We start from the raw sequence: 57,671 nt of genomic DNA on the forward strand, positions 1-57,671 counted from the left end.
CTGCTGGAAGCCACGCGACGCGATGCGTCGGCCGGACTTTTGGACATTGCTCGACTTGGCGATATGCTAAGGCGAATCAAAGGCCACACGCATCACCGTGCGCTGGACCATGTCTCCCCGCTTGCCGTTCCCGTTATGCTGGAAATCGGCCGCGAAACGGTTGTGGGACAGGCGCAAGACGATGTGCTGGCCGAAGCCGCCGACGAGCTGATTGCCGAGGCGATGGCGTAGGCTTCTTTCGAAGGCCGCGCCGGAAGATACGTGGAAACAAAAGAGAGAGCAGTAAGATTGCTCTTAGGGAATTCGAGACGCCGTGCTGAGCCGCCTTGCCTTGAGTGAAAGATTGTCCACCGGCTTTGAATGCTTCGGAGCCGAAACCGCCATCAATGGCGTTGCGGCGCTGTGCGATCCGCTGGGCGGCCTTTACATGCCGGATCTGTCGCTGCTCGTCGTCTCCGACCTTCATCTGGAAAAGGGTGCGGCCTTCGCGCGGCGCGGTATGATGCTGCCGCCCTATGATACGATCGCGACATTGAAGATCTTCGCCTCGCTGATTGCCCGCTACGATCCGAAGATTGTCGTCAGCCTCGGCGACAATTTCCATGACCGCAAGGGATCGGAACATCTGCCGCTGCCGCTGCGCGACATTATCAAGGAGATGGCAAGAGGCCGCGAATGGATCTGGATCAACGGCAACCATGATCCGGATGGAACGGTGGATCTGCCGGGCTCGTCGGTCGATGAGATGTTCTACGCCAACCTTGTCTTCCGCCATGAGCCGAAGCTGAAGGGTATAGACACGAAAGGCGAAATCGCCGGCCACCTTCATCCATCGGCCACGGTGCGCCGCCGCGACAAGACGGTACGCCGCCCATGCTTCGCCACCGATGGCGCACGCTTGCTGATGCCCGCCTTCGGCGTCATGAGCGGCGGCCTCGATCTGCGCCATAAAGCCATGCGCGGCCTCTTTGACCATGCGGACCTGATTGCGCATCTGATGGGACGCGACCGGATCTATTCGGTTCGGTTTGGAAGCCTGCTGGGATAGGTGGCAATCAGTCCCTGCGGAACAACAGGCTTGCGCCCCAGCCGGTGATCACAGCCGTCAGCACGCAGAGAATACCGTAGACGACCGGCGTCTGATGGGCAGCATTCGTGATCGCCTGCTCCATGCCGGTTTTTACCACGCGCAACTTGAGTTCTCGCTGGGCAACAGGCATGCCGCTCTTGAAGAGGTAGGCTCTGGCGGTATGGACGCCATTCGGCACGTTGGCGGGCAGGCGAAGCGTTGCCCAGAAGAGGCCGGTTCGCTCCAGCCGCACCCCGGTCGTGTCGTTGCGATAGATGCCGCTGGCAAGTTTCAGGCGGCGATAGGCCTCCTGAAAATCATAGACATTGTCCGGCACGCCGGAAAATACCGCGCTGTTCAGTGGAAGATGCTCGACGCCGAGGCCCATGGCCTTCAACGTGCCGGGAGAGGCAATGTCGTTGATGTTGCGGGTGCTGGCCATGGAATAGGATTCCGGCAGGGGCGCGAATGTGATGGCGCTGGTATTGATCCAGATTCCCGCCACCCGGCTCTTTTTACGCACGGTCGTATATTCGTTCGGGCCCTCCAGCGTGACGACGATGTCGTATTGCCCGATGGCAAGCAGCAACTGGTCGGCATTGTTGAGCGCGCCGAACATGGTGAAATCCGCACCGCGAAAATCCGACGCGATCGAGATTTCATTCGTCGATGCACCGATCTCGATGTTCTCTTGAAGCGTCCGCGGCTTGCCCTGAGCGTCTGGAGAGACCGCGAGCGGGGGCGTTTGCGCCAGAGCTGCACCGGCGCAGAAAACCACCAACGATGCAAGTAGGGCAGCGCGCATCAATAGCCAAGCCCTCCGACCGCAACGGAAAAGAGATCTTCCGGTCGCACCACAAGCCCGATGGCAAGGCGGATGCCGACAGCCAGCACCAGAAGCGCCAAAAGTGCGCGCAGCTGCTCGCCGCGCAGCTTCTGCCCGACACGCACGCCATATTGGGCGCCGATGACACCCGCCAGCATGAGAATGAAGGCCAGCACGATATCGACCGAATAGTTCGTCGCCGCCTGCACGATCGTCGTATAGGCGGTGACGAAAATGATCTGGAAGAGCGATGTGCCGACAACGACGTTGGTCGGAATACGCAGGAGATAGATCATCGCCGGCACCATGATGAAGCCGCCGCCGACACCCATCACCGATGTCAGGATACCGATGGCAAAGCCGAGCGCGATGATCGGGATGACGCTGAGATACAGTTTCGACTTCTTGAAGCGCATCTTCAAGGGCAGGCGATGCACCCAGTTATGGTGGCCGGGACGGCGCAGCGGAATGGTTTCATTGCGCGCCGTGCGGCGGATGGCAGAGATGCTCTCCTTCAGCATCAACCCGCCGACGGTCGACAGCAGAATGACGTAGAGAAGCGAAATGATCAGATCGAGCTGGCCGATACTGCGCAACAGAGTGAACAGCCACACACCGACGGTCGCCCCGCAGAGGCCGCCGATCAGCAACATGGAGCCGAGCTTCACATCCAGCGTGCCGCGGCGAAAATGGGTAATGGAGCCGGAGACCGAGGAAGCGACGACCTGGTTTGCCCCCGTGGCAACCGCCACAACCGGAGGAATATTGTAGAAGATCAGAAGCGGGGTGATGAGGAAGCCGCCGCCCACCCCGAACATGCCGGAGAGAAACCCCACAGCCGCGCCCATGCCGAGGATGATGAAGACATTCACCGACAATTCCGCGATGGGCAGATAGACAGTCACAATCGGACCTCTGGCAATGGTTCCGGGCGTCCCGGTCGGCTCGAAGCCACCTGTCCGCCAATTCAAATCTCTGTCCTGAAAGAAGGCTTTAAGGGCCTTCGTTGGTCATGCCCGGCAGGCCACGACCTGTCAATCATTCAACGGCAAATACGTTGATAATTTGAAAAGAAGAAGGGCCGGAGCGACATTGTCGTCCCGGCCCTTCCAATAGCTCTGTTTTTCGTTCGATTACTTGTTGCGGGCGAGCAGCGCCGTCACCAGTTCGTCGGTAATGCGACCGTCCGGAGTCTGGCCGACGGATTTCTGGAAATCCCGAATGGCCGCGACCGTGGTCTTGCCAAGCTTTCCGTCCGGCACACCGGCCTTGAAGCCGTTATTGTTGAGGATGGCCTGAATGTTGCGGATTGCCTTCTGCATGTCGACCGAAGAGGTCTTCACGCCGCCGGCATTGGTCCACTCGTCGGGAAGGTTCACCGAATTGGCGTCTTCATCGAGCGGCGTCACTTTCCAGGCGTCGACTTTGGCCTTGGCGCTGGCAAGCTGCTCCGGCTTCATCGCCTTGGCCACATCGTCGCGCTTCTGGGCTGCATCGGCATCACCATCGCGGGCAGCAATGGCGAACCACTTGTAGGACTCTTCCAGGCTCTGCTGAACGCCGCTGCCGCGCGCGTACAGGATGGCGAGGTTGAACTGGCTGTCGCGAACGCCGAGATCGGACGCTTTGATGAACCAGTCTGCAGCGGCCTTGTAGTCGGGCTGGCCTGCCGCGTCGGATGTCAGCAGGACGGCGAGATTGTGCATGGCGCCGGCATTGCCCTGGCTGGCGGCCATTTCGTAATAGCGCTTGGCTTCCGGCAGATTGCGTTCGACGCCATTTGCCTTCTCATACATGTTGCCGAGACGATATTGCGCCGGTGCGAAGCCACGGTCCGCCGCAAGCTTGTACCACTTGGCTGCCTCTGCGCGATCCGCCTGAACGCCGACGCCATCAGTATAGCGTACTGCGATTTCGAAGAGCGCCAGCGCGTCGCCTTTGCCTGCGGCCTCTGCCAGAGAAGCCGGCGTGAGGCCCGCCGGGACGGCAATGGTCGTTTCAGTCTGCGGTGCGGCCTCGCTGGAGTGGGCGCCAACGGTGTCGGTCTGTGGTGTCACACTTTGCTTTAGCTGCTCGGCCACAGCCATCTCGCCGTGAGGTGCTGCGACATTGATGGCAGGCGCCTCTTGCGGCAGAGGTGCGCCGCCAATCGGCCGCGTGTCGATCAAATGCCCCTGTCTGTCGGCATCGCTCTGCATCCGGTCGGCTGCCGCCTGAGCGGTTTCGTCAACCGGGGCGGTGGAGGGCTCTGTAACGGCCTGATTGGTAACGTCCGGAATTGCGGACGATACAACGCCGGGCTCAGCGTCGTTCGTGCTCGTCGTCACCCGTTGAGCGGGCGGTGTGTCGGAACCAACAAGCGATTTGACCATGGGCATGGCCATCATCGCCAGAAGAATGGCGCCAATGCCGAGCAGAAGTGGGCGACGATAGCGCGCCAGCATGGACGCGCCCTTGGGGCTGCGGCCACTTTTTGCCGACCCGGAGTTTGTCGCCCTTTCTGGCATGGTTTCGAGTGCGGCGGCCTGGGCCGCACGACGTGCAGCTGCGATGAAATCGGCGCGGTTGTCGCCGTCCTTGTCGCCGGCACGCTGAGCATTCTGGCTGGCGCGAACCCGCTCCAGAATCTTCTTCACGTCCGGGGCGCCGGTGCCGGGCTCCAGAAGCTCATTCTCATCGTCGGACGAGAGAAAATCGATCGGATCGAGAGCCGGCGCCGGGTTGACGTTGGTGCGCCCGTTTGCAGGGGCAGACGCGTCACCCTCGGATCTGGCTGCGCCCGATTTGAACCGGCGGGTCAGGCTGGCAAGGAGGCCCTGCTTTTCTTCGGCGACAGGTTTGGCCGCTGCGGGAGGCGCAAAGGCGGTAGCCGTATCCGTATCGAAGGAAGATGTGGCGGTCGCAGCTGCCAGCGAGGAGAGACTTTCCTCCGAGAAGCTGGCGAAAGGCATTGGAGAATTGGAGGCCGAATGCTCTTGCTCATAGGCAGGCTCGGGCGCGCGGCGATCATCCAGCGCATCCAGACGGCTTGCGATCTGCAACAGGGTTTCGTGTAGAGCCTCGAAGGTGCGGTGGGTGCGTTCATCGGTATTGCGGCTCAGGCCCTCGAGTTTGCGAAGGTCGTTTGCCAGTTCCGAAAGCAGCACCATGTCCGCTGGGCTCGCGGTCTGCGCCAGGTTGTTGCGCGTGTGAGCTTCCAGCACCGCTTCCGCTGCCTGTCGTGCAGCCTCGATGATATATTCGTCATTGGACGCCATATAGTCTTCGATTGCGCTCATCCGCGCATCAAGCTCAGGCGGCATGCCCATGGGCTGGGCGTGGCTCTGCTCGTTTAGCATCGAGGACAGATTGGCGATGTGGCTCTCGAGGCTCGCAAGCGCGCCGGGATCGGTATTGCTGGAGCGGGTTGTTTCGTCGAGCTTGGCTGCGATCTTGCCGAGGCGGTCTTCAAGGCGAAGGAAGGCAGAATCATAGGCCGCGTTTTTGCCGGATGCCGGACGCGTATCGATATCGTCGATACGCCGGGCAATCTTGTCCAGCCGCTCGGCCAGCTTGTCATTCACCGCACCATTGCCGAGCAGATCGATCTTCTTGGAAATATCGGTGAGGAACGACGTCAGTTCAGGCTGCGCCGGCGTGCGCTTGGATTGCTCCAGATAGGCAGAGAGTTGGTCGAGTTGCTCGGTAAGCTTCGAGATGTGGCGGTCTGATGACAGCTCCTCAATGCGGTTTGCCAGCGCGTCGAGACGGCCCGTCAGGGCCTCGGACGGCTTGTCCTTCTCAGCACTCATGTCCTTCAGCTGGTCAAGCTGGCCCGAAAGACCGTTGAGGCGGGTCTCAAGCCGTTCCATCAACGCGGCATCTGGCGAATGGTGAGCACGATTGGAGGTCGCGGCGATCGCGCGGCTGATTTCGTCCAGACGCTGATCGACACCGGAAAAATGCTCGGTGAGAACATTCTCGTTCGGCTGAATGCGGCGGCCCAACTGCTCGACGAAGCCCGCCATGGTGATGAGCTTGTCCTCCAGCGCGCGGATGGCCGGGTTGTTATTGGCATTGCCAAGGTCGCTCTTGATGTCGTCAAGACGATAGGCGAGCGCGACGATCTCTTCCTTCAGCGCAGTCTGGTCGAAACCGCGTAGCGTGTCTTCGACCTCGTCCCAACGACGCTCCATCTTGTGCATGCTGTCCTGGCGAGCCATCTGCTCGACCAGCGAGCGGAGTTCCTCGACCTCGGAGCGCAGTGCCTGGGATTCCGGTCCGGACGTCGTGCTGAGGCGGTCGATGCTCGCGGCAAGCCGGGCAACGTCTTCGCGAATATCCTCGGCGAAATCCTGGTTTTCGGCAAAGGAGCGGATGTTGCGCAATTCGCTGCGCACACCCTGCATCTCGCGCGCAACGCCTTCGGAGAGTTCGTTCTTCAATTCCTGTCGCAGGTTGACGAGTGCTTCGGCCACTTCGCGCAACGCTGCATCGCCCTGCGAGGCCGGTGCTGGGGCGGCTGGTGCGCGTGAAGGGCGGCTGCGCTCGACACGCGCTGCTTCTACCGGAGCTGCCGGTCGCGTGCGATAGGCCGGAATGGCGGTGGAGGCACGGTAATCCTGATCGTCATAACGGCGCTGTTCCTGCTGCATCGCGCTGCGGGCAGGCTGCGGCGCTTCATAGGCGTCGCGGCTCCAGCGGTCATCGAGCGCTTGCTGACGGCGGCGAATTTCATCGACGGGATCGAATCGGCGAGAGCTTGGTTCGCGCTGGGGACGAGGCGGTGCAGGCGCGCGCTCCGGCGGGCGTTCGGCAGGTGGTTCGCGACGGCTTCTTTCCATCGGCCCGCCCAGCAGGTCTTCAAGCCGTGCTTCCAGGCCTTCGATGGTGCGATTGAGCGCGTCCAGCGACGATCTGTCACTCTGTCCTCGGGAATTCGATCGCAATCCGCTCATCTTGCTGCTCGCTTCGTCTTTGCCGTTTGACCCTTCCACCGACTGGAAAGGGGTATGCCGTTCTTCTCCTCTGGAACTGCGTCGTTTCCGAAGCACTTCCTTAAAACAGGACAATTGCCTATCTATGGTTAATTAAGAGTTAATTAGAATTTACTGCTTTAATACTTTCTTCATGATTATCCTTGCGCGAAACTTGATGCGGTATACACGATATTGTTGCAAATAGTGATGAGGGGAAAATTCTCGCCAAAGACATTTGACGTTTACGCGCACGTCAAATATTGTGAGCTCATCTTGAGGTCGGATAAGGTCCGGCGAACGATGCGGAGGAACATCGGTAATGCCTGTGTACAAGGCCCCTATTAAGGACACTCTTTTCATTCTCAACGACGTTCTGGGTCTGGAGCGCTACAACAACCTGCCCGGTTTCGAAGACGCAACGCCGGATATGATCGAGGCGATTACCGGCGAGGCTGCAAAGCTTGCCGAAGAGCAACTCTTCCCGCTCAATCTTTCCGGCGACCAGCAAGGCTGCAAGCGCGCCGAAGATGGCACGGTCTCCGTGCCGGACGGTTTCAAGCAGGCCTATGACGCTTACTGTGAAGGCGGTTGGAGCGGTCTGGCCGTGCCTGCCGAGTATGGCGGGCAGGGGCTTCCCTACACGCTGCACGCCGCCGTCGGCGAATTCATGTCGTCTGCCAACCTGTCGCTGATGATGTATCCCGGCCTGACGCAGGGCGCGATTGCCGCGATCCTCGTTCACGGCACGGATGAGCAGAAGCAGACCTATCTGCCCAACATGGTGGCCGGCACATGGTCCGGCACCATGAACCTGACCGAGCCGCATTGCGGCACCGATCTCGGCCTGCTGCGCACCAAGGCCGTGCCGCAGGGTGACGGCACCTACAAGATCTCCGGCCAGAAGATCTTTATCTCCGCCGGCGAACATTCCATGACGGACAATATCATCCATCTGGTGCTCGCCCGTATCGAGGGCGCACCGGAAGGCACCAAGGGCATTTCGCTCTTCATCGTGCCGAAGTTCCTGGTCAATGCCGATGGCTCGCTTGGCGAGCGCAATGGCGCGGTCTGTGGCGCGATCGAGCACAAGATGGGCATCCACGGCAACGCCACCTGCGTCATGAACTATGACGACGCGACCGGCTACCTGATCGGCGCAGAGAACAAGGGCCTTTCGGCCATGTTCGTGATGATGAACGAGGCGCGCCTCGGCGTCGGTTTGCAGGGTCTTTCGATCGGCGAGATCGCTTACCAGAACGCTGCAAACTACGCCCGCGATCGTATCCAGGGCCGTTCGCTCTCCGGTGCCAAGCATCCGGACAAGAAGGCGGATCCGATCATCGTTCACCCCGATATCCGTCGTTCGCTGTTGACGATCCGCGCCTACAACGAAGCCGGCCGCGCCTTCCTGCTGTGGACCGCGCTGCAATCGGACATTGCACATCGTTCGACCGACGAGGCGGCACGCCAGGCGGCAGACGACCTGCTCGGCCTCGTCACCCCGATCGTCAAGGGTGTGTTGACCGACAAGGGCTTCGACCACGCAGTTGCCGCTCAACAGGTCTATGGCGGTCACGGCTATATCGAAGAATGGGGCATGAGCCAGTATGTGCGCGATGCCCGCATCACCATGATTTACGAGGGTGCCAACGGCATCCAGGCGCTCGATCTGGTTGGTCGCAAGCTTGGTCTCAATGGTGGCCGCGCCGTTATGGCGCTATTCAAGGAAATCGGCGATTTCTGCGAAGAAAACCGCGCGGACGAAAATCTGGTCGTCTACACCAAGGGCCTGAAGAAGGGCTTGAACGATCTGCAGGCTGCAACCATGTGGTTTATGCAGAATGCCATGGCAAAGCCGGACAATGCCGGTGCCGGCTCCACCGACTATATGCATCTCTTCGGTCTGGTGGTCCTCGGCTACATGCATGCGCGTATGGCGAAGGCGGCCCAGGCTTCGCTGGCCTCCGGTTCTTCCGACGAGGAATTCCTGAAGGCCAAGCTCGTCACGGCCCGCTTCTTCATGGAACGCCTGATGCCGGAAACGGCGCTGCGCAAGACCCGCATCGAAGCTGGCAGCGACACGATGATGGAACTCGCTGCCGAAGCGTTCTGAAACGGATCAGGAGGCCGCATGCGGCCTCCAACAATTTTCAGGCAGTCACCTGCCACAGGGAGATGAGACATGACCGACGTTTTTATTTATGACCACGTCCGCACCCCGCGCGGACGCGGCAAGAAGGATGGCAGCCTGCACGAGGTGCCGTCCGTTCGTCTTGCCGCCAAGACGCTGGAAGCGATCCGCGACCGGAACGGACTCGATACGGCGACCGTCGATGACATCATCATGGGCTGTGTCGATCCGGTCATGGATGCCGGTGCGGTGATCCCGAAGGCGGCTGCCTTCGAGGCGGGATACTCCACCAAGGCGCCGGGCATGCAGATCTCGCGCTTCTGTGCGTCGGGACTCGATGCCGTCAATTTCGCCGCTGGCAAGATTGCGGCAGGATCGGACGAAATCGTCATTGCAGGCGGCGTGGAAAGCATGTCGCGCGTCGGCATGGGCATGTCGGGCGGTGCCTGGTACATGGACCCTTCGGTCAATTTCCCTGCCTATTTCATGCCGCAGGGCGTCTCCGCCGATCTGATTGCCACGAAATACGGCTTCTCGCGCGACGACGTCGATGCCTATGCGGTGGAAAGCCAGAAGCGTGCCGCGCACGCCTGGGAAAACGGCTACTTCAAGAACTCCGTCGTTCCGGTCAAGGATCAGAACGGCATCACCATTCTCGACCGTGACGAGCATATGCGCCCCGGCACGGACATGCAGGCGCTCGCCTCGCTCAACGCGTCCTTCCAGATGCCGGGTGAAATGGGCGGCTTCGAAGCCGTCGGCATCATGGCGCATCCGGAAGTGGAGCGGATCACCTACGTCCACCACGCCGGCAACTCGTCAGGCATCGTCGATGGTGCGGCCGCTGTTCTGGTCGGTTCGAAGGCCGGCGGCGAAAGCATGGGTCTGAAGCCCCGCGCGCGCATCCGGCACTTCGCCAATATCGGGTCCGATCCGGCACTGATGCTGACCGGTCCCGTGGACGTGACGGAAAAGCTTCTGAAAAAGACGGGCATGTCGATTGCCGACATCGACCTCTTCGAACTCAACGAAGCCTTTGCCGCCGTCGTTCTGCGCTACATGCAGGCCTTCGACATCAGCCACGACAAGATGAACGTCAATGGCGGCGCCATCGCCATGGGTCATCCGCTCGGTGCCACGGGCGCCATGATCCTCGGCACGGTTCTCGACGAGCTGGAACGCCGCGATCTCAACACTGCGCTGGTCACGCTCTGCATCGGTGCAGGCATGGGCACCGCGACGGTGATCGAGCGGGTTTGAGTGACTGGCCATGCGGCGGGAGGTTTACGAACGACCCAAGACCGAGGTTGAGCAGCAACAGCTTCTGCACAATCTCGATAAGGACATGGCGCAGGATTACGAGCGATCGACCCGCGTCCTGACCAAGGAAGACATGAAGACCAGTCGTGCCGAAAGCAGAGGTCTGATCGTCTTTCTCGTTCTTGTGTTTGTCTGCTTCGGCCTCGCCGTCTGGCTGTACTGACCGAAAAGAGAATTCAGGGAAGAGGAATCCCACAATGAGCACTTACACCAATTTCAAAATCGAAACCGATGCAGACGGCATTGCCCTCGTGACCTGGGACATGCCGGAAAAATCCATGAATGTTTTCACCGCCGAGGTGATGGAAGAGCTGAACGCCATCGTCGATGCGACGGTTGCGGACGCAGCCGTCAAAGGCGTGGTCTTCACCTCCGGCAAGAGCACCTTCTCTGGCGGCGCCGATCTTTCCATGATCAAGTCGATGTTCTCCTTCTACCACGAAGAGAAGACGAAGAACCCGGATGAAGCAGCCCAGAAGCTTTTCGATCTGGTCGGCAAGATGAATGGTCTCTTCCGCAAGATCGAAACCAATGGCAAGCCCTGGGTGTCCGCCATCAACGGCACCTGCATGGGCGGCGCCTTCGAACTGTCGCTCGCCTGCCATGGCCGCGTGGCTTCGAGCGCAAAGAGCGTCAAAATCGCGCTTCCGGAAGTCAAGGTTGGCATCTTCCCCGGCGCCGGTGGCACGCAGCGCGTTTCGCGTCTGACCGATGCGCAGTCGGCGTTGCAGATGATGACGACCGGCCAGTCTCTGACTGCCCAGCGCGCCAAGGCGATGAACCTCGTGCATCAGGTTGTTGAGCCGGATCAGCTGATTTCGGCTGCCAAACAGATGATCAAGGATGGTCTGAAGCCGGTCGCTCCATGGGACGAACGAGGCTTCAAGGCACCGGGTGGCGGCATCTGGACGCCAGCGGCAGCACAGCTGTGGCCAGCCGCACCGGCGATCCTGCGCCGCGAAAGCGCCGGCAACTATCCGGCCGCGCTCGCCATCCTGAAATGCGTGTATGAAGGCCTGCAATTGCCCTTCGACACCGCACTGAAGGTCGAGCAGCGCTACTTCACCGAGATCCTTCGCTCGAAGGAAGCCTTCGCGATGATCCGCTCGCTGTTCATTTCCATGCAGGAACTGGGCAAGGGCGCACGCCGCCCCGCCGGTCAGCCGAAGAGCGACTTGAAGCATGTCGGTGTTGTCGGTGCCGGCTTCATGGGCGCCTCTATCGCCTATGTCACGGCTGCCGCAGGTCTCGACGTCACGCTGATCGACCGCGACGAGGAAGCCGCGGCCAAGGGCAAGACCACCTGTGAAGGTCTGGTCAAGGGTTCGGTCGACAAGGGCCGGATGACGCCGGAGGAGGGTGCCGCGGTCCTCGCGCGCATCACCCCGACGTCGGATTACAACGCACTGAAGACCGCAAACCTGGTCATCGAGGCCGTCTTCGAAGACCGCGACGTGAAGAAGGCCGTCATCGAACAGGTGGAAGCAGTCCTGCCGGAAGGCGCGATCTTTGCCTCCAATACCTCGACGCTGCCGATCACCGGCCTTGCGAAGAACTCCAAGCGCCCGGTGGATTTCATCGGCATTCACTTCTTCTCGCCCGTCGAGAAGATGATGCTGACCGAAGTGATCCTCGGCAAGGAAACCGGCGACAAGGCGCTCGCCGTCGCACTGGATTACGTCGCCAAGATCAAGAAGACCCCGATTGTCGTCAACGACACGCGCGGCTTCTTCGTCAATCGTTGCGTGCTGCGCTACATGGCGGAAAGCTATGAAATGCTGATCGAAGGCGTGCCGCCGACGATGATCGAAAACGCCGCGAAGTTCGCCGGCATGCCGGTCGGCCCGCTGGCGCTGAACGATGAGGTGGCAATCGATCTGTCCTACAAGATCCTGAAAGCCACGGCTGCGGATCTTGGAGACAAGGCCGTCGATCCGCGCCACATGGAGTTGGTCAAGAAGCTGGTGGAAGACGAAGGCCGTTTCGGCCGCAAGAACTCCAAGGGCTTCTACGACTATCCGCCAAAGCCCGCCAAGAAGTCCCTCTGGCCCGGCCTGAAGGACCTCTACGCGCAGAAGGCGCCGGAAGACGTTGACATGGACGTGCTGAAGCAGCGCTTCCTCGTCACTGTCGCCTTGGAGGCGGCCCGCACCATGGAAGAGGGCATTGTGACCGATCCGCGTGAGGCTGACGTCGGCTCCATCCTCGGCTTCGGCTTCGCGCCCTATACCGGTGGCGCTCTGTCCTACATCGACGGCATGGGTGTTGCGAACTTCGTAGCGCTGGCAGAAAAGCTCGAGGCTGAATACGGCCCGCGCTTTGCCCCGACGCCACTCTTGAAGGATCTGGCTGCCAAGGGTGAGACCTTCTACGGTCGCTTCGACCCCTACGCCAAGGCTGCCAAGGCCGCTTGAGCGAAACAGGTCACAACAACGAAAAGGCGGCCATCCGGTCGCCTTTTTCTTTTGTGCGAGCGCGGCGCGCTTCCTCCAGGCGACACTGCATCCTTTTGCCCCCTCCGGCGTTTGGAGAGGGAGTTCTCCCGAGCATGATCGGGAGCCCAAGGATTTTCCAAAAGGAGATGTGAATGAGAGCGCCCGCACGATCCCACGGTTTCGACAAGCCGGCTGACCTGGAAGACGAACTGGCTCAGCTGGACGAAGAGCGGGCAGACGAAAAGCCGAAAGCGCTCGATCGTCGTCCAGCCCCGCCAAAACCTGGAAGAAAACCTGCGGAAGAAGCATCGCTGCAAGCACAGATCGCAGAACTGCGCCGTGATCTCGACGAGGTCCGTCGTGAGGTCGAGAAGCTGAGCGCATCGCGAAATGTGCCGTCTCGCTCGAGTTCGTATGACACCCCGAACTGGCTCCCGATCGTCCGATCCGTCGCCATCACTTCGCTCGCCAGCCGCATATTCGCCTCGTCGCCGATGATCGCCCTCCTCGTAGCGGCCGTTCCGTTCGCACTTGGCCTCACCGCCGGATCGAAACAATAAGCCTCTTATCAGCGTGCGGAGTGCTGCATTTACGGGGCGGGAGCGAGGAACATCTGGTTCCTCGCTTCCCTCTTTTTGATAGCGTTAAAGGCTTCGAAACCGGCTGAAGAAAAACTGTCAAAAAAGTTCGTCCGGGCGCTTGCCATGTCCGAACAAGATGCTATAACCCCGCTCACTTCCGGGGCGGAACACTCCCCGGCGCTTCAAAAAAGCGAAGGTTCTTCAAGAGCCTGTAGTGCCCGGATAGCTCAGTTGGTAGAGCAGCGGATTGAAAATCCGCGTGTCGGTGGTTCAAATCCGCCTCCGGGCACCATTTAATTTCCCTAACCAATGAAATTGTTTTTGAGACGCGTTCCCTTGGTCAACCCTCGTTGGCTCGTCAGTTTACCAGACAGCAAGCTCGGTGACTGCACTCCGTGAGGCGCCTAGGCCGCAGATCGTACCCAAATCTTGGAAAAGGCGCCTGATTGGCTGAGAATTTCCGAGGTATGTGGGCTCAGAGACTGACAAGCGCGCCAGAGACTGAACGCCACATAAAGGCAACAAAAAAGGCCGGGGCGAATTCGCACCGACCTCTTGTCGCTTGTCATCTGCCGCCAGTACATCCGTGGTCAACGTGCAAGCGGTGGCGCCGCCACGCCACTCGGTGAAGAGAATGCGGGGCGGCGCGTTTGGTTCCAAATTTTAATCGAGTAATTCTGCGGGTACCTTGCCGCCATTTTCTGACAGTTTTTTAAGCAAAGCCTTGTGGAGCCAGTTGTTCATCTCGGCCGAGCCATTGAGTTCGCCGGTATAGCCGAGTTCCTGCGCCAGTTCCTTGCGCTCTGCGAGGCTCGCATCCATGCCGAGCGCCTTCATCAGATCGACGATCGAATGTTTCCAGTCGAGGCGATGTCCGCTGCGCTTGACTGCGGCATCGAGCTGCGACGCGACATCGACCTGCTGGGTGGATGCAGAGGTTGGTGCCGACGGGACGGGTGCCGAGCTGCCGGAGGTGGAGGGAACGGCTTGACCCGTGCCGCCGACGGGCGGTGCGGTGGTTGCGGCGGGCTCAGGGATGGATGAGGGGGCAGGTGTCGGTTCCGTGGCGGACGGGGATGTCTGCTCGGCATGGGCCGAACCGAAGATCGCGTCTTTGATTTTGCCGAAGATGCTCATGATGTTTCCTCCTTGGACTGATTATCGATGTCGGTCCAACGGATCGAAGGCGGATCGCGTTCCGATTGGAGGTGAAAAAGCCAGCCCTACCCAGGGTAGCCATCACCATCGGGACGATTATCTGCTGTGAAAACTGAGGTAGACACTGCGGTAACAGGAGCTGGCCATGCACAAGATCTGAAGAAATGCGGGGCATGTTGGTGCTTCTCCAAGTGTAGCGAAGACGAATATTAATGGCTTTTCAATTGATGTCGGGCATCATCGCTTCCCACACATGGAGGTATTGATGCGGCGGTTGTCGTCGGGCGCGATTTTAAACTTTGCGCCATTACGCTGGATTGCATCTATTGATCCGACATTGCCCCATGAGGTGCGAAAGCGTCTCGGAGACATGTTCTTCAGCTCCACCAAGCCGTTTTTTCTTGGAGCGGCCAACTCCACCGCGGTTCTCAGTGTAGCCTTCTACAGGATCGGTGATCCTGTGTTTCTGGTCCTCATAGCGTTGGAAGTGATGCTCCTCGTCGCCAGACTGGCGGCTATTCGAACGGCGGAGCGGAGCAAGGCTCCCTTCTTTGTGGTCGGGCTGACATGGGCCTTGACGCAGGCTTTCACGATCTCGCTCGTTGTGCTGTCGCGCGACATTTCAATGACAATCATCGTGCTGGCCTCAAGTCTCGCTGCCATCGGCAGCATCATCGGCCGCAACTTCGCCGCACCGCGCTACGCCATGACGCAGGTCCTGCTCCTCGACTTGAGCTTCAAGGCGAGTTTCAGCTTTCTTTATCCCGAGTTTCTGCCGCTCATCCTCTGTCAGACCGTGCTGTTCTTTCTGATGAACCTGACGATGATTGAGCAGCAGCGGAGCGTCACCGTGCGTGCGATCATCGCAGAAATCGAAAGCCGGGCGCAATCCTTTCGCGATCCTCTCACGGGGCTCCTCAATCGCCGCGGCATGGAACGCGCATTCGAGAGCCTGACCGTGGATGGCGCTCGACCCTCGCTTCTTTTTCTCGATCTCGACAACTTCAAGCAGGTGAACGATGGGCACGGACATCGTGTGGGCGATCTGCTGTTGGAAGAGGTTGGACGACGCCTGACATCGACGATCGGTCCTGATGCGGTGGCCTGTCGTCTGGGTGGAGACGAGTTTCTTATTCTCTGCAAGGAGAGGAGCGTTCAGGGCATCGAGAATCTCGGCACTAGGCTGATTGCGTCGCTTTCTGCTCCTTACGACATCGGCTCGATGGGGACGGCCCATGTGGGCGCCAGCATTGGCGCAGCGCTTGGCGGCAAAGATACAGATATGACCGGAATGATGGTGCTTGCCGACAAGGCACTCTATGGCGCAAAGGGGCGTGGCAAGGGCCAGTGCGTGCTGGCGACGTGAGTTTCTATACGCGCGTACAGCATTAGACTGAGGAACTTTGGCCTGTGGAGCGGATCAAAACTTCGCCGCGTGCCGTCGATGCGCTCTTAGTGTTAATGCAAAAAGGGCGGCCAATCGACCGCCCCTTCCAATTCTGTCGCAGCATATGCCGTCTCAGGCAGGCCGCTCTTCACCGGCATTTGGACGCCAGGTAATCAGCTTTTTCTCGGCGACATCGAGGATGAGGTCGATGATGAGAACGAAGATGGCCAGGATGATGATGCCTGCGAAGACGCCGACAGCATCGAAGTTGCCTTCGGAGCGGGCAATCAGATAGCCAAGGCCAGCGGATGCGCCGAGATACTCACCAATGATGGCGCCGACGACCGCAAAGCCGACGGAGGTGCGCAGGGAAGACAGGATCCAGCTTGCTGCGGCCGGGAAGTAGACATGGCGCAGAAGATCGGAGCGCTTGGCGCCGAGGATGCGAGTGTTCGACAGAACGACCGGGTTGACTTCGCGAACGCCCTGCATGGCGTTGAAGAAGGTCACGAAGAACACCAGCGTTACCGCCAGCGCAACCTTGGACCACAGGCCGAGACCGAGCCAGAGAACGAAGATCGGTGCCAGAACGACGCGCGGAATGGCGTTGACAGCCTTGATGAACGGGTCGAGGACGCGCGCCACGAAGGGGCTGAGACCGAGCCAGACGCCAGCGCCGACGCCGAGACCCGTACCGATCAGATAGCCGAGAACCGTTTCGCTGAGCGTGATGCCGACGTGCTTGTAGAAGCCCGCGTCGCCCACCCAGTCGATCACCTGTTTGACGATATCGAAGGGGGCGGGGAAGAAGAAGCGGTCGATGGCGCCGGTCGATACGCCAAGCTGCCATCCACCGAGAATGACGACCAGAAGTACGACCTGGATGAGGCGAATGTTAATGGCGTGCATAGCTTTTCTCCACTTCGCCGCGCAGGGATGCCCAGATGTCGCGGTACAGAGTCATGAATTTCGGGTCGAGCTTGATTTCGGCGACATTGCGCGGACGCTCGAGATCGACAGGGAAGCTTTCGATCACGCGGCTTTTCGGGCCAGCGGCCAGAACGACGACGCGGTCGCCAAGCGCAATGGCTTCTTCCAGATCATGCGTGATCATCACGACCGCGCGGCGATCTTCCTGCCATAGGCGCAGAAGCTCGTTCTGCATCAAATGGCGGGTGTGGATGTCGAGCGCCGAAAAGGGCTCGTCCATCAAGATGACCTTCGGCTCGGTAATCAGGGCCTGGGCCATCTGCACGCGCTTGCGCTGGCCGCCGGACAGCATGTGCGGGAAGCGGCTCTCGAAGCCTTTGAGTCCGACTTTTTCAAGCCAGGCCATGACCTTCACCCGGCGTTCCGCTTCCGGCACGCCGCGGAACATCAAGCCCAGCTCGACATTCTGATAGGCCGTCTTCCAGGGAAGCAGGGCATCCTGCTGGAAGAGATAACCGATATTGTTCTGCACGCCGTTGACGGGCGAACCATCGATGCTGACGGAGCCCTTGGCGGGTTTCAACAGGCCGGCGATTGCATTTAGGATGGTGGATTTGCCACAGCCCGTCGGGCCGACGATGGAAAGGAATTCTCCATCGCCAACTGCGAGGTTGACATCCTGAACGGCGGTGAAAGAACCAAATGCCATCGTCACATTATCGATGGCGACCATCGATTTTGGTTCTGACTGTGCCACCGGCGTGAGCTTTCTGACTGGTGAAGACATGGACGGACCCTCAGTTTGCGGGTTTCGAAGCGGCGGCTTCGACGAATTTGTTGGTGTAGGTGGTGTTGAGATCGATCGTCGCCTTGGCCACAGCCTCGTTGAAGCTTTTCAGCACGGCGAGCGGCGTCTCGAGATCTTTCGGCTCGAACTTGCCGTCTTCGGAGAAGATGGCTTTCGCCGCTTCGACAGCCTTGATGTAGGTCGCCTTGTCGCCAGAGACGAAATCGTCCGGCAGCTTTTCAACGATCTCTTCAGCCGAATGCGCCTTCATCCAGTGCAGCGCCCGCACCGTGGCGTTGGTCACCTTCTGGATCACTTCCGGATTGGCATCGATATAATCCTGGGTCGCATAGAGGACGGAGGTGGGGTAGATGCCGCCATAGACATCCTTGGCACCTTGATCGCTGCGCGCATCAATCAGGATCTTGCCGAGACCGCGTTCGACGACGATGGTTGCGGCCGGGTCGTAATTGACGAGCAGGTCGATCTTGCCCTGCTGAAGAGCGGCGACGGCGGCAGCACCGGAACCGACGCCGATGATCGAGATATCGTTGTCGCTGAGATTATGTTCCTTCATGTAGTAACGGATGAAGAAGTCTGACGACGAACCCGGTGAGGTGATGCCAACCTTCTTGCCCTTGATCGTCTCAGGCTTGGCCGGATCGAAGTCGGTGTCGTTCTTGCCGGCGAGAACCAGGCCGGAGTTGCGGGCCAGCATCACGAAGCCGACGACATGCTTGTTCTGCGACTGCATCTGGATCGTGTGGTCGTAAAAGCCGACCGCGACATCCGTGGAGCCCGCCACCAGCGCCTGAAGCACCTTGGAACCGCCCTGAGCGAAGTTCTCGGTGGTCACGTCCAGACCCTCGTCCTTGTAATAGCCGAGGCTCGCGGCAACGGGGAAAGGCAGGTTGTTGAGGTTATAGGAACCAACGCTCATTCTGACGGATTCGGCATTGGCGGTGGCTGCGAAGGCGCAGAGCGCTGCAGTGGCTAGCAGGAATTTACGCATGTGGGTCTCCTCCCGGTTTTCTCTATGCTGTTGCCATAATGGCGTTGTCTATGCTGCGTGTTCAATCGCGGCTGCTGGTTTTGCGAAGGCGAAGCCTTCGAAGAGACGGCGCGCGGTTCTGACGAGACCGGCCGCAATGGCGCCGTTTCGCAGTTCAAGTTGGACGTCGAGACGTCCTGCCGGATGCTCGATCCGGATGAGTGTGGGAACGCTGGGCTCTCCAGCTTCCTCGAATGCCACCGTGCCGGGGGTGACGGCGGCGGTCGCAATGCCGACGGCACCGGTTGTGGCCAATGCCGGGTGGCATTCATTCGGCATGAAGTAGCGCACCGACATCGTTCCGTCTTTTCGCGCGGGCGAGATCAGCACAGGCTTGGGGATCACCATGTCGGACACATCGCCCATGCCCATCAACTTGCCCGCTTCGAGGCGGATCCGTGTCATGCGATCAATCAGCGCGCGATTGGCCGTCAGCGCCTGAGGATCCTCATATCCCGTGACGCTGAGATCGGCAGCACGCATCAAAACCATCGGCATGGCGCAGTCGATTGCCGTCACATCGACGCCATCAATGACATCGACCGGCTTGCCGGTCGGCAAAAGCTTGCCGGTTTTGGCGCCAGCCGAGTCAACGAAGGTCAAGGCAATCGGTGCTGCAAGCCCAGGTACGCCGTCGATCGATGCGTCTCCCAAGTAGATCACTTCACTGCCGCGGGTGGGAACCTTGGCCTCGATCAACTTGCCGGTATTCACATTGTGAATGCGCACCAGTGTGTCATGTTCCTTGGCCGCCACGAGCCCCGCTTCGATGGCAAATGGGCCGACGGCTGCGAGCATGTTACCGCAATTGGGAGAGTAATCCACGAACTGCCGGTCGGTCCGAACCTGAGCGAAGAGATAGTCGATATCCGCGCCCTTCACTTTCGACGGTCCGATGATTGCGACCTTCGAGGTGACCGGATTGCCACCGCCAATGCCGTCGATCTGAAGTGGATGGCCTGACCCCATGATAGAGAGGAGAGCGGCATCTCGCTGGGCTGGATCGCGCGGCAAATCCGATGCCAGGAAAAACGGCCCACGAGAGGTTCCGCCGCGCATCAGCACACAAGGTATCCTAAGGAGATCGTTCATCTTCGCCTCAATCTTGCATTTCATGGATCAATCTGTCCAGTTGTTGCAATATGAGGAAGAAAGGCTTATTTGTTAAATGCAATTTTCGAGAGGTTTATTGCGATATGAGCATCAATTGCGAAATTCTTGATCTTCGGGCGTTTCAGGCGGTGGTGGAACTGGAGAGTTTTCATCGGGCAGCCGAGGCACTGCACATTTCGCAACCGGCGTTGACCCGGCGCATCCAGAAGCTGGAGCAGGCGATCGGTGCCCCGTTGCTGGAGCGCACCACACGCCATGTCGCGCCAACGGCCATGGGACAAGAGGTGATGCCCTTGGTCAGACGCATGCTGGAAGAATTTGATGGTTCTCTTTTTGCGATGAGGGATGGTGCGCTTCGCCGTGGCCTGATCACCATGGCCTGTGTTCCGACGGCCGCCTTCTACTTCCTGCCTACCGTCATCAAGACATTCAGCGAGCAGTATCCGCATATAAGACTGCGCATCCGTGATCTGACGGCCAATGAAGGCTTGCAGGCTGTGGCGCGCGGCGAGGTGGAGTTCGGCATCAATCTCATGGGGAATTCCGATCCCGATCTCTCATTCGAGCCACTGATAGATGACCCCTTCGTTCTGGCCATGCGGAAGGACCATCCGCTGGCGAAATACGATAGCATTCATTGGAATCAGCTCGAGCCTTATCCTCTGGTGGTTGTTGATCGCTCCAGCGGCAACAGAACCCTGTTGGATGGAGCGCTGGCACGACACAATCTCAAACTCAACTGGTTCTATGAGGTGACGCACCTCAACACGTCATTGGGATTGGTAGAGGCAGGGCTCGGCATCTCTGTTCTGCCGCGCTTGGCGACCCCACAGGAGGATCATCCGTATCTCGTCTCCCGCCCTATTGTCGATCCGGTGGTCTCGCGTACCATCGGGATCGTACAAAGAAGAAGCAGTGCGCTCTCGCCCGCAGCGGAGAAGTTTGTGGCGATGCTCCTCAAGACCTGGAAAACGCCATAAGGCTCGTGGCCGAAGGAACTGTCAGGGCTCAAGAGATCCGTTCGTTATATAACGAGTTCCCCCGTCTGCTTTGACCTCCGCCGCAAGACTGCGCTCGTAAGGAGCGCGGTCTTGCGCAAAGTCTCCGTAAAGTGAGCGAGAAGAGGTTGGTGCTTGCGGATCGTTGTTCCAACGATCGCGCCACGCGCTTTTCACGAATCGCTACTCGCGCTGTCGTGCTCTCACAAGCGAGGCCTTTGGTGACGAGGACCTGCCAAACCCTAACAGGGTCTTAAATTTCCACCGCCATATTCGTCCGACCTAACGTAAGTTGTGCCTAAAATACAACACGCTAAAATTCGGACAATCTGAAAACATGCTAATTTAGTGATATACGATTGCGAGAGAGGGGGGCTTTCTGTCTATTGGTTCGTGAAGCGGGGGGCACCTCAAGGGCATGTTCCTGGTCGCCGCTTTTGTAACGAAACATGACTGGAGGTCATTATGAACATCAAGAGCCTTCTCATCGGCTCCGCTGCAGCTCTTGCAGCAGTATCTGGCGCAAAGGCTGCTGACGCTATCGTCGCTGCTGAGCCAGAGCCCCTGGAATATGTACGCGTCTGCGATGCATTCGGCACGGGCTTCTTCTACATTCCTGGCACCGAAACCTGCTTGAAGTTCGGCGGCTATGTTCGTTTCCAGACCGAATTCGGTCGTGACCGTTCCGGCACGTCTGATTGGGACTCCTTCACACGCGCTCAGTTCGAAGTTGACACCCGCACCGACACCGAGCTTGGCGCTCTGCGTGGCTTCATCGGCTTCCGCGGCAACGCTGACAACGGCTCCGCAGCTGATTCGTCCGTCTTCGTTGACCAGGCCTTCATCGAACTCGGCGGCCTGAAGGTCGGTAAGTTCTACAGCTGGTGGGACGATGGTCTCTCTGGTGAAGCTGACGTTCTCTCCACAAACGCTCTGTTCAACTCCATTCGTTACACCTACGACGCTGGCTCCTTCTGGGCTGGTATCTCGGTTGACGAACTGGAAGGCACCAACGGCTTCGCAACGCTCTTTGATGACGGCACGGGCACGCTCGTTGGCGTCCAGGAAGAAAACGACAACAACGTCGGTATCACCGGCGGCATCGGCGGCAACTTCGGCGGCGCAGCAGTGCAGCTGATCGGTTCCTACGACGTTGACCAGGAAGAAGGCGCAGTTCGCCTGATCGCAACGGCTGAAATCGGCCCTGGCACGCTTGGCCTGGCTGGTGTTTGGGCTTCCGGCGCAAACGCTTACTACGCAGAATCCGAATGGGCAATTGCTGCTGAATACGCCATCAAGGCGACCGATCGCCTGACGATCACCCCCGGCGCTCAGTGGTTCGGTAATGTGTCTAACCGCGTAACGGATGGTGTCGATACCTTCATCGTAACCAACGACTTCTCGAACCGCGACGCATGGCAGGCTGGTATCACGGTTGATTACAAGATCACCGAAGGTCTCTCCACCAAGGTTGCAGTTAACTACTACGACGAAGACGGCGCAGACACCGACCAGTGGAACGGTTTCGTTCGCCTCCAGCGTTCGTTCTAATATAGTCTAAGCGACTGTATTAACTAAGAAAGCCCGGCATGCCGCCGGGCTTTTTTTATTTTAGAAAAATCTAAAAAATACTAGACAAGCCAATTTTTTCTATGCATCATAACCTCAGTCAAAAGGCGTGATCCACAGCCAAAAGCTTCGTCTGTTGACTCCAGTCAAGGCCCATCAGCCCCCCTAGGCTGATGGGCAGGCACTGCCAAACTTCTTTCAAGAAGACCGCTTGGCCCTCTCAAATATTCCCGCTCATTCCGTCACGAAACGATAACCGACTCCGGATTCCGTCTGGATGATCTTAGGCTGCGCAGCATCCCGTTCGACCTTCTGTCGCAACTGGCCAATGAAGACTCGAAGATAGTGCAGATCCTCCCCATGTGCCGGGCCCCAGACTGAGGTCAGGAGCGTGCGATGCGTGACCACGCGACCAGCATGGTGCGCCAGGAGCGTCAGGAGATCATATTCCTTCGGCGTGAGTTTGATGCTGGCGCCGTCACGCGCAACGATGCGGCGTTGGGTATCGATCGACAGGCCATCGGCCTCGATCGACGAGGGCAGGCTCTCTGACTTGCCGACATGGCGCATGGCTGTGCGGATGCGGGCGGTCAACTCGCCGATGCCGAAGGGCTTTTCGATATAGTCGTCGGCACCGAGATCCAATGCCGCGATCTTCTCGGTCTCGCGGTCGCGAGCGGAGAGAATGATAATCGGGAGGGTCGACCAGCCGCGAAGGTTGGCGATGACATCCTTGCCGTCCATATCCGGCAGGCCGAGATCGAGAATGATCACATCGGGAGCGGACGTGGCGGCAGCTTTGATGGCGTCAGCGCCGTTTTCTGCCTCGATCACGTCGTAACCAGCAGCAGCCAGTGCCGGGCGCAGGAAGCGCCGGATCTGCGGCTCGTCATCCACCACCAGAATGCGTCCCAAGGTCATTGATTCTGCCTGCTTTCTACGCGTTCGAGAGAGTATTCTCCGCCATTACATATCGTGCTTTCCGAAAATCGATTCCGATTTTTGCGCCGATGCCGTGACCGGAAAGCGCATGACGATGCGCGTGCCACGCTTTTTCACCGCCGGGCTTTCCGCATGAATGCGCCCGCCCATGGCTTCGATAAAACCTCGAGCGATGGAAAGACCAAGTCCCGTTCCCGGAGATCGACCATCCGAGCGGGAGCGACGATAGAATTTTTCGAAGATTCGGTCGAGGTCTTCGCCGGGAATGCCTTTGCCGTTGTCGGTGACGGAAACGACGATTTCGTCCCCGTCGCGCCTCGCATAGACATTGACTGGGTCGCCGCCACCATATTTGGCGGCGTTGTCGAGAAGGTTGAACAAAACCTGGCCGAGCAGAACCGAATCGGCGCGGATGACCGGCAGATCCTTGGCAATGCCCGTCTCGAAGCTCTGCGAGGGGAAATATTTGCGCGCCCGCTCCACGGCAGAGCGGATCACGTCGGCGACGTCCACCCAGTCCCGCTTGGCCTGCAAGGTGCCGGCGGTGATGCGGGTCATGTCCAGAAGATTGGCAACGAAACGGCTGAGCCGCGCACTTTCTTCTTCGATGGATTGCAGAAGATCGTCGCGGCTTTCCGGCGACATGCGATCGCCCAATTCCCTAAGGCTGGTGACAGAGCCGGTGATCGTGGCGAGCGGTGTGCGCAGATCGTGCGAAATGGAGGATAACAGTGCCTCGCGGTAGCGCTCGCCTTCCAGCCTTGCCGCCTGCTCCGCGCTTTCGGACGACAAGCGCGCACGGTCGATGGCGGTTGCCGCCTGATCGAGAATTGCGGCGAGCTTCCGCTCGGCATTGGAATCAAGCCCGCTCGTTCCGGGTTCAAAACCGCAGACACCGACAACTCCATGCGGGCTGGTCAGCGGACGGAACTGGAAGCGTCCGTTGGGAAGCGTACCGGTACCAGATCCTGAGGGTTCAGAGCGGCTGCTTGCCCAGCGCGCCGCTGTCAGTTCTGAAACGCCAAGTTCGGTGTCCGGGGGCCATGCGGCAACGACGTCCAGGTCGTCGCCCTTCGGCAGAAGCATGACCACATGGCGGCCCAGGCTGCCCTGCAACTGGGTGACCGATGCCCACAGGACTTCCTCCGGTTTTGCCGTCCCGGCAAGCTTTCGGGAAAAATCGTAGAGCGCCTGCATGTCGGCGGCCCGTTGACGGGCGGCCTGCGCCTGTTCGCGTATGCGCGATGCAAGGCTGCCAGCGATCAGGGCCGCCACGATGAAGACCGCAAGCGCAAAGACTTCATGCGGCGAGGCGATGGTGAAGGTCTCGACCGGAGCAATGAAGAAGAAGTTATAGGCAAGCGCGGATACAATCGCTGCCATTAGGGCCGCCATGAAACCAGCGGCGGATGCGGCCGCCAGAACGGCCAGCAGAAACAGCAGCGAGATATTCGGCAGATGCGTGAACTGGTCCAGTGCAAGTCCGGCGAGCGTTGCGCCTGCGACCGTGCCGATAGCGCAGAGAAGGGACCGGGAAAAGGTGGATAGTTGAAAGCCCCGCCTCTTTCGGGTGGACACACCCGGAACCCTCACCGCATCCGCAGTGACGAGATGGAGGCCAATGCCGCTTGCCTCTTTCGCCAGAGCGTCGGCAAGGCTCGGCCGAAATGGATTGGAAAACCACCTCCGGCGCTGAGAGCCGATAACGATCTGGGTGGCATGCTCGCGCCGTGCGAGTTTCAGAATTTCGGTGACGAAATCATTGCCCGTAACGTGACGCGTCTCGGCGCCCAGCTTCTCGGCGAAGCGAAAGGCCTCGTCGATCCGCCGCAGGCTATCCTCGTCCATGGTTTCCTGGTCGTCTCGCGCCATGCTGACGACGGTCCAAGGGGCGTTGAGACCGGAGGCGAGACGGCTTGCCACGCGCACCACCTTGTCGGACAGCGCATCAGCACCGATACAGACCAGCAGCCTCTCGCCAGTCGCCCAAGGGCCTTCGATGGCGTTTTGACGCAGATAGTCGACCATCTGATCGTCCACCCGGTCTGCGGTGCGGCGAAGGGCAAGTTCGCGAAGCGCTGTCAGATTGCCGAGCCGGAAAAAGCGGTCGGTGGCGCGCCTGGCACTGTCCGGCAAATAGACCTTGCCTTCCTTCAGCCGCTCGATCAGTTCGCCGGGCGGAAGGTCAACCAGCACCACATCGTCGGCACGCTTCAACACCGTGTCCGGCACCCGTTCACGGATGGTGACACCGGTAATTTGCGAGACGAGATCGGAGAGGCTTTCAAGATGCTGGATATTGAGCGCCGTCCAGACATCGATCCCGGCGCAGATCAGTTCTTCGATATCCTGGTAGCGCTTGGGATGGCGAAACCCCTCCGGGTTGGAATGGGCAAGCTCGTCGACAATGATGACGCGCGGCTTGCGGGCAAGCGCTGCATCGAGATCAAATTCCTTGAGCATCTTGCCGCGATAATCGACCTCGAGGCGCGGCAGCACGTCGAGGCCCTCAAGAAGCGCCGAAGTTTCCGCCCGTGCGTGGGTTTCGACAAGACCGACCACGACTTCGACCCCATCGGTCTTCAGTCGGCGTGCGCGCGCCAGCATGGCGTAGGTCTTGCCGACACCTGGCGCTGCGCCCAAAAATATAGTGAGCTTGCCCCGGCGGTCTTTCTCCGCCAGGGCAAGCAATGCATCGGGATCGGGCCTGTTCAAGCCCTCACGGTCATGTGACGCCATTCGTCTCAGCTCTTCAGCGCATCGAGCGCAAGGTTCAACTCTAGCACATTCACGCGCGGCTCGCCGATAATCCCGAGGAGCCGTCCCTCGGTTTTTTGGTCGACGAGCGCTTTTATGGCCTCTGGTGAAAGGCTGCGTGCCTTGGCAATCCGCTCGACCTGCGCGGCAGCGAAAATCGGCGTGATATGCGGGTCGAGACCCGAGCCCGAGGTGGTCACCGCGTCGGCTGGAACAGGCGAGGCGATCCCCGCGCCGTTCAGCCGTACAACGTCGCCAGCAACCCGGTCCTTGAGCTTGGCAGATGTGGTACCAAGATTGGAGCCCGAGGAAGCGGCGGCGTTGTAGGCATCTGGGCTGGTCGCGGAGGGGCGCGGCCAGAAGTAGCGATCGGAGGTGAAGTTCTGTCCAATCAGGCTGGAGCCGATGAGCGCGTCGCCGTTGCGGATCAACGATCCATTGGCCTGTGCAGGCATCAGCGATTGGGCAATACCGGTGATCGCCAGTGGATAGCCGAGACCAGTCAGCGCGATGAAGAAGGCCAGGATGACGATGGCGGGACGAATTTGGTTCAGCATGATTACACCAGATGAATTGCGGAGACCGCGATATCGATGACCTTGATCCCGGCAAAGGGCAGAAGCAGACCGCCGAGGCCGTAGACAAGCAGGTTGCGTCTGAGAAGCGATGCGGCCGCTGCGGGACGATAGGCCACGCCCTTAAGCGCCAGCGGGATGAGAGCGATGATGATCAGCGCGTTGAAGATGACGGCGGAGAGGATGGCCGATTGCGGTGATGACAGCGCCATGATGTTGAGGGTGCCGAGAGCCGGATAGGTCGTGACGAAGAGTGCAGGGATGATGGCGAAATACTTCGCCACATCGTTGGCAATCGAAAACGTCGTCAGCGAACCGCGTGTCATCAGAAGTTGTTTGCCGATTTCGACGATCTCGATGAGCTTGGTCGGGCTGGAGTCGAGATCCACCATATTGGCGGCTTCACGTGCTGCCTGCGTCCCGGTCTGCATGGCAACGCCAACATCGGCTTGCGCAAGCGCTGGCGCATCGTTAGTGCCGTCGCCGCACATGGCGATCAACCGGCCGCCCTTCTGTTCGCGGCGAATATAGTCGAGCTTGTCCTCAGGCGTCGCTTCCGCCAGAAAATCGTCCACGCCCGCTTCGGAGGCAATCGCCGCTGCGGTGACGGGATTGTCGCCCGTGACCATCACGGTGCGAATGCCCATGGCACGAAGTGCTGCAAAGCGTTCCTTGATGCCTGGCTTGACCACGTCCTTTAGGTGGATGACGCCAAGCAGGCGGTTGCCTTCGGCCACGCCAAGCGGCGTGCCGCCGGTGCGAGCAATGCGGTCCACGGCCTGATGAAACTCCGCCGGCGCCTTGCCATCGGTGGCGTTGGCGAACTTCAGGATGGCGTCAATCGCGCCCTTGCGGAAGGATTTACCGTTCGTATCGACGCCGGACAGACGCGTCTGTGCGGAGAAGGGAACGACAGCGTCGACGGTCACCTTGGGCGAGGCAATTCCGAATTCGCCAGTCGCAAGCGCTGCGATGGAGCGGCCCTCCGGCGTCTCGTCGGAGAGGCTGGCGAGCAGGGCAGCTTCCGCCACCTGTTCAGCCGTCACGCCTGGCACCGGAATGAAATCCGCCGCCATGCGGTTGCCGAAGGTAATGGTGCCGGTCTTGTCGAGCAGGAGGGTGTCGACATCGCCTGCCGCTTCCACCGCGCGGCCGGACGTGGCGATGACGTTGAAGCGCACGAGGCGATCCATGCCCGCGATGCCGATGGCCGAGAGCAGGCCACCGATGGTAGTGGGAATAAGGGTAACAAGAAGGGCTGCCAGAACCGTGATGGACACCAGCGTGCCGGAGTAGCCCGCCAGCCCCCAGACGGTGACGACGACGATCAGGAAGACGAGGGTGAGGCCGGACAGCAGGATCGAAAGCGCGATCTCGTTCGGCGTTTTCTGGCGCTCCGCACCTTCGATCAACGCGATCATCCGATCGACGAAGCTTGCGCCGGGCGGCGTGGTGATGCGGATCTTGAGTTGATCGGACAGAACCTGCGTGCCGCCGGTGACGGCCGAACGGTCGCCGCCGGATTCGCGGATGACAGGCGCAGATTCGCCGGTGATCGCGCTTTCATTGACCGAGGCCACGCCTTCGATGACTTCACCATCGCCGGGGATGAGTTCGCCCGCATCGACGATGACGATGTCACCGACCTTGAGCATAGTGGCCGCGATGCTCTCCTCTTTGCCGTCCGCCGTGAGCCGGCGCGCGGAGAGGTCCGATCGGGTGCGCTTCAGGCTGTCGGCCTGGGCGCGACCGCGCCCTTCGGCCACCGCTTCGGCGAAGGTGGCGAATAGCACCGTGAACCAGAGCCAGGCCGCGATCTGGCCGGAAAAGACGGCGGTGCCGTTGTGAGCGAGAAGGTCGCGGATGAAGAAGATGGTGACGACAGCCGCGACGATCTCGGTAACGAAGATCACCGGGTTGCGCATCAACTGCCTGGGATCAAGCTTGATGAAAGCGTTCTTGATGGCTGGGCCGATGATAGCGGGGTCGAAGAGGCCGGGTCTCGCTGGAGCCGATGAGTTTGGATGTGTGGACATCTTTTTGCTTTCTAGAAAGTCTGGCCGGCAAGCATGGCGAAATGCTCGACGATGGGGCCGAGTGCGAGCGCGGGGAAGAATTGCAGCCCGCCGAGAATGAGGATGATGCCGACGAGAAGACCGACAAAGAGCGGGCCATCCGTCGGAAAGGTACCACTTGAGGCCGGGACGCGGACCTTCGCCGCAAGCGATCCGGCAATCGCCATCACCGGCACCACGTAGGCGAAACGACCAAGCAGCATCGAGATGCCAAGCGTGGTGTTGTACCAGTCGGTATTGCCGGAAAGGCCGCCGAAGGCCGAGCCGTTATTGCCGGCCGCGGAGGTGAAGGCATAAAGGATTTCCGAAAGTCCGTGCGGACCGGCCGTGCCGATGCTGGCAACCGCGAAGGGCAGCATGGCGGAGAGGGCGGTAAAGCCGAGAATGACGGTGGGCAGGATCAGAACCGCCAGCATGGCGAATTTCATTTCGCGACCCTCGATCTTCTTGCCGAGAAACTCCGGCGTGCGACCGACCATCAGGCCGGCGACGAAGACGGAAAGGAGCGCGAAGACGATCATGCCGTAAAGACCGGAACCGACACCGCCCGGCAGAACCTCGCCAAGCTGGATCAGGAACATGGGAGCAAGTCCACCAAGGCCGGTGAAGGAGCCGTGCATGCCGTTGACGCCGCCATCCGAAAGACCGGTGGTGACAGCTGCATAGAGCGCGGTCATGGCCTGGCCGAAGCGAACTTCCTTGCCTTCCATATTGCCCTGCGCAGCATCGACACCGATCGATGTGAGGATCGGGTTACCGGCGCTTTCGGCCCAGTAGACGGTGGCGACACCCGCAATCAGCAGAACGGCCATGGCGGAAAGCAGCACCCAGCCCTGGCGACGGCTGCCGACCATCTGGCCGAAGGTGTAGATAAAGGCCGCCGAGATGGCGAGCATCGAGAAGATGTTGAGATAGTTCGAAAGTGCTGTCGGGTTCTCGAAGGGATGGGCGGCATTGGCGTTGAAGAAGCCGCCACCATTGGTGCCGAGCTGCTTGATCGCTTCCTGGCTGGCAACGGGCCCGAGCGAAATGACCTGCTGGCTTCCTTCAAGGGTGGTTGCGGTTACACTGGCATCCATCGTCTGCGGTAGGCCCATGGCGACGAAGGCGAGTGCCACGATGACCGCGATCGGCAGCAGCACATAGAGCGTGGCGCGGGTCATATCCACCCAGAAATTGCCGAGCGTGCTGGCCTGCGAGCGGACGAAGGCGCGGGTAAAGGCAATTGCGAGTGCCATTCCAACTGCCGCGGAAAGGAAGTTCTGCACCGTCAATCCAACCATCTGGCTGAAATTGCTCATTGTCGCTTCGCCTGCATAGTTCTGCCAGTTGGTGTTGGTCACGAAGCTGACGGCGGTGTTGAAGGCGAGGCCCGGTTCCACGTTGCCGAAGCCCTGTGGATTGAAGGGCAGGAACGCTTGAAGGCGCAGGATGCCATAGAGTGCCGCAAAGCTGGCAATCGAGAAGGCGAGCATGGAGAGCGTGTAGCCAAGCCAGCTCTGCTCCTTCTTGATATCGACGCCCGCCACGGCATAAAGCCCGCGTTCGACGGGAGCGAGGACCGGCGTCAGCCAGGTCCGCTCACCGTTGAAGACGTGCGCCATGTAGAGGCCGAGCGGTTTGATAACCAGAAGTACCGCGATGAAAAGGAGGCTGATTTGCAGCCACCCGAGAATGGTCATGGGGATTCTCCAGGAAAATCAGAAGCGTTCAGGACGCAGCAGGGTGATGATGAGGTAGACGCCGAGCGCAATGGCCACGACGAGGCCGAAGATGGGTTCCAGCATGGCAGCACCTCTCAAAACCGGTTGAGGGCGCGCGCATAAAGCGCCAGCACGATCAGCGTGCCGAAGCCGAGCGCCAGAAAAAGGACATCGGGCATGGTGTTCTCCTGTTATGTCAGGAGAGCATGATGCTGCTGATCGCCGTCATATTTCGATTGGGAAGATGCCGGGCGCGCATAAGGAAAAGATAAAGATCAGCGGCGTAAGCGAATCGGTCGAGAGCACGATTGATAAAGAAGCCTTCCCAAAAACATATTGACCTCAACCGTGGTTGAGATCGCAAGGTCACCCAAACCAATGGAGTGACTATCATGACGATAATCTTGGACGACCAAAAACTGAGTGGTAACAGCTTCATGCAGACGGCAATTGCGGCTGTTGAAGCGTTTATGGTGGCGCGCGCTGACGGCAAGACGGTGTCTCCACCTCGACATCATGTCCCATTCGATGGCCACGGAGATTTGGTCTTCACGATAGGCGGTATAACCGGTGACATGCCTCTCGCAGGCTTCCGTGTCTACGACACCTTCACCGGGAACGAACAGACCCAGATCGTCGCGGTTTGGTCGGCCGACGATGCCCGGCTCAAAGGCATCGTCCTGGGCGAGCGTCTCGGAGCCATCAGAACAGGCGCTATCGGTGGCGTGGCCATCCGGCACCTCAGTCCGCCGGACGCCAAAGTCATTGGTTTGATAGGAAGCGGACTTCAGGCCCGCATGCAGTTGGCTGCCGCAGCGTCCGTTCGGCCAATCAGAAAGGCCTATATCTATAGTCGCGATGCGAGGCATCGTGCAGCCTTTGCCGAGGACATGCAGGCGCAGCTTGGTTTCGAGGTGACACCGGTTGCTTGCGCAAAAGATGCGGCAATGGAGGCGGATATTGTGATCTGCGCTACATCGAGCCGCCGGCCTGTCTTGGATATGTCCGATCTCAAGCCCGGAGCGCACATCCACACACTCGGGCCTAAAACAATCGATGCGCATGAGTTGGGATTGGATGTCGCCGCTGCAGCCAGCATCATCGCGACCGATTCTACAGAACAAGCCCGCTCCTACGCTTCCCCCCTTTTCCTTCAGGGTTCCAGTCATGAGCAACGCATGGTGGAGCTCTCGGATATTGTCGCAGGGCGCACCGCGCACCGGACGTCATCGGACCAGACCACTCTTTTTTGCTCGGTTGGTCTTGCCGGAACGGAGGTTGCGGTGGCTGCCGCGATCCTCGACAGTCTGTCGGGAAGAGACGCGTGAACTGAATAATCTTCGCAATGCCTGCTCAGGCCAAAGCTTTTCAGCGTGACGACATCATGTATCTTCGGAGCTGGCGAATCGTAAAACAAGAACGTCGGGACAATTCCCGCCGTCCACTGTACGAGCGCCGCAACCGTGGCAAACACGGCACGAAACAAGAAAGGCCGAAGAGGCCAAAGATGGGAACGACGCACGGTATTGGTCGAGCAGGCTCAATGCTGGCAAAAGGAATGGAAGGAAGACGCTATGGCTGCGCCCGGTGAAAATATGCGAGTCGATGCCGACCGGCTTTGGGATGCGCTGATGGACATGGCGAAGATTGGCCCCGGCATCGCCGGCGGCAATAATCGCCAAACGCTCACCGACGCGGATGCTGAAGGCCGCGCCCTGTTCCAGTCCTGGTGCGAGGCGGCGGGCATGACCATGGGCGTGGACAAGATGGGCACGATGTTCGCCACCCGCGCCGGCGAAGACCCCGATGCTCTGCCGGTCTATGTTGGATCGCACCTCGACACCCAGCCGACAGGCGGCAAGTTCGATGGTGTGTTGGGCGTTCTCGCAGGCCTTGAGGTCATACGCACCATGAACGATCTCGGCATCCGCACCAAGCATCCCGTCGTCGTCACCAATTGGGCAAATGAGGAAGGCGCGCGCTTTGCGCCCGCCATGCTCGCCTCCGGCGTCTTTGTCGGCGTCCACACGCTTGAGCACGCCTATTCGCGCAAGGATACGGAAGGCAAGACCTATGGCGAGGAGTTGCAGCGCATCGGCTGGCTGGGCGAGGAAGAGGTCGGTGCGCGCAAGATGCACGCCTATCTCGAATATCACATCGAGCAGGGGCCGATCCTCGAAGCCGAAGACAAGACGATCGGTGTCGTGACACACTGCCAGGGGCTGTGGTGGCTGGAATTCACTTTGACCGGCAAGGAGGCTCATACCGGCTCCACGCCAATGGCCATGCGCGTCAATGCGGGACTGGCGATGTCGCGGATTATCGAGATGGTGCAGACCGTGGCGATGGAGAGCCAGCCCGACGCGGTCGGCGGTGTCGGCCAGGTGATCTTCTCGCCCAATTCCCGCAACGTCCTCCCCGGCAAAGTCGTCTTCACCGTCGACATTCGTACCCCCGATCTCGCCAAGTTGAACCGCATGCGCGAGCGGATCGAGGCAGAGGCGGCTGAGATTTGCGCCGCGATCGGCGTCGGTTATTCCGTTGAAGCGGTCGGCCATTTCGACCCTGTCACTTTCGATCCCGCTTTGGTGGATACAGTCCGCCGTTCGGCGGAGAAGCTTGGATATTCGCATCGCGATATCATCTCCGGTGCCGGGCATGATGCCTGCTGGGCAGCGAAAGTTGCGCCTGCCACCATGATCATGTGCCCCTGCGTCGGCGGTCTTTCCCATAATGAAGCGGAAGAGATTTCCAAGGAATGGGCTGCTGCCGGCTGCGACGTACTGTTCCATGCGGTCGTCGAAACGGCAGGCGTGGTGCAGTAGCTCGGTCGCGCGCCCACGCCGTGCGGAAAGACACGGATGGGTGCAGCGGCGAAACAGACGCAAGATGAAGCCGGAACCGATCGGGGAGGCGGTGCCGGTCATGAACGCAATGATAAGGGAACAGCCATGAGCAGCACCATCATCAAGAACGGGACGATAGTCACCGCCGACCTGACCTATAAGGCCGATATCAGCATCGAGGGCGGCGTTATCGTCGAGATCGGACCAGACCTCAAGGGCGGTAGCGAACTCGATGCGACTGGATGCTACGTCATGCCAGGCGGCATCGATCCGCATACGCATCTGGAAATGCCCTTCATGGGCACGTACTCAGCCGATGATTTCGATAGCGGCACACGCGCGGCACTCGCCGGCGGCACGACCATGGTGGTGGACTTCGCGCTGCCAAACCCCGGCCAGTCGATGCTCGAAGCACTGAGCATGTGGGACAACAAGACCTCACGTGCGGCCTGCGACTATTCCTTTCATATGGCGATTACCTGGTGGAGCGAGCAGGTCTTCAACGAGATGGAGACGATCGTTCGCGACAAGGGCATCAACACCTTCAAGCATTTCATGGCCTATAAGGGCGCCTTGATGGTGGATGACGACGAGATGTTCTCGTCCTTCCAGCGCTGTACCGAACTCGGTGCGCTTCCGCTCGTCCATGCCGAAAACGGCGATGTGGTGGCGCAGATGCAGGCGAAGTTGATGGCGGAAGGTAATGACGGCCCGGAGGCGCATGCCTATTCCCGCCCGCCGGAGGTGGAAGGCGAGGCCACCAACCGTGCGATCATGATTGCCGATATGGCGGGCTGCCCCGTCTATATCGTCCACACCTCCTGCGAGGAGAGCCACGAAGCCATCCGCCGCGCACGGCAGAAGGGCATGCGCGTCTACGGCGAGCCGCTGATCCAGCATCTGACGCTTGATGAGAGCGAGTATTTCAACAAAGACTGGGATCATTCCGCACGCCGTGTCATGTCTCCGCCCTTCCGCAGCAAGGCGCATCAGGACAGTCTGTGGGCTGGCCTTGCCGCAGGCTCGCTGCAATGCGTGGCGACAGACCATTGCGCCTTTACCACGCAGCAGAAGCGCACAGGTCTTGGAGATTTTCGCAAGATACCGAATGGCACCGGCGGACTGGAAGATAGGCTGCCGATGCTCTGGACTTACGGCGTCAGCACTGGCCGCCTGACCATGAACGAATTCGTCGCCATCACCTCCACCAATATCGCCAAGATCCTCAACATCTATCCCAAGAAGGGTGCGATCCTGGTGGGCGCGGATGCCGACCTCGTCGTGTGGGATCCAAAGCGTAGAAAGACGATCACGGCCACAAGCCAGCAATCGGCGATCGATTACAATGTCTTCGAGGGCAAGGAGGTCAAGGGCCTGCCGCGCTTTACCTTGACGCGCGGTCAGGTGGCCGTGGAGGAAGGCGCGATGAAGAGCCGGGAAGGCCATGGCCGCTTTGTTTCCCGTCCGCCGCTGACGGCACCGGCAAAAGCGCTCTCCACCTGGAAGGAACTGACCGCGCCGCGCAAGGTGCAGCGCTCCGGAATTCCGGCAAGTGGCGTCTGATCGAACGGTTCGGACGCGGCCAAACTGCCGCGTCCGCCATCCTTCTAGCTGTTACAGCCTGTCCGGCTTGCTCGGGTTCTGTTCGGCGCGGTCGCGATAAAGTGCCGCACGGCCGAGAAGCATCAACGAGACCGGCGTCGTGATGGTCATGAAAATGCCGATGAAGATTTCGTGGAAGACGAAGCGGCCGCCGGACACCGAGAAGTAGATGATGGAGGCCATGGCGATGCCGCCCGTGCCCCAGCTTGTGCCGAGTGTCGGCGCGTGCAGTCTTTCATAGAAGCTCTGCAGCTTGGCAAAGCCGATCGTGCCGATCAGCGTCAGCGACGAGCCGAGCAGGACGAAGAAAGCAACGAGAATGGCCGCCCAGAGCGGAAATTCGCCAGCATTGATCATTCGATCACCTCACCACGCATCAGGAATTTGGAAAGGGCCACCGTCGAGACGAAGCCCAGGATCGACATCAGTAGTGCGGCCTCGAAGTAGATATCGTTGCCGGTGCGCAAGCCGAAGGTCATCAAAAGCAGCATGGAGCTGACATAAAGCGTATCGACGCCGAGCACGCGATCCTGCGCGCGGGGGCCGATCGCGATGCGATAGACGGATATCGACATGGCAATTGCCAGGAAGATTTGGGCCAAAGAGAATGACCAGAAAAGGATAATCGAACTCATTCGAATATCTCCATCAGCATTTTTTCATATCGGTTCTTGATGAGGTTGATCCAGGTGGTCTCGCTGACATTGTCCAGCACATGGATCAGCAATGTGCCCTGGGAGGAATTGTATTCCAGCCATGCACTGCCCGGCGTGGCTGTCAGAATGATGGACAGAACTGCAAGTCCAAGCGGATCGCGAATGTCGAGCGGGATGGTGAGGAAGCCGGACTTGCTGCTTCTCTTGCGCCCGAACAGGATGAGCGTCGCGACTGCGATGTTCGAACGGATGATGTCGTAAAGCACGATGAAGGTCAGCTTCACCACCGCGCTCCAACTGCGGATCCGAGGCTTTGCCGGTCGAAGTGAGGCCATCGACCAGGAGGCGATGAGCGCCACCGCTGTTCCGAGCACGAGATGCCCAGGCGAAAAGCTGTTGATCGTCATCCAGAAGATGATCAGCGACAACGTCAACAGCGGGTAGGGAAGAACGCGACGGATCATTGCGCTGCCTCCCCAGGATTGCCGGCTCGCGGCGCTGTCATCACGCCTTGAATGTAGCTTTCCGGCAGGTCGAGAATGCGTGCGGTCTCCTGCATGTATCGCATGATCGGCCCAGCCTGCACGGTCATCGCAAGTGTCAGACCGATCAGCAGCATGATGGGCGCGATTTCGATGACGAAGACGCGCGGAACCGTGCCTTCGAGAGAGCTCCAGAAGGTGCGAATGCCGGCACGCGTCATCGAGATCAGACCCGCAAGGCCGGAGAAAACGATGAGGAACACAAGCCACCAGGAGAGGGTCGAGATTTCGGTGTCAGCGCCCATTCCTTGCGGATTGAGAATGGCGGAGAGCATTGAGAATTTGGCGATGAAGCCCGAAAGTGGCGGTAATCCGGCAAGCAGAATGCCGCAGGCGGCAAAGCAGGTGCCAAGCACCGCCATCGTGCCGGGCATCGTCACCCCGACCTCCTCTTGCTCCTCTTCCTCCTCACCATCGCCATAGGCTTCCATGGTCACGGCAAGAACGTTCGCCCCGGCATCCTGGCCGCGTTCCACCAGTTCGATCAGCATGAAGAAAGCGCTGATGGTCAGCGTGGAGCTGACGAGATAGTAGAGCGCACCTGCCGCCACCATCGGATTGCCCGTGCCCATCGCGGCAAGCAGCGTTCCCGAAGAGACGAGCACCGAAAAGCCGGCAAGACGTCCGAGCGCCTGGGAGGCCAGAACGCCGATCGTGCCGAAGACGATGGTGGCAATACCGCCGATCAGCAGTGCATCATGGCCGAAACCGGCAGAATCCCCCGCCGTCTGGCCGAAGAGGAGGAAGGAAAGCCGTGCAATGACATAGATGCCGACCTTGCTCATGATCGCGAAAATGCCGCCGACAGGAGCAGAGGCTGCGCCATAGGCGGCAGGCAGCCAGAAATTCAACGGCCACATGCCGGCCTTGACGAGGAAGGCGATACCGAGCACGGCCGCACCCGTTTGCAGCAGCATGCGTTGGTCCGGATTGAGGCCCGCAATGCGCTGTGCCAGGTCACCCATATTGAGTGTGCCGGTCACGCCATAGATCAGGCTGACACCGATCAGGAAGAACAGTGCAGCAACGAGGTTGATCGCGACGTAATGCAGACCGGCCTTTACTCTCAACTGACCGGAGCCATGCAGCAGCAGACCGTAGGATGCCGCAAGCATGACTTCGAAGAAGACGAAGAGGTTGAAAAGGTCGCCGGTCAGAAACGCGCCATTCACGCCCATCAGCATCAGATGGAAGAGCGAATGAAAATGGGCACCCGACTTGTGCCATTTCGCCAGCGAATAGACGAGCGAAGGGATCGCCAGCAGCGACACCAGAAGCACCATCAACCCTGAGAGACGATCCGCCACCAGCACGATGCCGAACGGGGCAGGCCAGTTGCCGAGAAGATAGACGCCTGTGGAGATGATTGCGGCGATTTCGGTGTTTACCGTCGAATTGACTTCGATGAAGAGGCCAATGGAGACCGCAAGCAGCACCAGCGTGGAAATGAAGCTGATCGCCGCCTTCGTCTTGCGCTTGCGCTCGTCGATGAAGAGCAGGATCGCGCCGGTGATCAACGGCACCAGAATGGGTGCGATCACGATGTGGGATGGGAATGAGTTCACTTGCTCTCCCTCCCGTCCACATGGTCGGTACCCGTCAGACCGCGCGCGGCGAGGAGCACGACGAGGAAGAGGGCGGTGGTGGCAAAGCCGATGACGATGGCCGTCAAAACCAGCGCCTGGGGCACAGGGTCGGCAAGCTGCGAGACGGAAACGCCGTCCAGCAAAACCGGTGGCGCGTTAGTCTTGATGCCGCCCACGCCGAAGATGAAGAGGTTGACGGCGTAGGACAGCAGCGAAAGGCCGACAATGACCTGATAGGTTCGTGGACGCAGGATGAGCCAGACGCCCGATCCCGTCATCACACCGATGCCGATGGCTAGAATGAGTTCCATTACACATCCTCCGCTTTGGCGGCGTCGGGTGTGCGTACCTTGTAGTTACGCAGTGATTGGTGCGCCAGTGCTATCAAAATCAGAACCGTGGAGCCGACCACGAGCGAGAAGACCCCAAGATCGAAGAGCAGGGCAGACGCTGTCGGCATCTTCGCGATGTAGGGTATCTCCGTATATTGGAAATACGAGGTCAGGAACGGATAGCCGAAATACCACGAGCCCATTCCGGTAGAGGCTGCCATCAACAGACCGAAGCCCATCCAGCGCAACGGCAGGATGCGGATACGATCTTCCGCCCAGCGGGTACCGCCTGCCAGATATTGCATAAGGAAGGCAATCGCCATGGTGATGCCTGCGGCAAATCCACCGCCTGGAAGGTCATGACCGCGCATGAAGAGGAAGATCGAGAAGGTGATGACGACCGGGAACATCCACTGCATGATGACCGAGGGCACCAGCAGATAGTCGCGCACCGTATCGCCCTTGCTGCGCTCGGGGCTTTCGGCATCGAAGGCGTTCTGGATCAACTGCTGCTCAGGCAGGCCGACACTGTCCTGCGCCGGACGGAAACGACGCAGCAGGGCAAAGACGGTCAGACCGACAATCGCCAGAACCGCGATCTCGCCCATCGTATCAAAGCCGCGGAAATCGACGAGGATGACGTTGACGACATTGGTGCCGCCGCCTTCACTATAGGCCCGCTCAAGGAAGTAGTTGGCAATGGTGTTGGGCACAGGCAGCGTCATCACCGCATAGGCAATCACCGTCATGCCGATGCCGCAGAAGACGGCCAGCAGGAAGTCGCGGCCACGACGAAGCTGCGCGGGCAGTTCGTTGTTGTTATCGACCTTCACCACGCGCTTCGGCAGCCAGCGCAGGCCAAGGAGGATCAGCACCAGCGTGACGATCTCGACGAGCAGTTGCGTGATGGCGAGATCGGGCGCGGACAACCATACGAAGGTCAGGCAGGTGACGAGACCGGAAACACCGAGCATGACCAGCGCGGCCAGCCGATGATACTTTGCCTGCCAGGCAGCACCCATGGCCGCAATCATGCCGATGCCCCAAAGAACCGCAAAGATCGGATCGAAGGAGGTAACTCTCGGAAGGGTGAGCGAGAACTGCGATGAAACCAATGGCGAGAAACCGGCGACGAGCGCGACGAAGATCAGGATGCGCAACTGTGGCTGTAACCGCCTAGTGCCAAGCGTGCTTTCCAGCCAGCGCGCCCATTTCCACGAGACGGTGACGATGATGCGCTCGAAGATGCGCTGGCCTTTCAAGTGCCTGAAGATCGGAGGACCGTCATCGCATTTGGAGAAGTAATCTCCAAGAAGCGCATAGATCGCGACACCGCCGATCAGCGCAACGATACTCATGGTGAGCGGCAGGTTGAAACCATGCCAGATCGCCAGGCTGTAATAGGGCGTTTCTGGACCAAGAACCGATACCACGGCAGTGTGCAGGAAGGGGCCGACCGAAAGGCTCGGCACGATACCGACGATCAGGCAGGCGAGCACGAGAAACTCGATCGGAAAGCGCATCCAGCGCGGCGGCTCGTGCGGTTTCGGGTTTGGAAGGTCATGCGGCGGAGGCCCGAAGAACACCGTATGGATGAAGCGCAGCGAATAGGCCACCGCAAAGGCACCGGAAAGGGTTGCCACGTAGGGAAGCGCCTTGTCGAGGAACGAATCCGCATGGGTCTCGATCGCCTCGGCGAAGAACATTTCCTTGGAGAGAAAGCCGTTGAAGAGCGGCACGCCTGCCATGGCAGCACTTGCGGCCATGGCAAGGGTCGCAGTCGCCGGCAGATAGCGATAAAGCCCGCTCAATCGGCGCATATCGCGTGTGCCGGTCTCATGGTCGATGATACCGGCCGCCATGAAAAGCGATGCCTTGAAGGTGGCGTGGTTTGCCATATGGAAGATCGCCGCCACGGCTGCCAGCGGACTTCCGAGGCTGAGCAGCGTGGTGATCAGACCGAGATGGCTGATGGTGGAATAGGCCAGAAGCCCCTTCAGGTCCTGCTGGAACATGGCGAAATAGGCGCCGAGCAGAAGGGTCGTCATGCCGGCAAAGCCGACGAGCAGGAACCACTCCTGCGTGCCCGCAAGAACCGGCCAGAATCTGGCCAGCAGGAAGACGCCTGCTTTCACCATGGTAGCGGAATGCAGATAGGCCGAAACCGGCGTTGGCGCCGCCATCGCATTGGGCAGCCAGAAATGGAAGGGGAACTGCGCGCTCTTGGTCAATGCGCCGATCAGGATCAGGACGAGGGCCGTGAGGTAAAGCGGGTGGGTTTTGACATTGGACGCCTCGGCAATGATGGCATCGAGATCGTAGCTTCCGGCGATGTGTCCCAAGACCAGGAGGCCAGCGAGAAGGCAAAAGCCCCCGATGCCTGTCACGGTCAAGGCCATGCGCGCACCGTCTCGGGCCGCGGCATTGTTGTGCCAGTAGCCGATCAGCAGGAAGGAGAAAATGCTGGTCATCTCCCAGAAGATCGAAAGCAGAATGACATTGCCCGACAGCACGATGCCGAGCATCGACCCCATGAAGGCCAGGAGAAAGGCGAAGAAGCGCGGGATCGGATCGTCTGCCGACATGTAATAGCGGGCATAGAGCACCACGAGAAAACCGATGCCGGTAATCAGCACCATGAACATCCACGCAAAGCCATCCAGTCGGAGCGTGAAGTTCAGACCAAGCTGCGGCAGCCATTCCACGTGATATTTGAGCACCTGGCCGTTGGTGACGCTGGTGTAGAGGAAAATCGTCGAGATGAGACCGAAAAGCGCAATGCCGCCCGCGACGGCTGCCGGCCCCCGGGCTGCGCCATTGCGCGGCATCATTGCAGTGCAAAGGCTGCCAATAAAGGGAAGAGCGATCAAAATGGGAAGGATAACGTCAAGTCTCATAAAGGATGGCAATTTTCTCTGGCGTTAAAATATTCCGCGGTTGTTTCCACCAGAGATGCCAATCCTTCCAACAAAGAAACGGCAGTCCGGCGGACTAGGAGAAGTCTTTTAGGGGAGGTCCACGCGGCGAAGCCACGCGGACGGGCTGAACCCGATGCGAAATCGATCGCGCCGGGTCGAACCCAATCTGGGCTCTGATGTATGCGGTTACCACCCCTGGAGCGGATAAAAATGCGTCAACAAAATCGTGAACGGGCAGTGTGTGGGCGTAGCGGCAAGGATTGAGGCCGGGCTGATCGAAAGAGCGTTCCAGAGTTGAGAAAGCCCGCTCTTCGCTGGAGAGGCAGGATCGTTCCAGTCGTTGCGGCTTGAGAGCGGGACTTGAATTTGCCAAGGCGGGTGTGCCGAAGAAAACCAGCATGCCGGCAACGAGAAGGTTGATCAACCTGACAGGATGGTGCGGAAGACCGCGATGTCGTCCCATCCATGGCAAAATCGTCACCTCCTACGTATGTGCGCCTCAGCTAAACCGTGTCGCGATCTTTCAGATATGCTCCTGCATCTTGTTTCAACGTGCGATGTCATCGCAAACCGCCCGACATTCGTAAGCGGCACGCTTTACAGCGCCATCGTGAAGCAAATATCATATTGATTATCTTAGGGTAATGGCGCAACGCTTGTCCAGCGCGCCAGGCCGAAAAAGATGAAAAACCGGCAAGATATCCAAAACGCCGGAGGCGGGACTTGCTACAGGGCACGCTCTAATGCAAATCAATGACAAATTTTAATAATCATGCCCTGAAATGAAGATTCTTAACTTTCAGGCAAGGAATTAACCATAAAGATTAGTCGTATTTCACGGCGAAATGGAGAGCGACTCTCCTTCCAGGCATGATGCCGCGCTGCCGTACCGGGTCGATCCGGTATTCCGTTTGGTTGCAGAAGGCTCAGCTAACGCTTGTGAGGCGTCCTTTACGGATGCCCATGTCGTGACATCCCTCAAGGATACTGGCGTTCTCTTAACCGTCATCCGCCGGTCTGGCCGGTAAAACATTGGGGACGTCACTTGGGGCAGGACCTGCCAACAGATCACTCGCGAAGGGCAACGGGCGGCAGCCTGGCTGGCCGGTTGCGTTTTGCTGGTCTTGATCAGGACCAGTGCGATCTGCTGCGCCGTTACCGCACCATGCTCGAGCCTCATCTGAAGGCAGGACTTCGCGACCTGATGGTGCGATTCCAGTCCATGCCGGACTGTTCGCCATCCTTTGAGAGCGATCATCAGATCGAACGTCTGCACGACATGCAGACGGCGCACTGGTCGGTGCTGACCGATGCGCGTTTCGATGCGCTCTATGCAGAACGCGTCAAGGTTCTGTCCGACACCGAAAGCCGCATGGGCCTCGATCCGCGCTGGAGTGTGGCTGGTCGTGCTGTCGTGCTGGAAAATCTCCTCGCAGGCCTGATTGCGCAACATCCGCCTCGCTCACTGCTCCCGGGTGCGCGCAAGCGCCATCAGGAATTGGCCGAGGCGGTCAAATCCGTCGTTCGGCTGGTGATGGTCGATACGGAAATTGCCGTCTCCCTGCGCTTCAACGAACTGCGCATTCGCCACACACAAGAGCTTGCCCGTCAGCGCGAGAGCGATCAGGCAGAGGTCGTAACGCTCTTTGGCGATGCGCTCAATGCCTTTGCCGCCGGCGATCTGACGGCCCGCATCGCCGGCGAACTGCCGGAAGCCTACCGCGAGATTGCCGAAGCGTTCAATTCTGCCATGACGCGGATTGGTCATTCGATGGCCGCCACACAAGAAAGCGTTCACAAGACGCAAACCGTCGCCGAGCGCATGTCGCGCGAAAATTCGGGTCTTGCCACGGGATCGACGGAACAGGCCCGTCGCCTCGGCGATGCCTCACAGCGCCTTGGCGCGGTCATCCACGATGTCCGTGATAGCAGTGACCGTATTTCGGCGGCCGAATCCGCAGTGTCGCAGGCACGCAATGCCGCCACCGAAAGCGGCATGGCGGTCGGCGAAGCGATCAGCGCCATGTCCGATATCGAGCAATCGGCAGAACAGATCGGCCGCATCATCGGCTCCATCGACGAAATCGCCTTCCAGACCAATCTCCTGGCGCTGAATGCCGGCATCGAAGCCGCACGTGCGGGGGAAAGCGGACGCGGCTTCGCCGTCGTTGCGCAGGAAGTCCGGGCGCTGGCACAACGCTCCGCCGAAGCCGCACGGGAGATCAAGAACCTGGTCAACGGCACTAAGACGCAAGTCGATGAAGGCGTGCGCATGGTCCATCGCACCCAGGAAGCCATCGAAGGTGTCGTGCGCCAGGTCTCTGGCATCAGCGACATGATCGGCGATGTCGCCCGCCGCACGGGTGAGCATTCCGGTCATCTCAATCACGTCTCCGTCGAACTGGAGGCCATCGGCACGGACGCGCATCGTGCCGCCGAACGCCTGTCCTCATCGGCGAATGAGGCCGACGATCTTCACACCGTCATTCTCGAACTCGGCCGTACGGTGCGCGAGTTCCGCATCGCCCGCCAGGCTTATGCCGAAGAGGCGATCGCGCCGGAGCCGAGAAGAGCCAATGCGACCGTCATGCGTCCCGAGCGCATGGATTACGGCCATGCGCAGCAACAATACAAACGCCAAGGAGTCATTTGATGGCAGGCAGGACAGCAGCGCATTCGACACTGAAATTATCACCTGTGCTGGACCTCAATCAAGCATCCGTCTTGCACGGAAAATTGAAAGAACTCAGAGGCAAGCCGGTTACGGTCGATGCCTCCGAGGTCGAGCGTGTCGGCGCACAATGCGTCCAGATATTGATGGCTGGCATCAAGGCCTGGGAGGCCGATGGCAAGCAATTCACATTTTCAAAGGCTTCTGAAGCCTTTGATAAAACCCTTAAACTGATCGGCGTTGATATCGGTCATATGCTCCCGAAGGAGATATAGGAATGAAGAAAAAAGTTCTCACAGTCGACGACTCCCGCACGATCCGCAACATGTTGCTGGTCACGCTCAACAATGCCGGTTTCGAAACCATTCAGGCCGAAGACGGCGTCGAAGGTCTGGAAGTTCTGGAAGGTTGCAATCCCGACGTCATCGTCACGGATATCAACATGCCGCGTCTTGATGGTTTCGGTTTCATCGAGGGCGTTCGTCGCAACGAGAAGTACCGTGCCGTTCCAATCCTCGTTCTGACCACCGAAAGCGACGCCGAAAAGAAGAACCGTGCCCGCCAGGCTGGCGCGACCGGTTGGATCGTCAAGCCGTTCGACCCCGTAAAACTGATCGATGCCATTGAACGTGTAACTGCCTGATACGGGATCATTCACGATGGATATGAACGAAATCAAAGAAATCTTCTTCCAGGAGTGCGAGGAACAACTCGCCGAACTGGAATCGGGACTTCTTAAACTGAATGACGGCGACCGCGACCCGGAAACCGTAAATGCCGTCTTTCGTGCCGTTCATTCCATCAAGGGTGGAGCCGGTGCGTTCGGTCTCGATGAACTGGTGGCTTTCGCGCACGTCTTCGAAACCACGCTCGATTGCGTTCGATCCAACAAGCTCGATCCTAATCAGGATGTCCTGAAAGTGATGCTGAAATCGGCGGATGTTCTCGCCGATTTGACGAATGCTTCGCGTGATGGCGGCAGCGTCGATGAAAGCCGCACGCGCGGTCTCGTCAAGGAACTGGAGGCTCTGGCCAACGGTGAGACGATCACGCCGTCCGCAGCAGAACCTGCAGCTCCCAAGCCGGCAGCCAAGGCAGCCGTCGTGCCCCCGCCGACACCGGCGCCAGCGCCGACAGATGACAGCGGCTTCCAGCCGATCGCCTTCTCCTTTGGCGATTTCGAGGACGCGGCCATTCCGCTCATGGAAGCGCCCACCTTCAATATCACCTTCAAGCCGTCGGCAGCCCTTTACTCCAAGGGCAACGAATCGGCACTGTTGCTGCGCGATCTCGCCCGCATCGGTGAGATGAGCGTCAATTGCGATATGAGCACGCTGCCGTCGCTTGACGAGATGAACCCGGAAGGCGCCTACTTCTTCTGGAAGATCGCGATCAAGACCGACAAGGGCGAAGAGGGCATCCGCTCCGTCTTCGAATTTGCCGAGTGGGATTGCGAACTCGACATCGTGATGGCCGAAGACGAAACGTCGGCCGATGAAGAACTGCCGATGATTCCGGTGCCCTTCGATCTTTCCGCACTGGAAGACGATGTGCATGAGCCAGCGGTTCAGCCGGCCTCCATGGACGAGCCGGTCGTTGCAAAGGCTGTCGCCACCGCATCGGCTGCAACGGAAGTCACCCAGGCCGTGGCTGCTGCCGTCGAAAAGCGCGAGGCAGCGTCGCCTGCCGCTGCGGCAAACGCTGCCAATGCCGCTAACAACGCGAGCGCCGGTCAGACGATCCGCGTCGATCTCGACCGCGTCGACCGCCTCATCAACCTGGTGGGCGAGCTCGTCATCAACCAGGCGATGCTGTCGCAGAGCGTCATCGAAAACGATACGACGGGCACATCTGCCGTCAACATGGGTCTGGAAGAGCTTCAGCAACTGACGCGTGAAATCCAGGATAGCGTCATGGCCATCCGCGCGCAGCCGGTGAAGCCGGTCTTCCAGCGCATGTCGCGTATCGTTCGCGAAGTTGCCGACATGATCGGCAAGCAGATCCGCCTCATCACCGAAGGTGAAAACACCGAAGTGGATAAGACGGTCATCGACAAGCTGGCCGAGCCTCTGACCCACATGATCCGCAATGCCGTCGACCACGGCATTGAAACACCCGAAAAGCGCGAAGCCGCCGGCAAGAACCCGGAAGGTACCGTCAAGCTGACGGCCAAGCATCGTTCGGGCCGCATCCTGATCGAACTGCAGGACGATGGCGCCGGCATCAACCGCGAGCGCGTCCGCCAGAAGGCGATCGACAATGATCTGATCTCGGCAGATGCCAATCTGACGGATGAGGAAATCGACAACCTGATCTTCGCACCGGGCTTCTCCACCGCTGACAAGATTTCGGACATCTCCGGTCGCGGCGTCGGCATGGACGTGGTCAAGCGCTCGATCCAGGCACTCGGTGGCCGCATCAGCATTTCGTCCCGCCCTGGCCTCGGCTCGACCTTCACCATGAGCCTGCCGCTGACGCTGGCCGTTCTCGACGGCATGGTGGTCACGGTTGCCGGCCAGACGCTTGTGGTGCCGTTGACGGCAATCGTCGAGACTCTGCAGCCGGAAGCGCAGAATATTCATTCCTTCGGCTCCAATCAGCGGCTGATCTCGATCCGCAACTCCTTCTGCCCGCTGGTGGATGTCGGTCGCATTCTCAACTTCCGTGCCACACAGGCCAACCCGGTCGATGGCGTGGCGCTTCTCGTGGAATCCGAAGGCGGCGGCCAGCGCGCCCTGATGGTCGATGCCATCCAGGGACAGCGTCAGGTGGTCATCAAGTCCCTTGAAGCCAACTACACCCATGTTCCGGGCATCGCTGCCGCAACCATCCTTGGTGATGGCCGCGTAGCGCTGATCCTTGACGTGGATGCCGTGGTCGGCGCCTCGCGCGGCCAGTCCCTGAAACAAGAAATGTCGCTCGCGGCAACAGGCTGAAAAGTTGGTGATGAATGACAGCGCTTAAGTTCAACGAACAGCGTGGATCCCAGGATGAAGTGCTCGTCAGCGGCGAATACCCGCTGACGCGTCGCGACCTGGCGGATATCGCCGCAATGATCTACGCGGATGCCGGTATCTATCTCAACGATACCAAGGCCTCGCTCGTCTATTCGCGCCTGTCCAAGCACATCCGCAATCTCGGCCTTTCCGGCTTCAAGGAATATTGCGCCCTGGTCTCCTCGGAGCAGGGTGCTGCCGCTCGCCGGGAAATGCTGTCGCATCTCACCACCAACTTCACCCGCTTCTTCCGCGAGAACCACCATTTCGATCACCTGCGCGACGAGGTTCTACCGGGCCTCATTGCACGGGCAAAGAGCGGCGGACGCGTTCGCATCTGGTCCGCAGCCTGTTCCGATGGCCAGGAGCCCTATTCGATCGCACTGACCGTGCTCGGTCTCTTCCCGAACGCTACCGATTACGACTTCAAGATCCTGGCAACCGATATCGACCCGAAGATTCTCGCTCAGGCGAGGGCCGGTCTTTACGACGACGGCGCTCTCGAAACGGTATCGCCCGCCATGCGCAAGCAATGGTTCCAGGAAGTGGATGCCGGCGGACGCCGCAAGCACCAGATCAGCGACAAGGTCAAGCGTCTGATCACCTTCAACGAGCTGAACCTGATGGCGCAGTGGCCGTTCAAGGGCGGCTTCGACGTGATCTTCTGCCGCAACGTCGTGATCTATTTCGACGAGCCGACGCAGGTGAAGATTTGGTCGCGCTTTGCCGGCCTGCTGCCGCTGGGCGGTCACCTCTATATCGGTCATTCCGAACGCGTCTCCGGCGAAGCCAAGGAGCAGTTCGACAATACCGGCATCACCACCTACAAATACATCGGCAAGTCCGCCGGGAGGAGAGCATGAGCATGCCCGCCCGCGTTCTCGTCGTCGATGACTCTCCCACCATGCGTGGCCTGATCTCCGCCGTCCTCCAATCCGACCCGGATGTCGAGGTCATCGGTCAGGCTGGCAACGCCATGGAAGCGCGCGCCGCGATCAAGGAACTCAATCCGGACGTCGTGACGCTGGATATCGAGATGCCCGAGATGAACGGGCTTGAGTTTCTAGACAAGATCATGCGCCTGCGCCCCATGCCGGTCATCATGGTTTCGACGCTGACCCATCGCGGCGCGGATGCCTCCCTCGCCGCGCTCGAAATCGGTGCCTTCGATTGCGTTGGCAAGCCGGTGCCGGGCGACGCGCAGCCCTTTCCCGATCTGGCAGAGAAGGTGAAGGCGGCGGCCCGCTCGCAGCATCGCACCTATCGCAGCGCCGTGACCGAACGACCAGCCGCGCCGCAGCCGGTTGCGGTCACCAATTACAGCGTCGGTCGCAAGATCGTTGCTATTGGGTCGTCTACCGGTGGCGTGGAAGCGCTGATCGCCGTCCTGCAGAAGTTTCCGATCAATTGCCCGCCGACGGTGATCACCCAGCATATGCCGCCAACCTTCACCAAGAGCTTTGCCGAGCGCCTGAACCGGCTCTGCGCGCCCGTGGTGGAAGAGGCGACGGATGGCGCGCGGCTTCAGACCGGCAAGGTCTATCTCGCACCTGGTGGCGACCGGCATTTGCAGGTTGTTAATCATGCCGCGCCATGCTGCAGGCTGATCGAACGCGAGCCTGTTAATGGTCATCGGCCATCGGTAGACGTTCTGTTCGATTCAGTGGCCGAGCTTGCCGGTCGCAACGCCGTCGGCGCCATTCTGACCGGGATGGGACGTGACGGCGCAGCAGGTCTCTTGAAGATGCGCCATGCCGGTGCCCGCACTGTCGGACAGAACGAGAAAACCTGTGTGGTCTATGGAATGCCGCGTGTGGCTTACGAGCTTGGCGCGGTCGAACATCAACTTCCGCTGAACGCCATCGGCGAAGAAATTCTGAAACTAACTGCCGCCCGAAAAGAAGGTTCTGATTAAATGTCTCTCGCAGAAAAGATAAAAGTGTTGATCGTTGACGATCAGGTCACCAGCCGCCTGTTGCTGAGTGATGCGCTCACGCAGCTTGGCTTCAAGCAAATCACTGCCGCCGGCGACGGTGAGCAGGGCATGAAGATCATGGAGCAACAGCCCCACCATCTGGTGATCTCCGACTTCAACATGCCGAAGATGGATGGCCTCGGCTTCCTTCAGGCGGTTCGCACGAACCCGTCGACGAAGAAGGCCGCCTTCATCATTCTGACCGCGCAGGGAGACCGCGCTCTGGTGCAGAAAGCAGCCCAACTCGGCGCCAACAACGTGCTGGCCAAGCCGTTTTCTATCGACAAGATGAGGGCGGCTATTGAAGCCGTATTTGGATCGCTGAAATGATCGAAACCGCAGCCAAGCGCGTACACATAATTCAGGGCGAGTATAAGATCGCCAATGATCCCGACGTGGTCTTGTCGACCATCCTCGGCTCGTGCGTGGCTGCGTGTCTCAGAGACCCTGTTGCGGGCGTCGGCGGTATGAATCACTTTCTGCTGCCGGGTACAGGGGGTATGGGGGGTGGAGATGCGACCCGGTATGGGGTGCATCTCATGGAACTTCTGATCAACGGCTTGCTCAAGCAGGGCGCGCGCCGTGATCGTTTGGAGGCAAAGGTCTTTGGTGGCGCAAAGACCATTGCCAGCTTCTCCAATGTGGGGGAGCAGAACGCAATCTTCGCGATGCAGTTCTTGAAGGATGAAGGCATTCGGGTGGTCGGCAGCTCCACGGGCGGAGAGCATGGCCGAAAGGTGGAGTTCTGGCCGGTGTCGGGCAGGGCGCGCCAGCACCCATTGAGCGGTGCCGAAACCCAGAAGACCGTCGCGCTGGAAACCCGTCCGGTTCCGGCTGCAAAGCCGGCGGCAAGCGATATCGAATTTTTTTGACAACGGAGTTGCCTATGCATATCGCTGAGCGTGCTGGACCTGAAATGTTTGAAGAGGCTTTGCCCACGATCCTCATGCGGGTCGTCTCAGAACTGCATGATGTCGCCTATCTGATCGAACGCATCGAGCCCCAGCTTCTGGAGGCCACCAATGGTGCAGTCACCGATGACGGGTTGAAACTCTTGCAGGGTATCGATCTTGCGGTCCAGAAGGCCCGCGGACTTGCCGAGTTCATCGACACCATCACTGGCTCCATCCCTGTGGAATGGGCCGTGGACGTGACGACGGCTCTCAGCCTCGTCAAGCTCGCCGAAATGCAGAAGGCACTTGGCGCTGGTCTGCGCCATGGGCACTCCCAGCCGATCGACAAGGCATCCGGCGACTTCGATCTGTTTTAGAGCGGGCGTTGCGTCCTTCTGGACGCATTAACGACACTTCTCATTCTTTCAACCATCGTGCTTTTCCGACAATCGATTCCGATTTCGGGGGGATGCTGTCGTGTAAGCGCAGAGTGTCTTCCCTCGCTCTTAACCCGTCACTGGTACAAGCCGCCGCGCATACTGCACGATGCATTCTACGCCGCTTTGCCGGAGCTAGCTTCCACGACCGTGAGCCCGTAAACCCGCCTCTTTAGCAGACATATGCGCTCCTTCGTCTAACAAGCCATTTTTAGGCACTGACGCCTTTCACCGCATGCGATTACAGCAGGTTTCTCGGCAAGGAGAGCACTCGCGATACTGTGCGAAAGCGTAACTCACTGAAAAAGATATGAAACTTTGGTTTCATATCATCTGGCACGAAACCTGCATTGCGTATCCCGACTGAGACATACTCAGCCTATCGAACGAGAGGGAACGCATGACACACGATTTCAGAAAAACACCGGCAGCTGCGGGCATCATCGAGAAATTGCGCCGCGCCCGGTTGATGGGCTCTGCTGCATTGGCGTTTCTGGCCATCACGGCAAGCGAAACCTTGGCCGAAGGTACGCTCCGCATTGGCATGACGGCCTCCGATATACCCCTGACCACCGGCCAGACCGATCAGGGCGGCGAGGGTCAGCGCTTCATGGGTTATACGCTCTACAACGCTCTGATCGAGTGGGACCTTTCGAGTGCCGACAAACCCTCGACCCTCATTCCCTCCCTCGCGACATCCTGGTCCGTGGATCCCGTCGACAAGACCAAGTGGACATTCAAACTGCGCGACGGCGTGAAGTTTCACGATGGAAGTGCTTTCGATGCGGCGTCTGTGGTCTGGAACCTCGACAAGATCCTCGTGCCGGATTCACCGCAATTCGACAAGCGCCAGTCGGCGCAGGGAAAATCGCGTATTCCAGCCGTGGCTTCCTACAAGGTCATCGATCCGCTGACGGTCGAAATCGTGACCAAAACGCCCGACGCGACGCTCCCCTATCAGCTGAGCTGGATCCTCATGTCCTCGCCCGCGAACTGGGAGGCACAGGGCAAAAGCTGGGATGCCGTGGCTCAGAAGCCGTCCGGTACGGGACCTTGGAAGCTGGAAAACGGGTTCACGCCGCGTGAGCGCGCCGAACTGACGCCGAACAAGGACTACTGGGACAAGGCGCGCGTGCCGAAGCTGGACAAGCTGGTTCTGGTGCCTCTTCCCGAACCCAATACCCGTGTGGCCGCGCTGCGCTCCGGTCAGGTCGACTGGATCGAGGCGCCTGCGCCTGATTCCGTCAAATCGCTCAAGGATGCGGGTTTCGACATCGTCACCAATTCCTACCCACACAACTGGACCTGGCACCTGTCGCGCGTCGAAGGTTCACCCTGGAACGATGTGCGCGTTCGCAAGGCCGCCAATCTTGCCGTTGACCGCGAAGGGATCAACGAGTTGCTCGGCGGTCTTTCCGTCCCGGCACAAGGATACCTGCCCCCCGGCCACCAGTGGTTCGGCAATCCGACATTCAAGCTGGAATACAATATCGAGGAGGCCAAGAAGTTGATGGCCGAGGCCGGCTACGGTCCAGACAAGCCGATCAACACCAAGGTCGTCATCTCCTCATCCGGATCGGGCCAGATGCTGCCTCTGGCGATGAACGAATACATCCAGCAGACGCTGGCAGAAATCGGCATCAATGTCGAATACGAGGTTGCGGACTGGAATACGGTCATCAACATCTGGCGCGCCGGCGCCAAGGATCCGAGCGCGAAGGGCGCCACTGCCGTCAACTACAGCTACTTCATTCAGGATCCCTTCACGGCACTGATCCGTCAATCGCAGTGCAATCTTGCTCCGCCGAATGGCACCAACTGGGGTTATTACTGCGATCCCGAAATGGATGCGCTGTTTGCTGAAGTGCGCAACACCTTCGATGCGGCGGAGCAGGACAAGGTTCTGAGAAAAATCCACGAAAAATACGTCAATGAAGCGCTGTTCCTGATGGTCACGCATGACGTCAACCCCCGCGCCATGTCGAAAAAGGTGAAGGGCTTCGTGCAGGCACAGAACTGGTTCCAGGACTTCTCGCCGGTCACCGTCGATCCCTGATCGCTGATCCCAAGCGATAGCGGGCCGGGTTCTCGCCCGGCCTGCCGTTTCCGATCCTTGCCACAAACATCAAGAGGGTTTCATGCTTCTCTACGCGCTCAAGCGACTGCTGCACGTCATCCCGGTGGCAATTGGCGTGAGCATGGTTTGTTTCATGCTCATCCATATCGCTCCGGGAGATCCGCTGGCCGCCATTCTTCCCTCGGATGCTTCGGCTGAGATGCAGACGCAAATGCGCGCTTTCTACGGTCTGGACCGTCCTCTGGCTGTACAGTACGCAATTTGGATGTGGCATGCGCTGCATGGCGATCTTGGCACCTCGATCGCTACCGGACGGCCTGTTCTCGGCGAGATCATCGATGCATCCATCAATTCGATCATTCTCGCCGTGTCTGCAGCGGTTATTGGATTTGTCGGCGGCGCGACACTTGGCTTTCTCGCCGGTGTGTTTCGCGGCGGATGGGTGGACCGCATCGCTTCCGGCATCTCGATGCTTGGCGTCAGCGTCCCGCATTACTGGCTCGGCATGGTGCTGGTCATCACCTTTTCCGTGACACTCGGATGGCTTCCGGCAATGGGTGGAGGACCAGGCGGCTCTGCGGGCCGCAGCTTCAGCTGGGATTATATTCAATATCTCGTGCTGCCGGCCGTCACCATGTCCGTCATTCCCATGGGCATCATCGCCCGCACCATCCGCTCGCTGGTGGCAGATATATATGCGCAGGACTTCACGCTGGCGCTGGCTGCCAAGGGCCTGATGAGCGGGCGTATCCTGCGCCATGTGGTGCGCAATGCCGCCCCGACCGCTCTCTCCGTCATGGGTCTGCAACTGGGTTATCTTCTCGGCGGTTCTATCCTGATCGAAACGGTCTTTTCATGGCCGGGTACCGGTTTCCTGCTCAACGGCGCGATCTTCACCCGTGACCTGCCCATCCTGCAGGGCACCATCCTCGTGCTCGCCATGTTCTTCGTCGTTCTCAACCTCATTGTCGACGTGTTGCAAAGCGCCATCGATCCGCGCATCCAGAGGAGCTGACAATGGCCGCAATAGCTGAAGCATCCGCAATTCCCGTCGAGAAAATCGCCAAGTCTCCCGGCTTCTGGAGCGGCGTTCTGACGCGGCTGCGTCGTGATCCCGTTGCCATGGTGGCGCTTGGGATCCTCGTTCTTCTCATCCTAATGGCCATTTTCGCGCCTTATCTGGCGCCCTACGATCCGGCGAAGGGCAGCGTCATCCGCAGGCTGAAACCGATCGGAACACCCGGCTATATCCTCGGCACCGACGAGCTTGGACGTGACATGCTTTCACGCCTGATCTATGGCGCGCGTCTGTCGCTCCTCATGGGCGTCATCCCTGTTCCCATCGCCTTCGTCATCGGTTCGGCAATCGGCATCATCGCCGGTTACGCGGGCGGTTTGACCAACACGCTGATCATGCGCACCGTTGACGTGTTCTACGCGTTCCCGTCGGTGCTGCTGGCCGTGGCACTGTCCGGCGCGCTTGGCTCTGGCCTCACAAATGCGCTCGTTTCCCTCACGGTCGTCTTCATCCCGCAAATCGCTCGTGTAGCAGAGAGCGTCACCACCCAGGTCCGCAAGCTCGATTACGTGGATGCCGCCCGCGCCTCCGGGGCTCCCGCCTTTACCATCGTCAGGGTCCATATTCTCGGCAACGTGCTCGGACCGATCTTCGTCTTCGCCACAAGCTTGATTTCCGTATCGATGATCCTTGCGTCAGGTCTCTCCTTCCTCGGGCTCGGCGTGCGTCCGCCGGATGCCGAATGGGGGCTGATGCTGAACACGCTGCGCACCGCCATCTACACAATCCCCTTCGTTGCAGCCTTGCCCGGCGTGATGATCTTCATCACCTCGATCTGCTTCAACCTGTTCTCAGATGGGCTGCGCACAGCCATGGACGTGAAGTCATGATGAAAGTCGTTGGAGCACCAAGCCTTGAACTGCCTATCGGGGAAAGGGGTGGACCGGTCCAGCCACTGATTTCCGCCCGCGGGCTTCTGAAACACTTTCCCGTCAAAGGAAGCGGCTTCCTGAAACCGAAAAAAGTCGTGCGCGCCGTCGATGGCGTCGATTTCGATATCATGAAAGGAGAGACACTCGGCGTTGTCGGTGAAAGCGGTTGCGGCAAATCGACGACGGCGCGGCTTCTCATGCAACTGATCGCACCCGACCAGGGCGAAATCCTCTTCGATGGCGAAACGGTTGGCGGCGTCTTGCCGCTTTCTGCCTATCGCCGTCAGGTGCAGATGGTATTTCAGGACAGCTACGCCTCGCTCAATCCGCGACTGACGATCGAGGAATCCATTGCCTTCGCACCGCAGGTCCACGGCACGCCAGCGGCAAAGGCGATTGCAACGGCACATGATCTGTTGCACCGCGTCGGCCTCGAGCCATCGCGTTTTGCCGGTCGCTATCCACATGAGCTTTCCGGCGGTCAGCGCCAGCGTGTCAACATCGCCCGGGCTCTGGCGCTCAAGCCACGCCTCGTTATTCTGGATGAAGCGGTCTCGGCTCTCGACAAATCGGTGGAGGCGCAGGTGCTAAACCTGTTGCTCGACCTCAAACGCGATTTCGGCCTGACCTATCTATTCATCTCCCACGATCTCAACGTCGTTCGCTTCATGTGCGACCGGGTCATGGTCATGTATCTCGGCAAGGTGGCGGAGATCGGGAGTCGCGATGCCATCTACGGCAATACCGGTCATCCCTATTCGGCAGCACTTCTGGCCTCCATGCCGAAAATCGATCCCGCAGAACGCACCGAAGCGCCGCCACTGACAGGTGACCCGCCCAACCCCATCGATCCGCCCTCCGGCTGTCGCTTCCACACCCGCTGCAGCTTTGCCGAGGATGTCTGTCAACGGGTGCTGCCGCCGCTCACCGAGATGTCTCCCAGCCAGGCAGCCGCCTGCCTGATGGCAAAGCCCGGTTCCGGCCACAGCCGTGCGCCAGCACTGACGGAGGCATGACGATGCAGAACGACGATATGATCAATATGCGCAACCTGTCGGTTACGTTTCGGCGCGGCGGCAAATCCGTCAAGGCCGTCAACGGCGTGAACTTGGTCGTCAAGCCGGGCGAGGTGGTAGTCCTTCTGGGGGAATCCGGCTCGGGCAAAAGCGTGACGATGCGCTCGCTCTTGCGCCTTCATCCCAAGGGAACGCTTGTTGAGGGCGCCATGTCGGTCGACGGGCGCGACATTATGGGGCTTTCCAGCCGCGCTTTGTCCGATCTCAGGGGAGCCGTGGTGTCCATGGTGTTCCAGGAACCGCGTCTGGCGCTGGACCCGGTCTATACGGTCGGTAGCCAGATCGAAGAGACCATCATGCGCCACGAAAACGTCTCGCGCACCGTCGCCGCTCAACGCGCCCTTGCACTGTTCCAGAAAGTTCGCATTCCCTCACCGGAGCGGCGCCTTGGCAATTATCCGCATGAAATGTCGGGCGGCATGCTACAGCGTGCGATGATTGCCATGGCGCTTGCCTGCAATCCGAAGGTGCTGCTGGCAGATGAGCCGACCACGGCGCTCGATGCAACGGTACAAATCCAGATCTTGCTGCTGATCCGCGAATTGCAGAAGGAATATGGCCTGTCGGTCATCTTCGTGACGCATGATATTGGCGTTGCGGCGGAAGTCGCAGACCGGATCGCTGTGATGTATGCCGGACGCATCGTCGAGGAAGGACGTGTCGGCGATCTCATCGGCAACCCGCGCCATCCCTATACCAAGGGCCTGCTGGGCGCGCGTGTGGAACTGGCCGAGGGCCGCGACCGGCTGATCACCATTCCCGGCGCACCGCCGGATCTTGCAGCCATGCCGCCGGGCTGCGCCTTCGCGCCCCGTTGCGAGCTGGCGCGTGAAGAGTGTCGTGCGGATGTTCCTGCGCTCACGCGGCTGTCTGCCGATTCACAGGTCGCCTGTATTCTCGCGCACTGAAGGCCTCGGAATGCTGGGCGCTCGTCGAGAAAATACAGGAACATAGGGGGCGGGAGTGCCTTGGCGGCACCTTGAAAGTCATGAAACGCATAGGATTGATCAATCCCAACACATCGCAGGCAACGACTGCGATGATGACGGATATTGCGCGCCTCTACCTGCCGCAGGGCTTTGCCATTGAAGGCCTGACGGCAAAACAAGGCGTGCCGATGATCCTCGATGAAAAAGCCCTTGCCGCTGCCGAAGAGGGCGTCGTTTTCATGGGAATGGACCTTGCCGAACGCAGCGACGGCCTCATCATCTGTGCATTCGGCGATCCTGGGCTGGAGCGGCTTGCCGAGACGTCCGGCATCCCCTGTATCGGCATATGTCAGGCAAGCATGATGGAGGCGTCTGCGGGCGGACGGCGCTTCGGCATCGCCACCGTCACGCCAGACCTCGTGGGGAGTTTCGTTGCCAAGGCGAAAGCTCTTGGCGTCGCATCTCTTTTTACCGGAACGCGGCTGACGACAGGCGATCCGCAACAACTCGCCTCCGCACCCGATGCACTGCTTGCAGCGCTGGCGATCGCGACGCGTCAATGTTTCGAAGAGGACGGGGCTGAGGCTGTGATTATTGGCGGAGGGCCTCTCGGGCAGGCAGCGGAACAGTTGCAGGGCATGTTTCCCGCTCCGGTTATCGCGCCGATCAGGTCGGCCGTGGAGTGGATGGTCCGAGCGCTTTAAGAAGGCCAGGCCTCGACCGTCCATGGTTGAGGCTGCCTGTCCTTTCATCGACGCGCTGTTTTTTGTTGCAAGCGTCATTCGGGCGGCAGAAAGTCGCCCATCTACCGTTTGCCGGAGCGCGCTGTGGTAAAGGAAAAATCGTTTCTGTTTCGAGTGAGGCAGGCCCTTCCGGACCTTCATCCAGCGGAAAAACGCGTCGGCGAATTCGTCTGCGATTTTCCGGGCGAGCTCGCGAGCTATTCCGCCCAGGAACTTGCCGCTTTGGCCCATGTGTCGAAGGCGACCGTCACGCGCTTCATCCAGCGGCTGGGTTATGACAGCTACGAGGAGGCGCGGCGCCATGCGCGCGCGGAGAAACAGACCGGCTCGCGCCTCTTTCTGGAACGCTCCGACGAGAGCGAAACAATGCAGTCCGTCAAAGCCCATGCCGCACAGGATATTGCGAATATCGAGGCGACATTCTTTGCCATCTCGGACAGGCAGATAGAAAGCGCTGCCGATTGTCTGCTTCAGGCACGGAAAGTCTGGGTGATAGGGTTTCGCAGCAGCCAGCCATTCGCAGCCTATTTTCAATGGCAACTGACGCAGGTCATTGAAAACATCGTCGCCATCCCTGGCCCCGGCCAGACACTGGGGGAACATTTCGCCAGTCTGCAGGACGCCGATATCGTCGTTGTTTTTGCCATGCGACGTCGCGTTGCCCAGATCGATACCATCCTTGACCATGTCAAGGCGTCGGAAGCCAAGCTCATTTACGTCACCGATGAGGGGGCACCCGGTCATAGCGGCGCCACTTGGCATTTCCGATGCCAGACGCTCGCGCCGGGTCCGCTGTTCAACCACACGGCTATCATGGCGCTTTGCCATTTGCTGATTACGCGTTGCCTCGAAAAAGCCGGCCCATCCGGTCGCAAACGCTTGCGCAAGATCGAGATGTTGAACGACAGCTTCGATGAGTTGTAAGCGCCATGGCCGGTTGATGGATTGGACCGCATCCCCCTCTCGTTGCGTAAAGCGCCGCACAAGCTTCATTGTATAATCGGTTGTCAGTCTATCACGGCCATGATTCCGCCTCCGGCGGGGCGGCCGGCTTGAAGGTTCTGAATGCAATGAATG

General features: G+C 59.6%; 50 protein-coding genes and 1 tRNA gene (2 of these 51 cut by a window edge). 31 read left to right on the plus strand and 20 right to left on the minus strand.

All coding sequences use genetic code 11. The annotated features are described in order from the left end of the window. Together ACTJKV_RS01670 and pdeM are read left to right on the plus strand one after the other, a co-directional pair. Positions 1 to 231: the final stretch of a ligase-associated DNA damage response DEXH box helicase gene (locus ACTJKV_RS01670; protein ID WP_274100923.1), read on the plus strand. It extends 2,355 nt beyond the left edge of the window; the window shows 231 of its 2,586 coding nt (coding positions 2,356-2,586); its start codon lies beyond the left edge, outside the window; its stop codon occupies positions 229 to 231. An 82-nt stretch (positions 232 to 313) separates the two neighbouring features. Beyond that, positions 314 to 1,048 carry a ligase-associated DNA damage response endonuclease PdeM gene (gene pdeM / locus ACTJKV_RS01675; protein WP_113259890.1) on the plus strand — a complete coding sequence of 245 codons (735 nt, stop codon included), beginning with the start codon at positions 314 to 316 and terminating at the stop codon, positions 1,046 to 1,048. Between the two features lie 7 nt (positions 1,049 to 1,055). Here the strand turns inward: pdeM and ACTJKV_RS01680 are convergent, their stop codons facing one another. From ACTJKV_RS01680 to ACTJKV_RS01690, 3 genes are all read right to left on the minus strand, one after another. After that, positions 1,056 to 1,874: a TIGR02186 family protein gene (locus ACTJKV_RS01680; protein ID WP_062427014.1), complete on the minus strand. Its 819-nt coding sequence runs from the start codon at positions 1,872 to 1,874 to the stop codon at positions 1,056 to 1,058. Then, positions 1,874 to 2,800: a sulfite exporter TauE/SafE family protein gene (locus ACTJKV_RS01685; RefSeq protein WP_062427292.1), complete on the minus strand. Its 927-nt coding sequence runs from the start codon at positions 2,798 to 2,800 to the stop codon at positions 1,874 to 1,876. Before ACTJKV_RS01685 ends, ACTJKV_RS01680 begins: the two co-directional genes overlap by 1 nt. 228 nt (positions 2,801 to 3,028) lie before the next feature. Continuing rightward, complete coding sequence (locus ACTJKV_RS01690) at positions 3,029 to 6,832, minus strand: peptidoglycan-binding protein (protein WP_274100922.1); 3,804 nt, start codon at positions 6,830 to 6,832, stop codon at positions 3,029 to 3,031. A 340-nt stretch (positions 6,833 to 7,172) separates the two neighbouring features. Between ACTJKV_RS01690 and ACTJKV_RS01695 the strand changes: the two genes are divergently transcribed. The 6 genes from ACTJKV_RS01695 (at position 7,173) to ACTJKV_RS01720 (ending at position 13,612) form a co-directional block, all read left to right on the plus strand. After that, entirely contained in the window at positions 7,173 to 8,966 is a 1,794-nt protein-coding gene (locus tag ACTJKV_RS01695) for an acyl-CoA dehydrogenase C-terminal domain-containing protein (protein ID WP_113259891.1), read from the plus strand. A 69-nt stretch (positions 8,967 to 9,035) separates the two neighbouring features. Beyond that, entirely contained in the window at positions 9,036 to 10,244 is a 1,209-nt protein-coding gene (locus ACTJKV_RS01700; RefSeq protein ID WP_113259892.1) for an acetyl-CoA C-acetyltransferase, read from the plus strand. 10 nt (positions 10,245 to 10,254) lie between these two features. Then, positions 10,255 to 10,467 carry a hypothetical protein gene (locus ACTJKV_RS01705; protein ID WP_274100921.1) on the plus strand — a complete coding sequence of 71 codons (213 nt, stop codon included), beginning with the start codon at positions 10,255 to 10,257 and terminating at the stop codon, positions 10,465 to 10,467. A 34-nt stretch (positions 10,468 to 10,501) separates the two neighbouring features. After that, positions 10,502 to 12,718 carry an FAD-dependent oxidoreductase gene (locus ACTJKV_RS01710; protein ID WP_274100920.1) on the plus strand — a complete coding sequence of 739 codons (2,217 nt, stop codon included), beginning with the start codon at positions 10,502 to 10,504 and terminating at the stop codon, positions 12,716 to 12,718. Between the two features lie 173 nt (positions 12,719 to 12,891). Next, a complete protein-coding gene (locus tag ACTJKV_RS01715) occupies positions 12,892 to 13,299 on the plus strand; it encodes a hypothetical protein (RefSeq protein WP_274100919.1) in 408 nt (135 codons plus the stop codon). Between the two features lie 237 nt (positions 13,300 to 13,536). Continuing rightward, a tRNA-Phe gene (locus ACTJKV_RS01720) sits at positions 13,537 to 13,612 on the plus strand. A gap of 371 nt (positions 13,613 to 13,983) precedes the next feature. On the opposite strand, the gene ACTJKV_RS01725 is transcribed toward ACTJKV_RS01720, so the two are convergent. Beyond that, positions 13,984 to 14,457: a DUF3597 domain-containing protein gene (locus tag ACTJKV_RS01725; protein ID WP_062426994.1), complete on the minus strand. Its 474-nt coding sequence runs from the start codon at positions 14,455 to 14,457 to the stop codon at positions 13,984 to 13,986. Between the two features lie 391 nt (positions 14,458 to 14,848). On the opposite strand from ACTJKV_RS01725, the gene ACTJKV_RS01730 reads away from it, so the two are divergent. Beyond that, a complete protein-coding gene (locus ACTJKV_RS01730) occupies positions 14,849 to 15,844 on the plus strand; it encodes a GGDEF domain-containing protein (protein ID WP_274100918.1) in 996 nt (331 codons plus the stop codon). Between the two features lie 153 nt (positions 15,845 to 15,997). Here the strand turns inward: ACTJKV_RS01730 and ACTJKV_RS01735 are convergent, their stop codons facing one another. From ACTJKV_RS01735 to ACTJKV_RS01750, 4 genes are read right to left on the minus strand one after another with little or no spacing between them, the layout of a single operon-like run. After that, entirely contained in the window at positions 15,998 to 16,774 is a 777-nt protein-coding gene (locus ACTJKV_RS01735) for an ABC transporter permease (RefSeq protein ID WP_062445496.1), read from the minus strand. Beyond that, positions 16,761 to 17,582: an ABC transporter ATP-binding protein gene (locus ACTJKV_RS01740; RefSeq protein WP_274100917.1), complete on the minus strand. Its 822-nt coding sequence runs from the start codon at positions 17,580 to 17,582 to the stop codon at positions 16,761 to 16,763. Before ACTJKV_RS01740 ends, ACTJKV_RS01735 begins: the two co-directional genes overlap by 14 nt. A 10-nt stretch (positions 17,583 to 17,592) precedes the next feature. Then, positions 17,593 to 18,594 (minus strand): ABC transporter substrate-binding protein, encoded by a 1,002-nt coding sequence (locus tag ACTJKV_RS01745; protein ID WP_062445494.1) that lies wholly within the window; start codon positions 18,592 to 18,594, stop codon positions 17,593 to 17,595. Positions 18,595 to 18,642: 48 nt separating this feature from the next. Continuing rightward, complete coding sequence (locus ACTJKV_RS01750; RefSeq protein ID WP_274101080.1) at positions 18,643 to 19,725, minus strand: 4-oxalomesaconate tautomerase; 1,083 nt, start codon at positions 19,723 to 19,725, stop codon at positions 18,643 to 18,645. Positions 19,726 to 19,829: 104 nt separating this feature from the next. On the opposite strand from ACTJKV_RS01750, the gene ACTJKV_RS01755 reads away from it, so the two are divergent. Then, positions 19,830 to 20,726, plus strand: a complete 897-nt coding sequence (locus tag ACTJKV_RS01755; RefSeq protein WP_274100916.1) for a LysR family transcriptional regulator — start codon at positions 19,830 to 19,832, stop codon at positions 20,724 to 20,726. Between the two features lie 483 nt (positions 20,727 to 21,209). Beyond that, positions 21,210 to 22,295, plus strand: coding sequence for a porin (locus ACTJKV_RS01760; protein ID WP_062425071.1), 1,086 nt, complete (start codon positions 21,210 to 21,212; stop codon positions 22,293 to 22,295). Between the two features lie 252 nt (positions 22,296 to 22,547). Here the strand turns inward: ACTJKV_RS01760 and ACTJKV_RS01765 are convergent, their stop codons facing one another. The 6 genes from ACTJKV_RS01765 to kdpF are packed head-to-tail and all read right to left on the minus strand — an operon-like array spanning position 22,548 to position 30,464. Then, positions 22,548 to 23,234 (minus strand): response regulator, encoded by a 687-nt coding sequence (locus tag ACTJKV_RS01765; protein WP_062425072.1) that lies wholly within the window; start codon positions 23,232 to 23,234, stop codon positions 22,548 to 22,550. 45 nt (positions 23,235 to 23,279) lie between these two features. Further along, the gene (locus ACTJKV_RS01770; RefSeq protein ID WP_274100915.1) at positions 23,280 to 25,994 is read right to left on the minus strand and encodes a sensor histidine kinase; all 2,715 of its coding nucleotides are present in this window, start codon (positions 25,992 to 25,994) and stop codon (positions 23,280 to 23,282) included. A 5-nt stretch (positions 25,995 to 25,999) separates the two neighbouring features. After that, positions 26,000 to 26,569: a potassium-transporting ATPase subunit KdpC gene (gene kdpC / locus ACTJKV_RS01775; protein WP_274100914.1), complete on the minus strand. Its 570-nt coding sequence runs from the start codon at positions 26,567 to 26,569 to the stop codon at positions 26,000 to 26,002. Between the two features lie 2 nt (positions 26,570 to 26,571). Further along, on the minus strand, positions 26,572 to 28,623 hold the full coding sequence (gene kdpB / locus ACTJKV_RS01780) for a potassium-transporting ATPase subunit KdpB (RefSeq protein ID WP_274100913.1): 2,052 nt from the start codon (positions 28,621 to 28,623) through the stop codon (positions 26,572 to 26,574). An 11-nt stretch (positions 28,624 to 28,634) separates the two neighbouring features. Next, positions 28,635 to 30,344 carry a potassium-transporting ATPase subunit KdpA gene (gene kdpA / locus ACTJKV_RS01785; protein WP_274100912.1) on the minus strand — a complete coding sequence of 570 codons (1,710 nt, stop codon included), beginning with the start codon at positions 30,342 to 30,344 and terminating at the stop codon, positions 28,635 to 28,637. Between the two features lie 18 nt (positions 30,345 to 30,362). Further along, positions 30,363 to 30,464 carry a K(+)-transporting ATPase subunit F gene (kdpF, locus tag ACTJKV_RS01790; RefSeq protein WP_194286758.1) on the minus strand — a complete coding sequence of 34 codons (102 nt, stop codon included), beginning with the start codon at positions 30,462 to 30,464 and terminating at the stop codon, positions 30,363 to 30,365. Between the two features lie 293 nt (positions 30,465 to 30,757). On the opposite strand from kdpF, the gene ACTJKV_RS01795 reads away from it, so the two are divergent. From ACTJKV_RS01795 to hydA, 3 genes are all read left to right on the plus strand, one after another. Further along, a complete protein-coding gene (locus ACTJKV_RS01795) occupies positions 30,758 to 31,693 on the plus strand; it encodes an ornithine cyclodeaminase family protein (RefSeq protein WP_274101079.1) in 936 nt (311 codons plus the stop codon). A 246-nt stretch (positions 31,694 to 31,939) separates the two neighbouring features. Then, positions 31,940 to 33,190, plus strand: coding sequence for a Zn-dependent hydrolase (locus ACTJKV_RS01800; protein ID WP_274100911.1), 1,251 nt, complete (start codon positions 31,940 to 31,942; stop codon positions 33,188 to 33,190). A 126-nt stretch (positions 33,191 to 33,316) separates the two neighbouring features. Next, positions 33,317 to 34,774 carry a dihydropyrimidinase gene (gene hydA / locus ACTJKV_RS01805; protein WP_274100910.1) on the plus strand — a complete coding sequence of 486 codons (1,458 nt, stop codon included), beginning with the start codon at positions 33,317 to 33,319 and terminating at the stop codon, positions 34,772 to 34,774. 51 nt (positions 34,775 to 34,825) lie between these two features. Here the strand turns inward: hydA and mnhG are convergent, their stop codons facing one another. From mnhG to ACTJKV_RS01835, 6 genes are read right to left on the minus strand one after another with little or no spacing between them, the layout of a single operon-like run. Beyond that, on the minus strand, positions 34,826 to 35,170 hold the full coding sequence (gene mnhG, locus ACTJKV_RS01810; RefSeq protein ID WP_062425079.1) for a monovalent cation/H(+) antiporter subunit G: 345 nt from the start codon (positions 35,168 to 35,170) through the stop codon (positions 34,826 to 34,828). Beyond that, positions 35,167 to 35,448 carry a K+/H+ antiporter subunit F gene (locus tag ACTJKV_RS01815; protein ID WP_062425080.1) on the minus strand — a complete coding sequence of 94 codons (282 nt, stop codon included), beginning with the start codon at positions 35,446 to 35,448 and terminating at the stop codon, positions 35,167 to 35,169. Before ACTJKV_RS01815 ends, mnhG begins: the two co-directional genes overlap by 4 nt. Next, on the minus strand, positions 35,445 to 35,933 hold the full coding sequence (locus tag ACTJKV_RS01820) for a Na+/H+ antiporter subunit E (RefSeq protein ID WP_062425081.1): 489 nt from the start codon (positions 35,931 to 35,933) through the stop codon (positions 35,445 to 35,447). The genes ACTJKV_RS01815 and ACTJKV_RS01820 overlap by 4 nt, the downstream gene beginning before the upstream one ends. Beyond that, positions 35,930 to 37,576 (minus strand): monovalent cation/H+ antiporter subunit D, encoded by a 1,647-nt coding sequence (locus ACTJKV_RS01825; protein ID WP_274100909.1) that lies wholly within the window; start codon positions 37,574 to 37,576, stop codon positions 35,930 to 35,932. The genes ACTJKV_RS01820 and ACTJKV_RS01825 overlap by 4 nt, the downstream gene beginning before the upstream one ends. Continuing rightward, positions 37,573 to 37,908 (minus strand): Na+/H+ antiporter subunit C, encoded by a 336-nt coding sequence (locus ACTJKV_RS01830; RefSeq protein WP_062425083.1) that lies wholly within the window; start codon positions 37,906 to 37,908, stop codon positions 37,573 to 37,575. Before ACTJKV_RS01830 ends, ACTJKV_RS01825 begins: the two co-directional genes overlap by 4 nt. Further along, positions 37,908 to 40,826, minus strand: coding sequence for a monovalent cation/H+ antiporter subunit A (locus ACTJKV_RS01835; RefSeq protein ID WP_062599295.1), 2,919 nt, complete (start codon positions 40,824 to 40,826; stop codon positions 37,908 to 37,910). The genes ACTJKV_RS01830 and ACTJKV_RS01835 overlap by 1 nt, the downstream gene beginning before the upstream one ends. Before the next feature lie 1,066 nt (positions 40,827 to 41,892). Between ACTJKV_RS01835 and ACTJKV_RS01840 the strand changes: the two genes are divergently transcribed. The 17 genes from ACTJKV_RS01840 to ACTJKV_RS01920 all read left to right on the plus strand — a co-directional run. After that, positions 41,893 to 43,500, plus strand: a complete 1,608-nt coding sequence (locus ACTJKV_RS01840) for a globin-coupled sensor protein (RefSeq protein ID WP_274100907.1) — start codon at positions 41,893 to 41,895, stop codon at positions 43,498 to 43,500. Beyond that, entirely contained in the window at positions 43,500 to 43,793 is a 294-nt protein-coding gene (locus tag ACTJKV_RS01845) for an STAS domain-containing protein (RefSeq protein ID WP_062425086.1), read from the plus strand. The genes ACTJKV_RS01840 and ACTJKV_RS01845 overlap by 1 nt, the downstream gene beginning before the upstream one ends. A gap of 2 nt (positions 43,794 to 43,795) precedes the next feature. Then, positions 43,796 to 44,161, plus strand: coding sequence for a chemotaxis response regulator CheY1 (gene cheY1, locus ACTJKV_RS01850; RefSeq protein WP_062425087.1), 366 nt, complete (start codon positions 43,796 to 43,798; stop codon positions 44,159 to 44,161). A 16-nt stretch (positions 44,162 to 44,177) separates the two neighbouring features. Then, on the plus strand, positions 44,178 to 46,454 hold the full coding sequence (locus ACTJKV_RS01855) for a chemotaxis protein CheA (protein WP_274100906.1): 2,277 nt from the start codon (positions 44,178 to 44,180) through the stop codon (positions 46,452 to 46,454). Positions 46,455 to 46,468: 14 nt separating this feature from the next. After that, the gene (gene cheR / locus ACTJKV_RS01860; RefSeq protein ID WP_274100905.1) at positions 46,469 to 47,377 is read left to right on the plus strand and encodes a protein-glutamate O-methyltransferase CheR; all 909 of its coding nucleotides are present in this window, start codon (positions 46,469 to 46,471) and stop codon (positions 47,375 to 47,377) included. Further along, positions 47,374 to 48,429 (plus strand): protein-glutamate O-methylesterase CheB, encoded by a 1,056-nt coding sequence (cheB, locus tag ACTJKV_RS01865; RefSeq protein WP_062425090.1) that lies wholly within the window; start codon positions 47,374 to 47,376, stop codon positions 48,427 to 48,429. The genes cheR and cheB overlap by 4 nt, the downstream gene beginning before the upstream one ends. Continuing rightward, positions 48,430 to 48,819 carry a chemotaxis response regulator CheY2 gene (gene cheY2, locus ACTJKV_RS01870; protein WP_062425091.1) on the plus strand — a complete coding sequence of 130 codons (390 nt, stop codon included), beginning with the start codon at positions 48,430 to 48,432 and terminating at the stop codon, positions 48,817 to 48,819. Then, on the plus strand, positions 48,816 to 49,361 hold the full coding sequence (gene cheD, locus ACTJKV_RS01875) for a chemoreceptor glutamine deamidase CheD (RefSeq protein WP_062425092.1): 546 nt from the start codon (positions 48,816 to 48,818) through the stop codon (positions 49,359 to 49,361). Before cheY2 ends, cheD begins: the two co-directional genes overlap by 4 nt. A 14-nt stretch (positions 49,362 to 49,375) precedes the next feature. Continuing rightward, positions 49,376 to 49,759 (plus strand): chemotaxis protein CheT, encoded by a 384-nt coding sequence (gene cheT, locus ACTJKV_RS01880; protein WP_062425093.1) that lies wholly within the window; start codon positions 49,376 to 49,378, stop codon positions 49,757 to 49,759. 529 nt (positions 49,760 to 50,288) lie between these two features. Then, positions 50,289 to 51,875, plus strand: coding sequence for an ABC transporter substrate-binding protein (locus ACTJKV_RS01885; RefSeq protein ID WP_274101078.1), 1,587 nt, complete (start codon positions 50,289 to 50,291; stop codon positions 51,873 to 51,875). 82 nt (positions 51,876 to 51,957) lie between these two features. Continuing rightward, positions 51,958 to 52,911 (plus strand): ABC transporter permease, encoded by a 954-nt coding sequence (locus tag ACTJKV_RS01890; RefSeq protein ID WP_062425095.1) that lies wholly within the window; start codon positions 51,958 to 51,960, stop codon positions 52,909 to 52,911. 2 nt (positions 52,912 to 52,913) lie between these two features. Continuing rightward, entirely contained in the window at positions 52,914 to 53,804 is an 891-nt protein-coding gene (locus ACTJKV_RS01895) for an ABC transporter permease (RefSeq protein ID WP_440598418.1), read from the plus strand. Then, a complete protein-coding gene (locus ACTJKV_RS01900; protein WP_274100903.1) occupies positions 53,801 to 54,862 on the plus strand; it encodes an ABC transporter ATP-binding protein in 1,062 nt (353 codons plus the stop codon). The genes ACTJKV_RS01895 and ACTJKV_RS01900 overlap by 4 nt, the downstream gene beginning before the upstream one ends. A 2-nt stretch (positions 54,863 to 54,864) precedes the next feature. Then, positions 54,865 to 55,830, plus strand: coding sequence for an ABC transporter ATP-binding protein (locus ACTJKV_RS01905; protein ID WP_440598419.1), 966 nt, complete (start codon positions 54,865 to 54,867; stop codon positions 55,828 to 55,830). A gap of 80 nt (positions 55,831 to 55,910) precedes the next feature. After that, positions 55,911 to 56,555 (plus strand): aspartate/glutamate racemase family protein, encoded by a 645-nt coding sequence (locus ACTJKV_RS01910; RefSeq protein WP_113226540.1) that lies wholly within the window; start codon positions 55,911 to 55,913, stop codon positions 56,553 to 56,555. Positions 56,556 to 56,678: 123 nt separating this feature from the next. Continuing rightward, the gene (locus tag ACTJKV_RS01915; protein WP_274100901.1) at positions 56,679 to 57,518 is read left to right on the plus strand and encodes a MurR/RpiR family transcriptional regulator; all 840 of its coding nucleotides are present in this window, start codon (positions 56,679 to 56,681) and stop codon (positions 57,516 to 57,518) included. Between the two features lie 146 nt (positions 57,519 to 57,664). Continuing rightward, positions 57,665 to 57,671 carry the beginning of an O-linked N-acetylglucosamine transferase, SPINDLY family protein gene (locus ACTJKV_RS01920; RefSeq protein WP_274101077.1) on the plus strand. The gene runs 2,045 nt beyond the window's last position, so the window shows 7 of its 2,052 coding nt (coding positions 1-7); its start codon is at positions 57,665 to 57,667; its stop codon lies off the right edge, out of view.

Origin of the sequence: Agrobacterium sp. 22117 (assembly GCF_052045735.1) — a bacterium.
GTDB lineage: Bacteria > Pseudomonadota > Alphaproteobacteria > Rhizobiales > Rhizobiaceae > Agrobacterium > Agrobacterium cavarae.

Bases quoted from the DNA above. Each gene is read 5' to 3' on its own strand.
- ACTJKV_RS01750 (WP_274101080.1), bottom strand. From the start codon at position 19,725: ATGAACGATCTCCTTAGGATACCTTGTGTGCTGATGCGCGGCGGAACC.
- ACTJKV_RS01690 (WP_274100922.1), bottom strand. From the start codon at position 6,832: ATGAGCGGATTGCGATCGAATTCCCGAGGACAGAGTGACAGATCGTCG.
- ACTJKV_RS01730 (WP_274100918.1), top strand. From the start codon at position 14,849: ATGTTCTTCAGCTCCACCAAGCCGTTTTTTCTTGGAGCGGCCAACTCC.
- ACTJKV_RS01820 (WP_062425081.1), bottom strand. From the start codon at position 35,933: ATGATCCGTCGCGTTCTTCCCTACCCGCTGTTGACGTTGTCGCTGATC.
- ACTJKV_RS01885 (WP_274101078.1), top strand. From the start codon at position 50,289: ATGGGCTCTGCTGCATTGGCGTTTCTGGCCATCACGGCAAGCGAAACC.
- ACTJKV_RS01890 (WP_062425095.1), top strand. From the start codon at position 51,958: ATGCTTCTCTACGCGCTCAAGCGACTGCTGCACGTCATCCCGGTGGCA.
- ACTJKV_RS01760 (WP_062425071.1), top strand. From the start codon at position 21,210: ATGAACATCAAGAGCCTTCTCATCGGCTCCGCTGCAGCTCTTGCAGCA.
- kdpA (WP_274100912.1), bottom strand. From the start codon at position 30,344: ATGACCATTCTCGGGTGGCTGCAAATCAGCCTCCTTTTCATCGCGGTA.
- ACTJKV_RS01715 (WP_274100919.1), top strand. From the start codon at position 12,892: ATGAGAGCGCCCGCACGATCCCACGGTTTCGACAAGCCGGCTGACCTG.
- ACTJKV_RS01680 (WP_062427014.1), bottom strand. From the start codon at position 1,874: ATGCGCGCTGCCCTACTTGCATCGTTGGTGGTTTTCTGCGCCGGTGCA.
- ACTJKV_RS01710 (WP_274100920.1), top strand. From the start codon at position 10,502: ATGAGCACTTACACCAATTTCAAAATCGAAACCGATGCAGACGGCATT.
- ACTJKV_RS01910 (WP_113226540.1), top strand. From the start codon at position 55,911: ATGAAACGCATAGGATTGATCAATCCCAACACATCGCAGGCAACGACT.
- ACTJKV_RS01765 (WP_062425072.1), bottom strand. From the start codon at position 23,234: ATGACCTTGGGACGCATTCTGGTGGTGGATGACGAGCCGCAGATCCGG.
- ACTJKV_RS01745 (WP_062445494.1), bottom strand. From the start codon at position 18,594: ATGCGTAAATTCCTGCTAGCCACTGCAGCGCTCTGCGCCTTCGCAGCC.
- hydA (WP_274100910.1), top strand. From the start codon at position 33,317: ATGAGCAGCACCATCATCAAGAACGGGACGATAGTCACCGCCGACCTG.
- ACTJKV_RS01855 (WP_274100906.1), top strand. From the start codon at position 44,178: ATGGATATGAACGAAATCAAAGAAATCTTCTTCCAGGAGTGCGAGGAA.
- ACTJKV_RS01705 (WP_274100921.1), top strand. From the start codon at position 10,255: ATGCGGCGGGAGGTTTACGAACGACCCAAGACCGAGGTTGAGCAGCAA.
- ACTJKV_RS01900 (WP_274100903.1), top strand. From the start codon at position 53,801: ATGATGAAAGTCGTTGGAGCACCAAGCCTTGAACTGCCTATCGGGGAA.
- mnhG (WP_062425079.1), bottom strand. From the start codon at position 35,170: ATGATCAATGCTGGCGAATTTCCGCTCTGGGCGGCCATTCTCGTTGCT.
- ACTJKV_RS01830 (WP_062425083.1), bottom strand. From the start codon at position 37,908: ATGGAACTCATTCTAGCCATCGGCATCGGTGTGATGACGGGATCGGGC.
- ACTJKV_RS01800 (WP_274100911.1), top strand. From the start codon at position 31,940: ATGGCTGCGCCCGGTGAAAATATGCGAGTCGATGCCGACCGGCTTTGG.
- ACTJKV_RS01905 (WP_440598419.1), top strand. From the start codon at position 54,865: ATGCAGAACGACGATATGATCAATATGCGCAACCTGTCGGTTACGTTT.
- ACTJKV_RS01795 (WP_274101079.1), top strand. From the start codon at position 30,758: ATGACGATAATCTTGGACGACCAAAAACTGAGTGGTAACAGCTTCATG.
- cheB (WP_062425090.1), top strand. From the start codon at position 47,374: ATGAGCATGCCCGCCCGCGTTCTCGTCGTCGATGACTCTCCCACCATG.
- ACTJKV_RS01695 (WP_113259891.1), top strand. From the start codon at position 7,173: ATGCCTGTGTACAAGGCCCCTATTAAGGACACTCTTTTCATTCTCAAC.
- ACTJKV_RS01770 (WP_274100915.1), bottom strand. From the start codon at position 25,994: ATGGCGTCACATGACCGTGAGGGCTTGAACAGGCCCGATCCCGATGCA.
- cheT (WP_062425093.1), top strand. From the start codon at position 49,376: ATGCATATCGCTGAGCGTGCTGGACCTGAAATGTTTGAAGAGGCTTTG.
- ACTJKV_RS01815 (WP_062425080.1), bottom strand. From the start codon at position 35,448: ATGAGTTCGATTATCCTTTTCTGGTCATTCTCTTTGGCCCAAATCTTC.
- ACTJKV_RS01735 (WP_062445496.1), bottom strand. From the start codon at position 16,774: ATGCACGCCATTAACATTCGCCTCATCCAGGTCGTACTTCTGGTCGTC.
- ACTJKV_RS01755 (WP_274100916.1), top strand. From the start codon at position 19,830: ATGAGCATCAATTGCGAAATTCTTGATCTTCGGGCGTTTCAGGCGGTG.
- ACTJKV_RS01740 (WP_274100917.1), bottom strand. From the start codon at position 17,582: ATGTCTTCACCAGTCAGAAAGCTCACGCCGGTGGCACAGTCAGAACCA.
- ACTJKV_RS01835 (WP_062599295.1), bottom strand. From the start codon at position 40,826: ATGAGACTTGACGTTATCCTTCCCATTTTGATCGCTCTTCCCTTTATT.
- ACTJKV_RS01845 (WP_062425086.1), top strand. From the start codon at position 43,500: ATGGCAGGCAGGACAGCAGCGCATTCGACACTGAAATTATCACCTGTG.
- ACTJKV_RS01725 (WP_062426994.1), bottom strand. From the start codon at position 14,457: ATGAGCATCTTCGGCAAAATCAAAGACGCGATCTTCGGTTCGGCCCAT.
- kdpC (WP_274100914.1), bottom strand. From the start codon at position 26,569: ATGCTGAACCAAATTCGTCCCGCCATCGTCATCCTGGCCTTCTTCATC.
- cheY1 (WP_062425087.1), top strand. From the start codon at position 43,796: ATGAAGAAAAAAGTTCTCACAGTCGACGACTCCCGCACGATCCGCAAC.
- ACTJKV_RS01895 (WP_440598418.1), top strand. From the start codon at position 52,914: ATGGCCGCAATAGCTGAAGCATCCGCAATTCCCGTCGAGAAAATCGCC.
- cheY2 (WP_062425091.1), top strand. From the start codon at position 48,430: ATGTCTCTCGCAGAAAAGATAAAAGTGTTGATCGTTGACGATCAGGTC.
- ACTJKV_RS01700 (WP_113259892.1), top strand. From the start codon at position 9,036: ATGACCGACGTTTTTATTTATGACCACGTCCGCACCCCGCGCGGACGC.
- cheD (WP_062425092.1), top strand. From the start codon at position 48,816: ATGATCGAAACCGCAGCCAAGCGCGTACACATAATTCAGGGCGAGTAT.
- cheR (WP_274100905.1), top strand. From the start codon at position 46,469: ATGACAGCGCTTAAGTTCAACGAACAGCGTGGATCCCAGGATGAAGTG.
- kdpB (WP_274100913.1), bottom strand. From the start codon at position 28,623: ATGTCCACACATCCAAACTCATCGGCTCCAGCGAGACCCGGCCTCTTC.